Genomic DNA, 57,453 nt, shown 5'->3' on the forward strand with positions numbered 1-57,453 from the left:
TGTTGGTACTTTCCAGTTTACAAGGTTTGAAAGAGCTGTGGTAGTGGCTTTTCCTTTTCCGACTATTTTCGGCTGTGAACTCCCGACATCTGGCGGTTAGTTACGCCCGACGCGAATACTGCCACATGCTATCATGTCGATGAACGCCCCACACTGAGTACTATATTTCTCAGTCAGCAGTATGTACTTGCATGGCACGAACTTGAAGAACTTCTGATAGTTCGTGATTTTGCATTTCAGCTTTTCGATCTGAGGTCTAAACAGATCATAGCCGACCTGACGCCCCTGAAAAATGACTCCATGACAATACTCAAGACCAATACTATCACAGCACAGGTATCTATAAATATCTGAGTGAGACAGCTCATCATCCATGCTACCACGCAAATCCCACTGTGCCACCGGATAGATAGTGCCATCATGGAAATGACTACTATCAATCTCCAGCTCGTAGTTTTCATTCAGCTGGTAGGTTGTGGCATCCTTCCTCAGCTTTGTAATCGTGCTCTGCCAGTCCGAAGAGCTAAACTCTCCAAAAATCATTCCCATACAAATGCCCTCCATATTTAACAATCTGTTCTGCTTGTTTATGTTGGTGATACGGCTACCCAGTAAAAGTTGAACACTCTTTTAACTCTAAGCTTTCCCCTTTCATCCCGTTGATTAGTGCTTGCTACCCTACGAATTTTACTAGATGCCCTCCTCAACTTTCCTGCTCTGTCACAAATAACAAATCTCTTGTAGGGGTAAAACCATAACTTTTCTTTTGCCTTATTAACAACCTTATCGTAGTCACCGCTGTAAATGCAGCTGACATAAACTCCCCGGCTTGCACTATATTCCTCTGATAACAGCACATATTTATCTCTGTTACCTCTAAAGTACTCTTGGTATCCAGCTAGATGTCCATCAATACACTCAATGTTAGGTCTACACAAGTCATAGCCCACTCTATGGCCCCTAAGAATAGCACCGTTTCCATATCCAAGCCGCATCCCGATCTCATCGAGCTTGTCCCGAATCTCATTGGCGGACATATTGATGTCATCCACATCTCCAAAGTCCTCCCAATCAGCAATCGGGTAGATTGTACCGCCGTAGAAATGATCCTCATCAACCTCGCGCTCGCCATTCTCGTTGATAATGTACCTTGTGCTCGCCTTTCTTAAATTCTCAATTGTCTGCATACGATCACCCGAAGAGAATGACCCAGTAATAATTGTTGCACCCATAAAAATGATCCTCCTTGTTTTTAGTGTTTTGTTGTGTTTTTGAAATGTATTACACTCTACCAATCAGCCTATTCAGCATCATAATAAGCTCCTGCTTAGTCATCCAGCCAGTCTCATGGCCTTTAATCTTGAGGGAGTAAACCATGACACGATGACGCTTACCAGTCATCATGTCCAAGTACCCATCTGCCGAGCCATCCCAATTATCAAAAGTCACCTTCCTTGATATCATACGTGCTGTGACCTTGGCATTGCCCATACCGGCTCTGCTAAGCTGCTTCCCCAAATCATTGAGGTCTTCAAAATCACTGAAATACATATCTTAATCCTCCATTCTGTATTTCTTTTTATTTCATTGAACTATAGTTCAATGAAATTGGTTCATTTTGAAATTTGAAGTACTCATATCAACAGGTGTCAAACCCTTCTTGATAATCACGGCTTCACTTTTTTATTTCAAAATGACTACCAAGCTGGGACCACCCTATTGAAACATTTATTTCGGGTGACCCCGTAGCCCAGGTGACCTTGTATCATTCGGTCACCTGGGCTATGCGATTTTAGCAAACTGCGGCGGCAACGGCTGCTGGCTGCTTCTTGGCAGTTTTCTTTGCCCTCATTGCGAGGACAGGGATAAACCCTGCCGCACTTGTCAGCGTATACATGCGCTGATGCGACTTGTGAGAATATGTGTGGTGGTACTCCTGATGCTCCTTCTTAGAAATCAGAGCCAAGTGCTTGACTCTGAGATCCCAAACAAAGGACTTGTGGTGAATATTGTAATTTCCCCGTACTGCCGGGGAAACAACGGGTTCAAGCCTACCGTTTACCGCATAGGCCAAAATAACATCTTCAATGCCAAGCTTTCTACGCTGGAAAGCTGTGCCCTCACAGCCAACAGCCACGACATATCCACGCCCACCATTTGTAGTGGAGATGCCCCACTTAAACTGGGAGAGTATATCAACCGTGTTGAATGTCTCACCTGTCTTGGTGCAGGTGATAAACTTATCAAGAATAACTCCACAGGTAATGTCGGTAGACCCTGAGTGATAACGCCCAGGCACCAACACCACAATATCATCAATAACCGGGTGCTCCAGATATGCGTTGCCATTGCCCTCTTTAAGGACAGTGGCGTTATTCAAAAGATCCTCTGACAGCTGGACCACGCTACCTCCATTGATAGCCCAGTTCCAAGCCTTTGTCGTACCAGTATAAACGCTTAAATTCTTCATAATAACCTCCATAATGCAGTAATGCTTGCGTTTTCCTCAAAATCCCTTTTGAACTTTTAATTTATATATCTCTTTACTTGCAATGTATAAAATTTAGACGATACCAAAATAATTTAGTCGTTACCGTTTTTCTTTACACGTATGGTCTAATATTTAGATGTCTGTGTTACTTGTTCTTAAAGTATATTGAATAGTAAAATTAGTGGTTTTAATGTATCTCTCATTTTCCAATGTAGGTGTGACTATGCCTTAGTGCATATAAAAAAGGGAACTGCAATTTCTCACAGTTCCCTTTGTTGCTTACTGTATCTTTGGTTTACTTGAGGCGGTAAATCACTGCCGACTTTGATAAACCAGTTTCTCTTGAAATGCGTTCATAGGAGTAACCACGCTCACGCATTTTCCTTAATAGCTCAGTCGGCACATCAGAACGAAACCTCGGCTTCACAGTGCCCTGCCGCATCTGCTGGTAACGCTTCTCTATTTTAGAAACGGGCTGAGGTGGCTGCTGCGGCAAGCTCTGCATAACACTTTCTATTTTCTCACTCATAAGGTAGCAAACCAAGGCATAAAACCCGTTGCGGTAATCAAAACCCCGGCCTAAACCCATAAGCGTGCGTATCTCACATTCGCACCCTTCATCCATTGCGCTACCTAATAGCCCACTCTCCTTCATAATGCCTTTGACGAAAAAGCCCATTTTTCCAAGTTCGTTTGTGCTGCATTTTCTAATCAAGCCATAGATACCGTACATTGCTTATTTTCCTCCTTTAGTAATATGGTCAGTTCATATATAGACCACGGTCAATTCATATATAGACACCTAGTAGGGTTATGTACTGGTTCCATGTACCTCGGTCAATTCATATAAACTATATTCTCTCATCTCAATGCATCATAAAAATACCACTTAAAAATACACAATGTAGAGAACGGGTTTAATCTTGTATGGTGGTAAACCCCCAAGGTAGGGAACTTGGTATCAAGGTATCTGTGGGAACTATCAAGGTAGGAAACTTGGGAACAAAGGTACCTGCTGGGTTTGCTCTATGCAGGAACTTGGGTGCCATGAGTACAGGGTAAACTCCATAGGTAGGAGCCTGGGTGCCATGAGTACAGGGTAAACTCCATAGGTAGGAGCCTTGGTGCCATGAGTACCTGTTGAACCTGTTCTATGTATGAAAAAATCCCCACCTGTAACGGTGAGGATTTGTAAGTGCCTGATCCAGCCTGTTATGCTTGTGAACTTGATAAACTAAGTTAAAGGGATAGCAGGTAATGCATCGCCGCAAAGTCCTTATTCTCATAGAATGATTTCATGCTGATGATATGAGCCATCCATCTGATTACAGGGGTACTGACACTTTCCCCTGTTTTTTCTAATTGATTTTTTATTGTCGTAATGCCTCTGCTGTGATGCTTATCAATAAACCATATATAGAAATCTCTTACCTCATCAATGCCAAATATACCATTCAAAGTCACTGTGCAATGTACATCTTCTGGTGTCAGTGGGAGCATCATAATATCTTCCATTTCTGGGTAACGCTCAAAAAATTCATAGGGTGTCATGCCATCTGCACCAGTGTCAAAGGTTCCACGCTGTAATGCTATGATTGATAATGCGTCAATTCTGTTGAGGTCTAGTAGTCCTGCATAGTCAGGAGCAAGGATTGACTTTCCAGAACGAAGATCAGCATTTATGAAGTCAGACAGTTCATCATGTAGAACTGCGAACTGAGGTACACGGTAATGCCTATTGGGCACAGTTCCATCACATTTCACTGTGACCAGCCTGTAAACAAGTACACGTTCTGTTGGTGACTCTGTTATCACTAGTTCATCAGAGGATAACTGTAATGACTGGATTAAACTCTCAATGTAGTCATGCGCCAACTTAAACCCCTCAGCATTAACGCACACTTCAAAATGTACATCGCTATTAACAGGGTTCCAAAAGTAGACACTATCTGTATCAGCTCCATCAAGTGTAATGCGTCTACCACATTTATCACAAGTAACTCTTTCTCCATTAACAACCTTCATAATGTGGTCTGAGGTCACCTCTCTGCACTTGGGGCACACTGCATAAGGCCCACCAAGTATAGTCTTACTCAGCCCCATTGTGTACAGTTCCTCAAGGCTACCTGTACCACCACAAAGATAGTAGGGTAAACATTCCTCATTTAACTGTCTCAAGATTTTTGTGAATGTAGAGAATGAATTTTGAATTACTTTCTTGAGCATTAAATTTTCATTATTTTTACCTAACCTACTGAGAAGAGTGTGTATATCCTTATTATTTGTATGTATGTTTTCACGCATATTCGTATTTTTCATAGAGTATCCTCCGGTATTTGAGTGTAGGTAATTTTCTTTAAGTGCTTGCGTTTTTCTTTACCATTGTCTGCTTTCATTATCAATGCATCTTTCTAAACTGATTTTGCTGAAAATTGGTAGGGGCATTATCACGCAATGACACTCATTATTCAACTTTAATTTCGCTCACATTGATTGCAAATATTATGCCATATAGTGTGACCCACATGACCCAGTGACCTAGTTCCATGCTGTGGCTACTTTTTTTGCTCTATCATTTCAAATCAAGTGACCTAGTAACCTAGTCACCCAGTTTCTCCCTCTCATATTGATCTCTCATCTTGTAATAAGTTCCGGCACCGATATTCATCTGCCTGCAAGCTGCGGAAATACTCAACTCATTTGCTTCTATTTTGGCCTGCAATTCCTCAAAAAGCTCTGTGTGACGCTCCCTCTGCGGGGCACTCTTGACCTTATGCCAATAACGGTAGTAGGTTGTCCTGCCAATACCCATCTTGTCACAGGCTTCGTCTACTGTCATCTTACGGCACTCTACAAGATCAAAACACTTATATAGATCCTCCACAAACCTTGATGGCCGTCCATCATCATTGCCATTGCTCCTTGCTGTCAACTTTGTGATTTCAGCAAGCACCATTTGCCAATAACCTGCTGCTGTGTCAATTTTAGGTGTCTTACATATCAATACAGCCCGCTTCCTGTACAATGCCAGCGCCAGCTCAATAAACTCAGTAGCTGACTCACCAAGCTCTCTGTCATCCTCAATAGTCACAGTGTCACCAGCTCTCACATATCCAAGCAGTTCCTGCAAGGCTGCACCATCATCACCCTTTTCAGCATAGACCCTATCAAATGCCTTGTCCGCTTTCTTTGTGTCCTCAATCTTACGATTGCGCCTGTAGCAAAAATCCATAATGCATCACCTCTGGACAGACTGTACCTTACAGCAGTACCAAAGACAATGCATCATTTTTGTTAATGCCCCAACCCTTCAGAGTGCCCCCTTCAATGTGCCATTCAGAGTGCCGTTCAGAGTGCCATTGGCACACTGAATATCTAATCTGCTCTCCAATTTTTCCAACTTGCCCTATAAAAGCAATAAAAAATACGGTGCCACCCCATTTGGAGTAACACCGTATTTTTCTTTATTTCAGGTCAAAAAGCCAGATAAACGGAGCAATGTATATCACTTAGTCAGTGAATACTTGCTGTTTCACCTGCTCAGAGATAGCTCACCCTTGTTTGATCGCAGCCTGCGCGGCGGCGAGACGGGCGATGGGCACACGGAACGGGGAGCAGGACACATAGTCCAGACCGACCTTGTGGCAGAACTCAACAGAAGCGGGATCGCCGCCGTGCTCGCCGCAGATGCCGAGGTGGATGTCGGGATTGGACTCACGGCCCATGGTAGCGGCCATCCTCACGAGCTTGCCCACGCCGACCTGATCGAGCTTGGCGAACGGGTCGTTCTCGTAGATCTTCTTGTCGTAGTACGCGCCGAGGAACTTGCCGGCGTCGTCGCGGCTGAAGCCGAAGGTCATCTGGGTCAGGTCGTTGGTGCCGAAGGAGAAGAAGTCCGCTTCCTTGGCGATCTCGTCCGCGGTCAGAGCGGCGCGCGGGATCTCGATCATGGTACCGACCTTATACTTCATGTCGGACTTGACGGAGGAGATGATCTCGTCCGCGGTCTTGACGACGACGTCCTTGACGTATTTGAGCTCCTTGACCTCGCCGACGAGCGGGATCATGATCTCGGGCACGATGTGCCATTCGGGATGCGCGGCGTTGACGTTCAGCGCAGCCTTGATGACCGCACGGGTCTGCATCGCGGCGATCTCCGGGAAGGTGACGGCCAGACGGCAGCCGCGGTGACCCATCATCGGGTTGAACTCATGCAGGGAGGCGATGATGTTCTTGATCTCGGCAACGCTCTTGCCCATATCCTTGGCGAGCAGCTCAATGTCGGCCTCCTCGGTGGGGACGAACTCGTGCAGCGGGGGATCGAGGAAGCGGACGGTCATCGGACGGCCCTCGAGCGCGATATACATGGCCTCGAAGTCGCCCTGCTGCATCGGCTCGAGCTTGGCGAGCGCCTTCTCACGCTGCTCAACGGTGTCGGCGCAGATCATCTCGCGGATGGCGGGGATACGGTCAGCCTCGAAGAACATATGCTCGGTGCGGCAGAGGCCGATGCCCTCGGCGCCGAACTTGACCGCCTGCGCGGTATCGTGCGGGTTATCGGCGTTGGTGCGGACGCCCAGACGGCGATACTTGTCCGCCCAGCCCATGACGCGGCCGAACTCGCCGCCGATGGAGGCGTCGACCGTGGGGACAGCGCCGTCGTAGATGTTGCCGGTGGAGCCGTCGATGGAGAGCCAGTCGCCCTCGTGGTAGACCTTGCCGGCGAGCTCGAACCGCTTGTTCTCCTCATCCATCTTGATGTCGCCGCAGCCGGAGACACAGCACTTGCCCATGCCGCGCGCCACGACGGCCGCGTGGGAGGTCATGCCGCCGCGGACGGTCAGGATGCCCTGAGAGGCCTTCATGCCCTCAATGTCCTCGGGAGAGGTCTCGAGACGGACGAGCACGACCTTCTCGCCGCGCTCCTTCCACGCCTTGGCGTCCTCGGCGGAGAAGACGATCTTGCCGCAGGCCGCGCCGGGAGAGGCGGGCAGCGCCTTGCCGATAACGGGGGTCTTCTTGAGCACCTCGGTATCGAACTGGGGATGGAGCAGCGTGTCGAGAGAGCGGGGCTCGATCATGGCGACGGCCTTCTTCTCGTCGATCATGCCCTCGTCCACGAGGTCGCAGGCGATCTTGAGAGCGGCGGCGGGGGTGCGCTTGCCGTTACGGGTCTGGAGCATATAGAGCTTGCCGTGCTCGACGGTGAACTCCATATCCTGCATATCGCGGTAATGATCCTCAAGGATCTTGCAGACGTCCTCGAACTGCTTGAACGCCTCGGGGAACTTCTCGGCCATCTCGGCAATGGGCATCGGGGTACGGACGCCGGCGACGACGTCCTCGCCCTGGGCGTTGGTCAGGAACTCGCCCATGAGCTTCTTCTCGCCGGTGGCGGGGTTGCGGGTGAAGGCAACGCCGGTGCCGCAGTCGTCGCCCATGTTGCCGAACGCCATGGACTGGACGTTGACGGCGGTGCCCCAGGAATAGGGGATATCATTGTCGCGGCGATAGACGTTCGCGCGGGGGTTGTCCCAGCTGCGGAAGACCGCCTTGATCGCGCCCATGAGCTGCTCCTTCGGGTCGGTGGGGAATTCCTCGCCGATCTTGGCCTTGTACTCGGCCTTGAACTGGCCGGCCAGCTCCTTGAGGTCGTCAGCGGTCAGCTCGACGTCGAGGGTAACGCCCTTCTTTTCCTTCATCTGGTCGATGAGCTGCTCGAAATACTTCTTGCCGACCTCCATAACGACGTCGGAATACATCTGGATGAAGCGGCGGTAGCAGTCCCACGCCCAGCGGGGATTGTTGGACTTCTCGGCGATGACGTTCACAACGTCCTCATTGAGGCCGAGGTTCAGGATGGTATCCATCATGCCGGGCATGGACGCACGCGCGCCGGAACGGACGGAAACGAGCAGAGGATTGTGGAGGTCGCCGAACTTCTTGCCGGTGATCTTCTCCATCTTTTCCACATACTCCATGATCTCGGCGAAGATCTCGTCGTTGATCTGGCGGCCGTCCTCATAATACTGGGTGCAGGCCTCGGTGGTGATAGTGAAGCCCTGCGGGACCGGCAGGCCGATGTTGGTCATCTCGGCCAGGTTCGCGCCCTTACCGCCGAGCAGCTCGCGCATATTGGCGTTGCCCTCGGTAAACAGGTAACAATACTTTTTGCTCATAATGTTCCTCCAATTTACAAAGTATCTATGGTTTTTGATCCCAATCGTTCATAAGCTTTTATATTATAGACAGGTTTTTCCAAACTTGCAAGAAATTCCATCGAAAAAATTCAAAATGTTTTATAGATTTTCTCTTTGAGCTGTGCATTTCCCCGTAACTTTTCTTGCACTCCGTGTTTTTTTGCGTTATACTGTATGGTGTAGTTATATTGTCCGGAGGAGCGCATGGAGCTGTCGGCCTTTGCAAAAACGAATACCGCTGCGCGTCTCCGCGCCGCCGCGAGCCGCGGCGCGCTGAGCCACGCGCTCATCCTCTCGGGAGCGGGCGACCGGAACGCCGCGGCGCATTACGCCGCTGCCGCGCTGGAGTGTACCGGTACGGACAAGCCCTGTCTGGCCTGCGCGCACTGCCGCAAAGTGCTCGCGGACATCCACCCCGACGTCCTCACCGTGCGCGACGACGAGCACGCCGAGCTGAGCGTGGACGTCATCCGCGGCGTGCGGACGGACGCCTTCATCCGCCCGAACGAGGGCGCGTGCAAGGTCTACATCTTCCCCGACTGCACGCGGCTGAACGAAAAGGATCAGAATGTGCTGCTCAAGACCGTGGAGGAGGGGCCGCCCTACGCCGCCTTTCTTTTCTGCGCGGAGAACGCAAGCGTTCTGCTGCCCACCATCCGCTCGCGCTGCGTGGAGGTCAAGCTCCCGCCGGCGGGGACCGTCGGCGAGGACGACGAGCGCACGCGCGAGTTGCTCCGCCTGATCGCCGAGGGCCGCGCCGCCGCGCGCGCCGCCTTTCTGCTGAAGCTGGAAACCGCCAAGGCGACCCGTGAGGAGCTTGCCGCGCTCTTTGAGGGCGCGCGCGTGATCCTCGCCGACGCGCTCTGCACGCTCTGCGGCGCGCCCCCCGCCGAGCCGCGCGACGAGCAGGCGCTGCGCGCCGTGCTCGGCTCCCGCTTGACAAAAGCACAGATCCTCGGCACAATAGAGCTGCTGGAGACTTATCGAAACCATTGTGAATATAATGTCGGCGTCGGCCCGCTGCTCGGCGGCCTCGCCGTTGAATTGGAGGAGATCCTTTGACTGAAGTGATTGGCGTCCGCTTTCGCGGCGGCTGCAAGGAGTATTATTTCGACCCGCACGGCATCGCCGTGGAGGCGGGTCAGTTCGTCATCGTCGAGACGGCGCAGGGCACCGAATACGCCCAGTGCCTGACCGGCAACCACGAGGTGGACGACGGCGCGGTCGTCCGTCCTCTGCGCGCTCTCGTGCGCATCGCGACGGAAAACGACCGCCGCACGATGGAGTACAACCGTCAGCGCGAGAAGGATGCCTTCGGCATCTGCCAGCGGAAGATCGCCGAGCGCGGGCTGGACATGAAGCTCGTGCGCGTGGAGTGCAGCTTTGACGGCAGCAAGATCGTGTTCTTCTTCACCTCCGAGGGGCGTGTGGACTTCCGTGAGCTCGTGCGCGACCTCGCGGGCGTGTTCCGCGCCCGCATCGAGCTGCGTCAGATCGGCGTGCGCGACGAGGCCAAAATGCTCGGCGGCCTCGGCATCTGCGGCCGTCCGTTCTGCTGCGCGCAGTTTCTGGACGATTTTGTGCCCGTGTCCATCAAGATGGCCAAGACACAGAATCTCAGCCTGAATCCTACGAAAATTTCCGGCGCGTGCGGCCGCCTCATGTGCTGCCTGAAGTACGAGCAGGCGGCCTACGAGGACGCCGTGAAGCGGATGCCCAAGAACGATTCCTTCGTTCTCACGCCCGACGGCCCCGGCAACGTCAGCGCCGTGAACCTCGTGCGCGAGACGGTCAGCGTCCGGCTGGACGACTCGTCCGAGGGGCAGAAGAGCTACCACGGCTGCGAGATCCGCGTGCTGCGCAACGGCAAGGGCTCGCGCGAGGGCATCGAGATCCCCGCCGAGCGCCCCGCCCGCTTCGTAAAGCAGGACGCGGAGAGCGAGCTGGATGCCGTTCCCTCGCCCGTGTTCCGCGCGCTGGAGCTCTCCGAGCCCGATGTTCCCGCTGTGCCGGAAACGCCTGCCGCCGAGGAGAGCGGTGAGAAGCGTGAGCGCCGTCGCCGCGGGGGACGCGGACGCCGGGGCGGCCGCGGACGCGGTGGAGAGGGCCGCACCGAAGCAAAGCCGGAGGCCGCCGAGGGCGGCGGCAAGGAAAAGCGTCCCGAAAGGAACGCGGAAAGGCCCGCCGACAAGGTCGGCGAGTGCCGCAGGCCGACCGAGCGCCGGGAGGGTGAGAAGAAGTCTCCTGTCCCCTCTGCCGAAAGGAAGCCCGCCGAGGGCGGCGAGGGCGAAAAGAGCGCGCGCCGCCGGCATCATCGCGGCGGGCGCGGACGCCGGGGCGGCCGCGGCGGAAGCGGCGGCGGAGCACCGGGCGCAGCGCCGAGCGCGGAATAAAGTCAAGAAACGGGAGCCGCTTTTCCCTGCGGTTTCCGTTTTTTCGTGGGTTTTTCGCGCGGAGCGTGTATGATAGAGCAAACGGCTTTCACAGGGAGGTGGGCAGATGCACGAGCAGGAGGTCCTGGCGCTTCTCCGCGCCGGAGACGAGCGCGGCGCGGAGGCGCTGCTGCGCCACTATGCGCCGCTGATGCGCTACATCATCGCACCCATCGTGCCGGACGCGCAGGACCGCGAGGAGTGCCTTTCCGACGCCGCGCTGCGCGTGTGGGAAAAATTCGGAACCTACGATCCCGCGCGCGGCTCGTGGACGGCGTGGCTCACGGCGCTCACGCGCAACACCGCGCTCAACCGCGCGCGGAAAAAGTCCGGCGGCAGCGAGGAGCTTTCGGGCGACCTGCCCTCCGCCGAGCCGACGCCCGAGGAGCGGCTCTTGCAGCAGGAGCGCCGACAGGCGCTCGAGCGCGCGCTGACCGCGCTGCCGCAGCGGGACCGGCTGCTCTTTTACCGCAAGTATTACTACCGCCAGTCCACCGCGCAGATCGCTGCGGAGCTGGGAACGACGGAGCGCGCCGTGGAGGGGCGGCTCTACCGCATCAAAAAGGCATTGCGCAAGGCGCTGGGAGGTGACGACGCATGAACGACCGCGAATTTGACGCTCTGCTCGAGTCCGCCGCGCCCGAGCTTCCGCCCGACGACGTCGCACGGGACGTCACGCCGTGGCGCCGCGCGATCGGAAATATTCTCGGCGGCAGCGCTCTGTGCTCCATCACGCTCAACTTTTTCTGCCTGAACTATCTGCTGCCGACCATCGGCGTGATCCTGCAGCTGCTTGGCTTCCGTCCGCTGCGGCGGGAGAACCGCTGGTTCCGCGCGTGCTGGCTGCTCGCCGTGCTGCGCGCGGCGCTGTTCCTGCCCTGCATCGTTCTCAACGCGACGATCTATTCCAACGCCGTATACGCCTCCTCCGTGGGGACGGCGCTGACCTATGCCATGCTCGCGGTGCAGATGCTACTCTTCTTCTGCTTCTGGCAGGCATTGCGCACAATGCAGAAAAAGGCGGGGACAGGAGGGGGCGCCGCCCCTGCAGCCGCGCTGCTCATTTGGTATGCGGCGGTCCTCGCGCTGGCCTATGGCCAGTACAGCGGTCTGCTGCTCGGCCTTGCGATGCTCGGCTGCTATATTCTCATTCTGCGCAGCCTCTTCCGTCTCTCCCGTGAGATGGAGGAGAGCGGCTACGCGCTCACGCCCGCGCCGGTGCGTCTCTCGGACGAGACGCTGGTCAGGGTCATCGCGGCGCTGCTCGCCGCCGGCATCGCCTGCGGCTATCTCTTCTTCGGCAGCTATCGCATGGACTGGCAGCCAAAGAGCGGCAGTCTCAGCGCCGAGGCTGTTGAAATTCGCGCGGAGCTGCTTGCCCTCGGCTATCCCAAGGACGCGCTGAACGACCTCAGCGAGGACGATCTGCTTGCCTGCCGGGGCGCGACGCTCGTCGTAGTGCACGAGGCGGATAAGCCGATGAACGGTGGCCGCGAGGTGCGCGAGGACTTCGGCAGCTCGACGCACATCTCGACCGTCTACGATGTCAGGGAGCTGCACTTCACCGACGTCGCCGTGCGGCTGCCCGGCGAAGCGGAGCGCTGGCGCGTCCTCCACCACTTCCGCTGGACGGAGGAGGTGAAATTCCGCGGAACGGAGCTCGTCCGCCTCTGGCCCGCCTACTATGAGGACGACAGTTGGCGTCCCGACGGCGGTGTGCCGACAGGCCGCGTGCTCTACGATGACGCGGAGGGGAATGCCTACGCCGCGCCCTGTGCCTCCCTTACCGTCGAACGCTACACGGTGACCAACTGGTTAGGATGGACCTATCACCTGGAGGATATTTCCGCCGAATTCTCCCTGCCCTCGCGCGGGAAAAATCGGCGCGGCTATGTCGCCTATAGCACCGAGGAGACAGACGGTGAGACGACCTTCCTCGCCTCGCGGAGCAACTACACGCATCAGGAGAGCCGCCTCCAGTACCCCGTCCGGACCGCGAAGGATTATAGCGGCTGGGGACACGGCCCCGTCTTCCGCCGCGCGCAGAGCGCCCTGCAGTTCTCCATACTGGACGACGGCAGCATCGACCTGTGGAACTATGAGCCATAAGAAAAGCGGCTTGCAGCGATGCAAGCCGCTTTTCCTCTATGGGCAGGCAAATCGTGTGCTGCGCGAAAGGCGTTGCTTTTTCCCGCAGCTGTGGTATACTGGGGAGCGAAAAAGAAACCGGTAAGGAAGGGCCTCCCATGCAGAAATTCGACCATGTGTTGCTCGCCAGCGACTTTGACAACACGCTCGTCTACACCCAGTCCGCGCTCGACAACGGCACCGACATCCCGCCCATGTGTCCGCGCAACCGCGAGGCGCTGGACTACTTCATCCAAAACGGCGGCCTGTTCGCCATCTCCACCGGCCGCGCGCTGCCCGCGTTCATGGACTACGCCAAGGACGTGCCGATGAGCGCGCCGTGCGTCATCGCCAACGGCGCGGCGATCTATGATTTCCGCACGAACGAATACCTCTACACCGCCTTCCTCGGCAAGGCCATCTACGACCACATGGCTGAGGTGCTCGCGCGGTTCCCGACGCTCGCTTTCGAGGTCTACCATGACGACTGCCGCATCCACGCGATGAATCCCAACCGCTACATCCGCAACCACGAGCATCTGACCCGCTCGCCCGTGCAGGTGGTGGAGCGCTTCGCCGACATTGATCTGCCCATCATCAAGATCCTTTTTGAAGAGGACTTTCCGGTGCTTGATGCCGTGCGGACCTTCATCCTCTCGCGCCCGTGGGGGCAGGAGTACGAGCTCATCTACTCCAACGAGCATCTGCTCGAGCTGACCGCCGCCGGCGCGACCAAGGGCGGCATGATCCTGCGGCTCGCGTCGCTCCTCGGCGTGGCGCGCAAGGACATTTACTGCATCGGCGACCACAAAAATGATATTCCGATGCTGGAGGTCTCCGCCGTGCCCTTCGCGCCCGCGAACGCCATTCCCGCCGTACACGAGTTCGGCGCGCACATCGTCTCGCATTGCAGCGACGGCGCGGTGGCCGACGTGGTGGAGTATCTGGATAAGATCTATTGACCGATTTTCAAAGGGGGCTATTCTTACCGTAAGAATAGCCCCCTTTTGAGCCCCCAAGAAGCGCAAGGGCTGCGCCCTTGACCTGCCATTGCGGGTCTTATTCATTTTGAAGCTGCACGCGCTGCGCAAAGGAGTGTGTGCAGCTTTTTTATCGGCTTTCGATCTGGTCTTCGTCTATGTCCGCTCAGCCGCTGCTGCGGCGATGCAAAACAGTCGTTCCGAATTAGCCGAGCGTCAAATCATGCTCGGGATGGTTTTGGGTGCAACAATAGGTGATTTGATAAGCGACCGGTTTGTTATTTTGATCCTCTACTCTTATACAGAAGTAACTTCCTGCTTGGAGTGTCACCTCTTGGTCATTTAAGAAATGGATCGTCTTTACATCGAATAAAAATTTCTGGCCCGATCCTTCAACGGGAATTCCCTGTGTAAAACCCCAATATGGAACCTCTGTATTTGGACGGAGCGTTCCTGTCGTCAGATAATCCGCCTGTAACTCTGCATAGTACGCTCTCACGTTTGCCATATCTGCGGCGACCTTGGCCTTGTGCACCTGACCCTGGTAAACCGGAATGGCAATAGCCACCAGTACGGCGATAATGGCGACGACGATCAGCATCTCCATCAGGGTAAAGCCCTGTTTGTTCTTCATTTTCTTCCACAGTTTTCTCATGGCTCTGTTTCTCTCCTGTGCAGATAAATCAATGGTTGAACTAATCTTATACCACGATTTTCGGTAAAATGCAATCCCCCATTTGAGAAAAAAGAAAGCCGTCTGGAATCGGACGGCTTTCTTTTTACTTCGGGTGAATTATTCCGCTTCCTGCATGGCCTTCGCGGCGGCGACGGCCTTCTCCTGCGCGTCGGCAGAGCACTGCTCATAGCGCACGAAGTGCATGGTGAAGGAGCCGCGGGACTGGGTCATGGAGCGCAGGTCGATGGCGTAGCTCATCAGCTCGGCCTCGGGGCACTCGGCCTCGATGATCTGCTCACCGTCGCCGGTCGGGGTCATGCCCATGACGCGGCCGCGGCGCTTGTTGAGGTCGCCGAGGATATCGCCCATGTACTGATCGGGCACGGTGACCTTCAGCTCGCAGACGGGCTCGAGCAGAACGGGGGACGCCTCGGGCATCGCGGCCTTGTAGGCAAGGTTCGCGGCGGTCTTGAACGCGATTTCGGAGGAGTCGACCGGGTGATAGGAGCCATCGTAGAGCACGCACTTGAGATTGACGACCGGATAGCCGGCGAGCGGGCCGTGGAGCACGGCTTCGCGCAGACCCTTTTCCACGGCGGGGAAGAAGTTCTTGGGCACGCTGCCGCCGAACACTTCCTCGGCGAAGACCATCTCCTCGCTCTCCTCGTTGGGCTCGAAGCGGACCCAGACATCGCCGAACTGGCCGCTGCCGCCGGTCTGCTTCTTATGACGGCCCTGCTTCTGCACGGTCTTGCGGATCTTTTCACGGTAGGGCACGCGCGGGGTGTCGAGCTCGGCGTCCACGCCGAAGCGGGTCTTGAGCTTGCTCACGAGCACGTCGATCTGAATGTCGCCCGCGCCGGAGACGACCATCTGATGGGTCTCGGCGTTGTTGACGACGGTAAAGGTCGGGTCTTCCTCGTTCAGACGGTTGAGGCCGGTGCCGAGCTTTTCCTCCTGACCGCGGGTCTTGGGCGCGATGGCACGGGAGTAGCAGGGCTCGGCGTAGGGCATACCCGCCAGCTTGACGATGCTCTTCGGGTCGCAGAGGGTGTCGCCGGTCTTGACGCGGTCCATCTTGGCGATGGCGCCGATGTCGCCGCAGCAGATCTCCTTGACCTCCTCGTTCTTCTTGCCCTTGAGGGTGTAGAGACGGCCGAGCTTTTCGGTGTTGCCGGTGGTGGTGTCGTAGAGGGACATATCGCCGGTGATCTTGCCGCGGACGACCTTGACCAGAGAGAACTTGCCGTACTGGTCGGAAACGGTCTTGAAGACGATGGCGGCGGTGGCGCCGTTTTCATCGTGAGCGACCTCAACGGCGTTGCCGTCGTCGTCCTGCGCGGCCTCGGCGGGCATATCGGTGGCGACGGGAACGAGATCAAGCACGGTCTGCATCAGCATATCGACGCCGAGACCGGAGATGGCGCTGCCGCAGAGCACGGGAGCGACGCTGCCGTCGCGCACGCCGAGCTTGAGGCCCTTGGCGATCTCCTCGGCAGAGAGCTCCATGGTCTCGAAGAACTTTTCCATCAGCTCCTCATCGGCGCCGGCGGCGGCTTCCATCAGCTCGGCGCGCAGGGCCTCGACCTCGTCGGCGATGTCGGCGGGAATGGCGCACTCGGCAGCCTTGCCGCCCTTGACCTCATAGGCCTTGTTGTGCAGCAGGTCGACGATGCCGGTGACCTTCTTGCTGCCGTCGATGATGGGGGCGACGATGGGCGCGACAGCGGTGCCGAACTTGCCCTTGAGAGCGTCGAAGCAGGCGTTGTAGTCGCTGTTCTCCTCGTCGGTGCGGTTGATGAAGATCATGCGGGGCTTATTGCCGAGCATCTTCCAGGCGCGCTCCGCGCCGACGCTCAGGCCGTCCTTCGCGCCGCAGACCAGCACGGCGCACTCGGCCGCGCGGATACCGGAGAGAACTTCGCCGGCGAAGTCAAAGTTGCCCGGAGTGTCGAGCACGTTGATCTTCACGTTCTTGTACTTCACAGGGGCGACGGCGAGGGAGATGGAGATGTTTCTCTTGATCTCTTCCGCGTCGTAGTCGCAGGTGGTGTTGCCGTCGGTGACCTTGCCGAAGCGGTCGGTGCCGCCGGTCATGAACAGCATACTCTCAGCGAGGGTGGTCTTGCCGCTTCCGCCGTGGCCGAGCAGCACGATGTTGCGAATGTCTTTTGCACTCATAGGGGTTCATGTCTCCTTCCAGATCGTAATTCCCTTGCGGGAAGTCACTTCAACAGCTCAATTATATAATATTCTTTCCGTCAATACAACTATTGTAATTTTAGAAGTTTGATAGCCATTTTTGCTAAAAATGCTCAATAACGGTCCGCCCAGAAGCCCTCGATGAGCGCCGCAAGCGCCCAGAGGAGCAGATAGAGCAGCATCGAGACCGGTGTGAGCGCACTGTACGCGCCGACAAAGGTGAGGTAAAACGCCAGCAGCGCGGACACGGCGCTGCTCCCGAGCGAGAGCACGGCGGCCACGCGCACGGCGTGGACCAGACGCTTGCTGCCGACGGCAATCTCGGCGTAGGGCATCAGCCCCTCGCGGTAGAGCAGCGCATAGGGATGCTCGCCGTCCTTCTCCGAGAGCGCAAGGCGCGTGGAGATGGTGGGATAGACCGCGCGGGCATCGGTGCCGAACTTGCGCTTCAAAAGCGCGGGCGTGATGCTGCCGTCGCGCACGGCGAGCACGGGCGTGATGCGGCTGCGCTTGAGCGCGTGGAGCGCCCAGTCCACATTCTCTGCCGCCGTGTACTTGACGGCGAAAACGGCGATGAGCGTGCCGTCCACGGCGAGGAACGCGCCGGTCTTGAGGCTCAGGCCGCCGGGCATCGTGACGTGCATCTTGCGGCAGAAGGCGGCGGTGCCGAAGAGCACCGTTTCGCCGTGGATAAGGCCGGAGACGCCGCCCTCCTCATAAAAGCTCAGATCGTCGAGCGGCTCGAGTCTTCCGCCCTCGCCCTCCAAAAGCGTGTCGAACAGGCGGCTCAGACCGCTTTGCGAGGCGTGCGCCATCGTGGCGGCGTAGGAGATGACCTTGCCGCTCTCCTCGCCGTAGATCTTCAGCCCGTTCAGGCTGACCGTTCCCGGCGGGAACAGGTCGGTGTCGGTGAGGATGACGCAGTTGCTGCGGCGCAGGCGGTCCGCGCCGACATAGCCCGCCAGCGCGCTGCCGGACTTGACGAAGCGCTTCGTCAGCCGACGCAGCGGCAGAGAATAGCACAGCGGAAAGGCAAGCATATTGATCGCCGTGAGCAGCACGCCCCAGTTCCAGAGGAACAGCAGCCGCTCCCCACGCCGCAGCGTGGAGAGCACGGCAAATACGAGCGAGGCGGCAAGCAGCACGGGCAGCAGCACGCTCTGCCAGTGCGAGGCGGCGTCCTCACGCTGCGCGCAGCGCGAAAAGCCTTGCGCGCTGCCGCGGCGCTTGGCGGCTCCGCCCGTGGTGACGGTGACGAGATAGTCCGGCTCGCCGACCGCGGCGACGCGGAAGGTATCGTACATCGCGCCGAAGAGCAGCGCGCGCCCGAGCAGGGCGCAGCTCATGCCGAGCATGGCGACGGCGTGGAACGGGTCCGTGAGCGCGGCGCGCGCGGGCAGGAAAAAGTCGAGTGCCGTGTCCGCCAGCGTGACGGCGCAGGCGAGCGAGGAGAGCAGCTCATAGGTGACCGTCCTCGCGCGGAGCTGCTCGAAGGCATAAACGAACACATCGCGTCCGAGGACGCAGACAAGAAGCTCGGCAATGAAAAACGGCAGGCAGCTGAGCAGCCTTTCCTCGGCGAACAGCGCAGGCATGACGCCGAAATGGTCGAGCAGCAGCGCGAGCCACGAGAGCGCGGTGACGAGCAGCGCAGCCTGCGCGCTGCGCAGGCCCATGCGCGCATCGTCGCGGTAGTCGGCAGCCAGCTCGCCCGCGTCCGGCTCGGGGGTGTCGTCCCGCTCGCCGAAATCCTCGGTGAAGAAGTCCTCGGGCTCGTCCGGCTCCTCGGGCTGCGGCTCCTCCCCGGACTCGTCGGAATAAAGCCGTTCGGTGTCGCGCAGCCTTCTGCGCGAGAAAAGCCCCCGGCGCTTCGGCGGCAGAAGCTCGACCGGCTCCCCCGCTTCCCCCTCGTCGAGCACGGACTGCACGGTGCTCTCGAGCACCTCCTGCAGGCTCACGGTGTCCTGCGCGGGCGTGGTGGACGATGCCTCGTCCGGCGGCGCGGACGGCTGCGGCTCCGGCGGCTCTGCGGCGGGCGCGGCGGTTTTTCCGATCCGCACGGCGGGCCGCGGCTCGGGCAGCCCGACGTCCTCCGGCTCTGCGGCGGCTTCGGCGCCGTCCTCCCGGGAGCCGAACTCCGCCAGAATGCTCTCGAGCGTCAGGTCCGCGTCGTCCGACGCGCTGCGGGCCGCGCCGCGCAGCAAAAGCTCGGACTCGGCGAGCGTTTGTTCAAATTCTTGATCCTTTTTGTGATCCATGGAAGACCTCGTGAATGGCGGCGCGCGTCAGCCAAGGCGCTGACGCACGGCCTCGTAGAGCAGAATGGCGGCGGCGGCGGAAGCGTTGAGCGAGGAGATGCGGCCCTTCATCGGGATGCTGACGAGGAAGTCGCAGCCCTCGCGCACAAGCCGGCCCATGCCGTCGCCCTCGCTGCCGATGACGATGGCGGCAGGGCCCTTGAGGTCGGCCTCGTACAGGCTCGTGGTCCCCTCGGCGGCGGTGCCGAAGATCCACACGCCCTGCTGCTGCAGCTCCTTCAAAAGCGCCGGAATGTTCGGCACGCGCGCGACGGGCAGATAGCTCACCGCGCCCGCGCTCGTCTTGCCGACGATGCTCGTCAAGCCCGCGCTGCGGCGCTTGGGGATGATGACGCCGTGCGCGCCCGCGCACTCCGCCGTGCGGATGATGGCGCCGAGGTTGTGCGGGTCGCTGATCTCATCGCACACCACGAGCAGAGGAGCCTCCCCACGCTCACGGGCGGCGGAGAGGATGTCCTCCACGCTCGCGTACTCGCGCACGGCGGCGAGGGCGATGACGCCCTGGTGCGCCTTCGTCGCGCTCATGTAGTCGAGCTTGCGGCGGTCGGCCTCGACCACCACCACGCCCGCCGCGCGGGCGGTGGAGGCGATGTGCCCGAGCGTTTTGTCCGTCTCGCCGCGGGCGATGAAGATCTTATCAATGGGCGTGCCGGCGCGCAGCGCCTCGGTCACGGCGTTGCGTCCCTCGATGAGGCCGTCCGCCCCGGCATCGCGCTCGCGCACGGGGACCCTTTCCTCCGCTCTGCGCTCGCGCGGAAATCGCTTTTCCGTGTGGTCGTCCGCGCCGCGCGGCCCGCGCTTTTCTTCGTATTCCTTCGACATAAACCGATCCTCCCGGTCAAAATTCGTATACATAATACACTATAACACAACACGCGGATAAGATAAAGAGGGAAGCGGACAAAAATTCACCGAAAATTCATACCGCGGCGCTTGTGAAACGAGGAGGGGTATGCTAAAATACCATATAATTAACTTGGCAAGCTGTCGCCTGTGCCCGCGCAGGGCCGCAGGCGGAAAGGAACGCAGATACATGGATCAGAACGACAAAAACAAAAGCAACAAGAACAACGACCGCCGCAGGGGCGTGCTGTCGCTGCTCATCTGGGCGCTGGTGCTGACCATCGGCTTCAACTATCTCCTCTCGGCGATGGACACGAAGAAGCTGGCGGAGAGCACCTGCGAGATCCGCTACGACGAATTTCTCGACCTTGTCCGCGACGGCAAGGTCAAGGAGGTCGAGATCGCGGACCGTACGCTCAACATCACGCCCGTGGACGGCTTCACCTACACCGACGCGGACGGCAAGACCTACTCAGGGGACTTCCAGCTCTTCACCACGCAGATCAACGACCCTGAGCTGCGGTCGTTCCTGGATGAAAACGGCGTGGAGTTCGGCAAGCCCTACAAGGCGGAGACCTCGTATCTCGAGATCATCATGCTCAACTACGTCCTGCCCACGGCGCTGATGGTCGGCGCGTTTATCCTGATGATGCGCTTCATCAGCAAAAAGACCGGGGGCGGCGGCTTCGGCGGCCTCGGCAGCGTCGGCAAGTCCAACGCGAAGGTCTACATGGAAAAATCCACCGGCGTTACCTTTGCCGACGTCGCCGGTCAGGACGAGGCGAAGGAATCCCTCGTCGAGATCATCGACTTCCTGCACAATCCCCAGAAGTATACCGACATCGGCGCGAAGCTGCCGCGCGGTGCGCTGCTCGTCGGTCCTCCGGGCACGGGCAAAACGCTGCTCGCCAAGGCGGTCGCGGGTGAAGCGAACGTGCCTTTCTTCTCCATCTCCGGCTCCGGCTTTGTGGAGATGTTCGTAGGCGTCGGCGCGAGCCGCGTGCGCGACCTCTTTGCCGAGGCCTCGAAGGTAGCGCCCTGCATCATCTTCATCGACGAGATCGACGCCATCGGCAAGACGCGCGACACGCGCTTCGGCGGCAACGACGAGCGTGAGCAGACGCTCAACCAGCTGCTTGCTGAGATGGACGGCTTCGACCCCGGCAAGGGCATCATTGTTCTCGCCGCCACCAACCGCCCCGAGGTGCTCGATCAGGCGCTGCTGCGCCCGGGCCGCTTCGACCGCCGCATTACCATCGACCGCCCGAACCTCGCGGGCCGCATCGCCACGCTCGAGGTCCACACCCGCAACATCAAGCTCGGCGAGGACGTCGACCTCAAGAAGGTCGCGCTCGCGACCGCCGGCTGCGTCGGCGCGGACCTTGCCAACATCGTCAACGAGGCGGCGCTGCGCGCCGTGCGCAAGGGCCGCAAGCTCGTCACGCAGGAGGATATGCTCGCCGCGTTCGAGTTCGTCATCGCGGGCAGCGAGAAGAAGAACAGCGTGCTCACCGAGTTTGAAAAGAAGCTCGTCGCCTACCACGAGGTCGGCCACGCGATGGTCGCCTACAGGCAGAAGAACGCCGAGCCCGTGCAGAAGATCACCATTGTGCCCCACACCGAGGGCAGCCTCGGCTACACGCTCCTCATGCCCGAGGAGGACAAGACGAATCTGCGCACCCGCGACGAGCTGATGGCGAAGATCGCCGTCTCCATGGGCGGCCGTGCCGCCGAGGAGGTCATCATGCACACGATGACCAACGGCGCCTCTCAGGACATTCAGGAGGCCACGAACATCGCGCGCAACATGGTCGCCATGTACGGCATGAGCGACGAGTTCGGCATGATGGCGCTCGGCTCCGTGCGCAGCCAGTATCTCGACGGCGGCTACGGTCTCGACTGCGCGCAGGAGACCGCCGCCGTGATGGATAAGGCCGTCAAGGAAATTCTGGAGAAGTGCTACGCCGATGCGGTGAAGGTCATCGAGGAGAATATCGACGATATGCACAAGGTCGTCGCCTATCTTTTGGAGAAGGAGACGATCACCGGCGGCGAGATGGTCGCCATCCTCGAGGGCCGCGATCCCGCGGCGGTGGAGGACGCCTACGCCTCCACGCGCAGGAGCGACAGCGACTTCCGTCCCTCCGTGCCGAGCACCATCGAAGCGCCCGCGCGTCACATTTCCATGACGAGCGAGAAGATCGAAATGCCGCCGCTGGGCGGCGAAGCACCGGACGAGTCCGCCGCATCCGACGCGGAGAACGGCAAGAACGCGGAAACGCCCGCGGAGGAGACCCCTGCGCAGGACGCTCCCGCCGGTAACGGCGCGGAAACGCCCGACCACGAATAAACCGAAAGCGCCGCCCGCAGGCGGCGCTTTTCCGTAAGGAGGAGTTCCCATGAGACAACAGACGAGGGAGCTGGCGCTCGCAAGCGTGCTTGGTGCGCTGGCGGTGCTGTTCCTGTTCCTCGGCGGCGTGCTGCCGCTGGCGCTCTACGCCTGTCCCCTGCTCGCGTCCGCCTGCCTGCTGCCCGTGCGTGAGGAATGCCGCGCGAGCTATCAATGGTGCTGCTTTTTCGCCGCCGCCATTTTGGGATTGCTGCTTGGGCCGGACAAGGAATCCGCGCTGCTCTTCTGCTTTCTGGGCTATTACCCGCTCGTGCAGCCGAGTCTCGACGCGATCGGCAGCCGCGCGCTGCGCTTTCTCACGAAGCTCGGGCTATACGTTCTCGCCGTCGGCGCGATGTACGCGCTGCTCGTCTTTGTGTTCCGGCTCGACGCGGTAACGGCAGAGCTGGCGGCAACCGCCCCGTGGCTCATCGCGGCGACCTTTGCGCTCGGCGCGGTGCTGCTCTTTCTCTATGACGAGCTGCTGCGCCGCTTCGCGCGGCTGTACCGAAGGAGGAAGAGAGGATAACAAGGAAGTCGGCAGGAGCCATACGGTTCCTGCCGACTTTTTATGTTCTTATGCATCCTCCTTCGGCTGTAGCTTCGCGCTGAGATAGGCTGCGAGCGCGCCGAGGGCGGCGGCAAGCAGGCACAAAAGCGCGTCGCGCGCGCCGTCGTAATGCAGCGGGATGATAACGACCGTCGAGGCCAGCACGATGCCGAACACGGCGTGGTAGAAAAGCGGGTAATGCGCCCGGAAGCACCAGTTCACCACGCGTGCGAGCGTCAGCACGATGAGCGCCATGCCGAGCAGCCACGGCAGGATCACAGCCATGTCGAGCCTTGCAAAGCCCTCGGCCATCGGCGTAAACAGCCCGACCGCCATCAGGATGGAGGAGGACGTCATGCCCGGTACGATCAGGCTCAGGCCCCAAAGCAGGCCGCAGAAGAGAAAGCCGAGGAAGCCCGGGCGCATCGTGTAGAACGCACCGTACTGCGCGTAGAGCAAAACGGCGGAGAGGGCAAGAAAGCTGGCCGCGCAGGAAAGGTACGCGCCGCGTCCGCGCCCCTGCGCGCCCGCCTCGGCCCACAGGCTCGGGAGCGTGCCGAGGATCAGGCCGATGAACAGGCAGGTCGCGAGCTTTTCCGAGCGGTCGAACAGCACAAGGATCAGCCCGCCGCCGCACAGGAAGCCGAGGATCGCGCCGGCGCCGACCGGCAGCAGGAGGGAAAGATGGCGGCGCAGCCCGTTGAACGGGTGGGCGAGCACCTCCATCACCGGCCGGTAGATGCCGAAGATGACCGACAGCACGCCGCCGGAGATGCCCGGCAGGATGCCGCCTGCGCCGATGATGAAGCCCTGCACCAGCCGCAGCAGGACCGTCTTGAGGGGGAAGCCCATTTTTAATAGCCTCTCTTCCGGTCGACCAGATGCGCAAGCGGACGGCCCGCGGCATAGTTTTCCAGATCGTCGCAGAACATCTGCACGCTCTTGTCGCAGGTGTAGCCGAGCGTCATGTTGCCCGCGACGTGCGGCGTGAGCAGCAGATTTTTCGCGCGGCGCAGCGGGTGGTCGGCGGGCAGCGGCTCAGGCACGACCACGTCGAGCGCCGCGCCGGCGAGCCGCCCGGCGTTGAGCGCGTCGCAGAGCGCCTCCTGGTCGATGGCAGTGCCGCGGCCGACGTTCACGACGAAGGCGCTGTTGGGCAGCAGCGCGATGCGCTCGCGCGAGAGGATGCCCACGGTCTCCGCCGTGGAGGGCAGCGCCATCACGAGAAGATCCGTTTCGGGCAAGACGCTGTCCAGCTCCGCGATGGCATGGATGGAGGTGAACGCCGGGTCGGAGGATCTGACCGTGCGGCGCACGCCGGTGATGCACGCGGGATGGAAGGCCTGCGCGCGGCGGGCAAACTCCGTGCCGATGTCGCCCGTGCCGAGCACAGTGATGCGCGCGCCATGCAGCGAGCGGATACCGCCGGAGAGCGTTTCCCAGCCGCCCGCGCGGATGATCTCGGTATACTCCATCTGGCGGCGCAGCAGCATCAGGCAGACCATGATGAGATGCTCGGAGATGGTGGTGCCGTAGGCGCCGGAGGAGTTGGTGAGCCGACAGTCGGGATTCTGGTACAGGCTCTCGTCGCAGAAGCGGTCCACACCCGCCCAGCAGCAGCAATACCACTTGAGGCTTTTCGCGCTGCGGATGACCTTCTGCGAGCAGTGCCCGTAGAGGATCTCACAGTCGTCCACCCTGCCGACCGCTTCGGCGGACGAGGGGAAATACTCGATCTCGTAGCCATATTTGGCTGCCGCCGCGTTGAGCTGACGCTCGTATTTGTCGTTGAGAAAGTCGATGATGACGCCGATCTTTTTAGCCATGCTGAGTGATCTCCTTTATAATTTGTTCCGCGCAGCGCATCCCATCCGCCGCGGCGGAGAGAATGCCGCCGGCATAGCCGGCGCCCTCGCCACAGGGATAGAGCCCGCGCAGAGCGGTTTGATAGGTATCGTCGCGCACGATGCGCACGGGGGAGCTGGAGCGCGTCTCGACCGCGGTGAGCACCGCGTCGGGCGCGGCAAAGCCGTGCAGCTTTTTCTCCAACAGCGGCAGCGCCTCCTCCAGCGCCGCGCAGACGAACGGCGGCAGGCAATCGTGCAGGTCGCACCAGCGCACGGCGGGGCGGTAGGTCGGTGTGACCCTCCCCGGCCCGATCGACGGACGGTGCGCGAGGAAATCGCCGACCGTCTGTGCGGGAGCGGCATAGCCTCCGCCGCCGAGGGCGTAGGCGGCCTCCTCCAGCCGTCGCTGAAAGGCGACGCCCGCGAGCACGTCCGTGCCGCCGAAGTCCTCCGGCGTGACGGAGACGAGCAGCCCGCCGTTGATGTTTTCGCCGTCGCGCGCCAGCTCGCTCATGCCATTCGTGACCACGCGGCCCGCTTCGCTTGCCGCGGCGACGACCTGTCCGCCGGGGCAGACGCAGAACGAGAACACGCCGCGCCCCGCCGCCGTGTGGGCCGAGAGCTTATACGAGGTCGGCGGCAGCGAGGGGTGGCCCGCGTACTGCTTATACTGCTGCACGTCCATATCGCTCTGGCGGTGCTCGATACGCACGCCCACGGCAAAGGGCTTCGGCTCCATCGGGATGCCCGCATCACGCAGCATGGCGAAGGTGTCGCGCGCGCTGTGACCGACCGCGAGCACCGCGTGCTCTGCGGGGAGCGTATACGTTCCGTCGGGAGACGTGACCCGCAGCGCGGCGAGCCGTCCGCCCCTCTGCTCCAGTCCGGTGACCTGATGGTTGAAGCGCACCTCTGCGCCGAGGGAAAGCAGCTCCTGCCGCAGATTTTGCAGCACGATATACAGCCGGTCGGTGCCGATGTGCGGCCTGGCGTCAATAAGAATATCCTCGCTCGCGCCGAACGCGGCGAACTCCTCTAAAATATAGCGGTGGCGGACGTCCTTCGTGCCGGTGTTGAGCTTGCCGTCGGAAAACGTGCCCGCGCCGCCCTCGCCGAACTGGACGTTCGAGTGCTCGTTCAGCTCGCCCGTTGCCCAGAAGCGCTCGACATCGCGCCGTCTCCGCTCGACGCATTCGCCGCGCTCGAGCAGGATGGGCCGCGCGCCGCAGCGGGCGAGCACCAGCGCCGCGAACAGTCCTGCCGGGCCCGCGCCAATCACCACGGGACGCACGGCGGGAGGGGCGATCATCGGCGGCAGCTCGTAAAAGGCGGGCGCGTAGACGCTGACGCTTTTGTTCCTCGCGCGGCGCAGCACTCTTTCCTCGTTCTCGAGCGCGGCGGAAACGGTATAAATAAACGTCACGCCGTCGCGCGCGTCGATGCTGCGGCGGAGAATGTGCAGCGTATGGAGGGGCGCTTTGACACGCAGCGCCGCCGCGGCGCGTTCGTATAATAACGCCTCGCTCTCGCCCGGGGCGAGCTTCAGCCCTTCGATCTTCAGCATGGCAGCGCTCCTTTCGCATCGGGAAATCGGCTTTATTGTAGTATATCCGAATGTCCCGCGCAAGCTATTTTTTCCAATTCGGCCATTCTTCAGGATTTCTTTATGGCCTATTCAAAAAAAGTTCAAAAAAATTCGTTCCGGCTTCACGAAATGGACATAAACAGGGGGTATCATCGGTAGCATCAAAAGAAAAATAAACGCTTCACGGCAAGGAGGCTTATCTATGTATTACGAAGACGAAAACAACCTGTACCATTACAGCTACCGCAAGGGCGACAAGGTGGAGAATGTCCGCGACGTGGACTGCACCGAGGTGCCGAACACCGCGGCAACGGCAGACCCCTGGGAGGAAAAGAAGCCGAAGAAGAATCGGCTGGGGCTGAAGATCGCCGCGCTGGCGCTTGCCTGCGCGCTCATCGGCGGCGCGGCGGGCGCGGGCATCACGCAACACGCCATTACCTCCGCGCACGGCTCGACGCAGATCGAGGTCTCCGACCGTCAGGTCGCCGAGGTCCGCCAGGTCAAGGTGGACGGCAAGCAGCAGCTCACCATGCCCGAGGTCTACGCCGCCAACGTCAACAGCGTCGTGAGCATCAACGTGTCCACCACGACGAATGTCTTCGGCCGCACGACAGAGTCCGCCGCCAGCGGCAGCGGCTTTTTCATCACCAAGGACGGCTACATCCTCACCAACTATCACGTCATCGAGGGTGCGAGCACCGTCAAGGTCACGGCCTACGACGGCACGACCTATGATGCCGCCGTCATCGGCGGCGACGAGGATTACGACATCGCCGTCATCAAGGTCGAGGGCACGAATTTCCAGCCGGTCGTGATCGGAAAGTCCGGCAGCGTGCAGATCGGCGAGACGGTCGCCGCGGTCGGCAACCCGCTCGGCGAGCTGACCTTCTCGATGTCGCAGGGCATCGTCTCCTGCGTGAACCGCGCGATCAATGTGGACGGCAAGCCCTTCAACATGATCCAGGTCGATTGCTCCATCAACCCCGGCAACTCCGGCGGCCCGCTCTTCAACAGCTACGGCGAGGTCATCGGCATCGTGTCCGCGAAGTATTCGAGCTACTCCAACACCACCGTTGAGGGCATCGGCTTCGCCATCCCCATCGACGATGTGCTCGCCATGGTCAAGGACATTATGACCAACGGCTATGTGACCAACAAGGCATACATCGGCATCACGCCCCAGACCATGAACGCACAGATAGCGCAGCAGTTCCGCTACGATGTCACGCAGGGCGTGTTCGTCTGCTCGGTGGAGGAGGGCAGTGCCGCCGAGAAGGCGGGCCTCAGGATGGGCGACGTCATCACCAAGATCGACGACAAGGCCATCACGAGCTATGAGGATCTGGTCGCAGTCAAGAAGGGCTATAGTGCGGGAGACACCGCGACCTTCACCATCTACCGCGAGGGTAAGACGCAGACCGTCGAGCTGACCTTCGACGCCGCCCCGCAGACGCAGGAGACGGCGCAGGACAACAGCCAGCAGCAACAGGGCGGCAATAACGGCAGCAACGGCGGCTATTACTACAATCCCTGGGATTTCTTCAATAGCTTCTTCGGCAACGGCTACTACGGCAGCAGCTATTCCGGCGAGAGCCGCGACGCAGCCTGAGCAAAACAGCATCCGCCATACCGGGGCGGCTCTTCGGAGCCGCCCTTTTTTGCCGCGTTTTGCCGCGCAAAAATAAGGACTTCCGCTTTTGGGAAAGCTGTGGTATAATTTTCTTCTATGAAACATGGAGAAGGAGGGAACGCCCATGCGCATCGGTACAGTAGAGATCAACTCGCAGCTCGCGCTCGCGCCGATGGCAGGCGTGACCGACGCGGCGTTCCGCGAGCTGTGCGCGTCCCTCGGCGCGGGGCTGACGTGCACGGAGCTCGTGAGCTCGAAGGCGCTGTGCTATCAGGATAAAAAGAGCCGCACGCTGCTCGTGCCCTTTCCGGGCGAGCATCCGATGCAGGCGCAGATCTTCGGCAGCGACCCGGTCTGCATGGCGGAGGCCGCCGAGATCGCCATTGAGGCGAGCGGTGCGGACATTCTGGACATCAACATGGGCTGCCCGGTCGGCAAGATCGTCAACAACGGCGACGGCTCGGCGCTGATGCGCGACCCCGAAAAGGCAGCGCGCATCGTCGAGGCGGTGGTCAAGGCGGTAAAGGTTCCGGTCACGGTGAAGATGCGCCGCGGCTGGGACAAGGGCAGCATCAACGCGCCGGAGCTGGCCGTGCTGCTCGAGAGCGTCGGCGTGGCGGGCATCACCGTCCACGGGCGCACCCGCGTGCAGATGTACGGCGGCCAGGCAGACTGGTCGACCATCCGCGCGGTCAAGGAAGCGGTGAAGATCCCCGTTATCGCCAACGGCGATGTTTTTACCCCGGAAAATGCGATAAAAGCCTTGAAGCTCACCGGTGCGGACGCGGTGATGATCGGGCGCGGCTGCTTCGGCAATCCGTGGCTCTTTCAGCAGTGCAGAGCCGCGCTCGCGGGCGAGCCGATCCCGCCGCTGCCGCCGCTTGCCGAGCGCTGCGACGCGCTGGTGCGCCAGATCGAACGCAGCGCGGAGTTCCGCAATGAAAAGGTCGCGCTGCTCGAAGCGCGGCGGCACTACTGCTGGTATCTCAAGGGCGTGAAATACGCCAACTACTATAAAGACCAGATCAACCATATGGAGACGCTTGAGGATCTTTACCGCGTCACGGCGGGCATCAAGCGCGATCTGAGCGACTGAACACACGGAGCGGACATGAACGAAAGTGAACTGATCCAAGCCGCGCGCGGCGGCGACGAGGCAGCCTTTGAACAGCTCGTCCGGCTGCATGAGAAGAAAATATACAACCTCTGCCTGCGTATGTGCGGCAGCAGCGAGGACGCGGCGGAGGCCGCGCAGGATACCTTCCTCGCCCTCTGGCGCGGACTGGAGGGCTTCCGCGAGGACGCGGCGCTGTCCACCTGGCTCTACCGTCTGGCGAGCAACGCCTGCATCGACCTGCTGCGGCGTAACAAACGCACGGTGGACGGCATATCGCTCGACGACGAGGACGTACACCTTGAGGTGCGCGACCGTGCGCCCACGCCGGAGGAGCACGTCGAGGGTCGGGAGACGCAGCGGCTGGTGCGCGAGGGGCTTGCCGCGCTGCCGGAGGATTACCGGCGCGTGCTCGTGCTGCGCGAGCTGCACCAGCTCAGCTATGCGGAGATCTGCGAGGTCACGGAGCTGGAGCTCGGCACGGTGAAGAGCCGCATCAACCGCGCGCGGCTGCTGCTGCGAAATTATTTGGCGGCAGACGGGAACTTTTTTGAAAAGTCAGCGTCAAAGGTTACAGAATGTAATCGAACTGTCGGAGGGGAGAGGAACGCAAGATGAAAAAATGTGAAGAATTTGCGCCGCTGCTCTCGGCCTATTTTGACGGAGAGCTGACGGAGGAGGAGAACGCGGCAGTGCGCGCGCATCTCGGCGAATGTGAGGACTGCCGCGCACGGCTGGACGAATACGCGCAGTTATCCGGCGCGATGCTCGCTCTCGGCGATGAGGACGTGCCGGAGGGCTTTACGGCGCGCGTGATGGACGCGGTGCGCGCGGAGAAGGCGGCAATGCCGCGGATGAAAAAGCCGAGCGCATGGCGCCGCTGGATGCCGATGGCGGCCTGCGCGGCGATCGTCGCGCTCGCGGCGGCGGTAACGATCCCGCGAACGGAAATGAAGCAGGAAACAACCAGCGCTGCGCCGGATACGCCCGCCGCACAGGAGGATCAGGCGATGTTTTCGATGGCGGCGCCGCCCAGCGATCCGCTGCCCGATACGGATGCCGAGGTGGAATATCCCGAGCAGCGCTGTGAAACGGTGCAGTCCAGCCCGTATTATGACCACCAGCTTGGCGGCGCGGCAGCGGACAGAGCCAAGATCGCGGGCGCATCCGACGGCACGGAAAACGGCAGCCCCGAGCAGGAATACTACTGCGAGACCGTTCCCATCGGCGAGAGCGGCGAGGAGGGCAGCCTGCTCACCGCGTGGTACGATCCCGTGGTGCTTGAGCTGTACGGCGCGGGCGCGACGGACTATGTGCTCTCAAGCGGCGGCGTGAAGGACGGCGACGCGGGCTTTTACTACGCCCCCATCGCCGCGCTGCGCGACCTGCCGGAGGGCCTCGGCATGAGGCAGGCGCAGGTGGAAACGCTCGCACTTGCCCCCGCGGACGCGGAGTGGGTGCTCGTCTATCCCAATGACTTCAGCGAGGTGCCGCAGCCGTGAAGAAGCATTCGCTGTGGCTCTGCCCTTTGGCTATCGCGGCCATCGTCGCACTGGACCAGTGGGTGAAGGCCTATATCGTGACCCATTTCGCCGTGGGCGAGAGCGCGGAGTTTCTCCCGCGGCTGCTGCGGCTGCACTATGTGCGCAATTTCGGCGCGGCATGGTCGAGCTTTTCCGGCGAGCGCTGGCTGCTCATCGGCGTGACGGGCGTGGGGATGCTCGCGCTCGCATGGCTGCTCGCGCGGATCGTGCGGCACCCGCTCGGCGTGTGGTCGCTGACCGCCGTGATCGGCGGCGGCGTGGGAAATCTTATTGACCGCGTTCGCCTCGGCTATGTGGTGGATATGCTCGACTGCACGTTCATCGAGTTTCCGGTTTTCAACGTTGCGGACTGCTTTGTGGTCTGCGGCACCATCGCGGCACTCGTTTACTACATTTGGATCTACCCGAACACCGACGCGAAGAATTGGGAGAAGGACCATGGAACCGATCCGGCTCAGGGCAAGTGAAGAAAGCAAAAATCAAAGGCTCGACGCATTTCTTGCGTCGAGCCTTGACGGCTTGACCCGCTCGCAGGCGACGCGGCTCATCGAGAGCGGCGAGGTCGCGGTGGATGGGAAGTCCGTCAGCAAAAGCTATAAGCTCGCGGGCGGCGAGGACATCGCCGTGACGCTGCCCGAGCCGGAGCCGGTCGAGGCCGTGCCGCAGGACATTCCGCTCGATGTGGTGTACGAGGATGCGGACGTGATCGTGGTCAACAAGCCCAGCGGCATGGTCGTCCACCCCGCGCCGGGGCACCCGGACGGCACGCTCGTCAACGCGCTGCTGTACCATTGCGCGGGAACGCTCTCGGGCATCGGCGGCGCGCTGCGCCCGGGCATCGTCCACCGCATCGACCGCGACACGAGCGGTCTCATCATCGCGGCGAAGAACGACGCGGCGCACCAGTACCTCTCCGTGCAGCTCGCCGACCACACGCTCGCGCGCACCTACGAGTGCATCGTTGTGGGCGCTCTGCGCGAGGACCGCGGCACGGTGGACGCGCCCATCGCGCGCCATCCGACCGACCGCAAGCGCATGGCGGTGGTCGCCGGCGGGCGCGAGGCGGTCACGCATTGGGAGGTCATCGCCCGCTATCCGGGCTATACCCACGTCCGCTGCCGGCTCGAAACGGGACGCACGCACCAGATCCGCGTCCACATGGCCTACATCGGGCATCCCATTCTCGGCGACACGGTATACGGTGCAAAGAAGGAGGTCCCCGGCCTGACGGGGCAATGCCTGCACGCGGTCGGCCTGCGCTTTCTCCATCCGCGCACGCACGAGGTCGTGGAGCTTTCCTGTCCCCTGCCGGATGAATTTACAAGGATGCTGCAAAAAATCAGGAAATAAATTGCACGCGATACGGCACCAAACACGGGGAGCGTTCTCTATGACAGAGAACGCTCCTCTTTTGCTGTGCTGTTATTTGCACAAATATGAGAACCAGCCCTCGCTCTCGCGGGCCTCCATGATCGCCCAGCCCGCAAGACGCAGCGCGTCCGCGACCTCGACCGCGCGGTCGTCGATGATGCCCGAGCAGAGGAACAGCCCACCCTTTTTCAGCAGCGGCCGCACCTGCGGCGCGAGCGCGATGATGACGTCCGCCACGATGTTCGCCACGACGATATCATAGTCTCCGCTGAACTCGCGCGCGAGCCTTTTGTCGCTGAGCACATCGCCCGCGCGGACGGTGTAGTGCTCCCGCCCGATGCCGTTGAGCGCGGCATTCTCGTAGGCAACGCCCACGCACTTGTCATCGATGTCGCAGGCGAAGGCGTCCTCCGCGCCCAGCAGCAGCGCCGCAATGGAGAGGATGCCGCTGCCGCAGCCGAGGTCGAGCACCTTTTCGCCGCCGCGAATGTGCTTTTCGAGTGCCTGAAGGCACAGGCGTGTGGTCGCGTGGCTGCCCGTGCCGAAGGTCAGCCCGGGATTCAGGATGAGCTTCACGCGCTCCGTCGGCTTCGCCTGCTCCCACTCGGGAATGACCAGCAGGCGCTCGCCGATCTCCATGGGCTTATAGAACTGCTTCCAGTTGTTCTCCCAGTCGGCGTCCTCCACGTTTTCCATCGTGAGGAGCAGCGGCGCGTATTCGGGATGCTGCTTCTTGAGCGCCGAGAGCGCGATGCGCACCTGCGCCAGCGTGGAAAAACCGCTCTCGCTTTCTTCGAGGTAGAAGGTCACGCGGCATTTGCCGTGCTTCTCCGCCAGCAGCTCATCGTCCACATAGTCCCAATACTGGTGGTTGTTTTCGAGAAAATCCTTGAAGTCCGCCTCGTCGTCGATGACAAGGCCCTCGACGCCCTGCTCGCGCAGCAGCTCGCTGACCGGCTCCAGACCGGCACGGGCGGTGTCGATATGCAGCTCCAGCCACTTCATCGCTGCGTCCCCACGAAGAACAGCCCCAGCGTGCCGCAGCCGGTGTGCGCGCCGATCACGGGGCCGATGAAGTCCGCGCGGACGTCCGTCACGCCGAAGCGCTCCTCCAGCAGCTCCTTGACGTATGCCACGGAGTCGGGGCAGTTGGCGTGGCAGATGAACAAGGGCTGGTTCTTGTCCGGCTCGACGCCCAGCTCCTCCACCTTGTCGACCAGCGCCTTGAGCGCAGCCCTCGTGCCGCGCGCCTTGCTCATGGGAATGAGCCTGCCCTCGCTGTCGGTGTGCATGACGGGCTTAATGCCCAGCATCGTGCCGACGAAAGCCGCCGTGGCGCTCACGCGGCCGCCGCGCTTGAGGTGGTTGAGATCGTCCACGATGAACCAGTGGCATTGGGTCTGGAGGATGCTCCTCACATATGCCGCCAGCGTCTCGATGTCGGGGCTGCTCCTCCGGCGCTCCTGCACCGTGCGGTAGAGCAGCATTCCCTGTCCGCGCGAGGCGGAGAGGGAGTCGATGACAACGATCTTCGCGTCGGGGTACTCGCTTTTCAGGTCCTCCGCCGCGATGCAGGCGGACTGGTAGGTGGTGGACAGCGCGCCGGAGAAGCAGATGCACAGGATATCCTTGCCCGCGTCGAGCGCCCTGCGCATCGCCTCGTCGAACTGGCCGACATTGGCGGCGGCGGTGGTGCTGTTCTCGCCCGCAGCGATCTTCGCGAAAAATTCCTCGGGGGACATCTCGGCATGGTCAGGCGTGTTGAGATAGGTTTTGCCGTTGATCGTAAAGGAAAGCGGCAGAACGGTAAGCCCGAGCTCGTCGACCTCCTGCTGGTTCAGGTCGCAGCAGCTGTCGGTCATGATAATATAGTCACGCATGGCGTTCCTTTCCGGGCCGCAGACAAACGGCCCCTTTTGGGGAATAGAGTCGATTCTTCCTTAGAATGGCAGTATTGTAGCAGAACGTTAAGATAATATCAATAATTTTCTGTAAACAATGCTTTCCGTTCACTTTCCGACGCAGAAGCGTTCAAAAATGCGCGTCACCATGTCCTCGCGCGCCGTGCGGCCGGTCAGCTCGCCGAGCGCGTCAAGCGCGCCCTCGGCCTCGGTGAGCACCACGTCGGGCGTCAGCCCGGCGGTGAGCGCCTCGTGCGCCGCACGGACGCTCTCGAGCGCACGGCGGATGGCTTCGGCCTGTCGGGCGTTGGTGAGCAGCGTGCCGCCCGCGGGAACGCCGGCAGGAAAGCAGTCTCCGATCGTGGCGATCAACGCATCCAGCCCGCCGGGCATTACGGAATTAAAGGAGACCAGATGCTCCGGCGCAGGCGCGCCGTCCGGCAGTCTCCAAACGGCGGTCTTTACGGCGGGGTTTCGATCGTCCTTGCTGATGGCCAGAATCCAATGCGGCGCTCGGGCGGCAAGCGCGAGAATGTCTGGCTCCACAGTGAGCGGCGTATGGCTGCCGTCCGCTACCACGATCACCAGATCGGCGCTCTCGACCGCGCGGCGCGAGCGCTCCACGCCGAGCCGCTCCACGGCGTCGTCTGTCTCGCGGATGCCCGCCGTGTCGATGAGCCGCAGCAGCGCGCCGCCGACCACCGCCTTCTCCTCCACGGTGTCGCGCGTCGTGCCGGGAAGGTCGGTGACGATGGCGCGGTCGTAGCCCACGAGCGCGTTGAGCAGCGAGCTTTTGCCCGCGTTCGGCGCGCCGACGATGGCGGTCGCTGCGCCGCTTTTGAGCACGCGTCCGCGCGCAAAGGTGCCGAGCAGCGCCGCGAGCGTTTGTTTGCTCTCCGTGAGCGTCCGCTCCGTCTCGGCAAGCGTCAGGTCCTCGATGTCCTCGTCTGGGTAGTCCACCACGGCGTAGAAGCGGCTGGTGAGGCTCAGCAGCGCGTCGTAGACCTGTTCGAGCGGGCGGCGCAGCGCGCCGTCCACCTGGGCGGCGGCGTTCCGCGCCGCCTCGGCGGTCTCGGCGTCAATGAGGTCGATGACCGCCTCTGCCTCGGTGAGGTCCATTTTGCCGTTCAGAAACGCGCGCTCGGTAAACTCTCCCGCCCGCGCCTGCCGTGCGCCTGCGGCAAACGCGGCACGCAGGACCTCCTGCAAAACGACCGGCGAGCCGTGGCAGTGCAGCTCCGCGCTCTCCTCGCCCGTGTAGCTGTCTCCGGCGGAGAACACCACCGCCAGCGCGTGGTCGAGCGTGCGGCCCTCGGCGTCGCGCACCGTGCCGTAGGTCATGCGCCGCGGCAGAAGCTCCGCAGCCGAGCGACCGTTCACCGGCGTGAACAGCGCTGCGAGCACGCGCCGGGTCTCCGCGCCGCTCAGGCGCACGATGCCGACCGCGGCGGCCGCGGGCGCGGTGGCGATGGCAGCAATGGTGTTGGGCATAAGACGACCTCCTTGATGATAGCCGATATTTGTCGATATGATACCACAAAACGGAAAAATTGAAAAGGGGCACGGCGCAGCCGTGTCCCTCTTTTTGACGCAATAAGCGAGGCGGCTTCTATTGCTCTTTCCCAATTTTTGTATCATCCCCTTCAGAATGATACCCAGACGCAATACAAGCGCAGCAAGGCGCCGCCTGCCATCGGCAGGCGGCGCCTTATTTTACATTTAAATTCTTGTTTGTCGCTTACTGCTCCTTGGCGGCCTCGGCCTGCTGGGCCTCGATCTCGAGGAGAGCGTCCTTGCGGGAGAGATTCCAGCGGCCCTTTTCGTCGATCTCCATGAACTTGACCCAGATCATGTCGCCGACGGTGACCACGTCCTCGACCTTCTCGACGCGCTTCTTGTCGAGCTTGGAGATGTGCACCAGACCGTCCTTGCCCGGGGCGATCTCCACGAAGGCGCCGAACTGCATCAGGCGCACGACGCGGCCGTAGTACAGCTTGCCGACCTCGGGGACAAACACGATGTCGTCGATGCACTTCTTCGCGGCGTCGCAGGCGGCGGCGTCGGCAGAGGCGATGTGGATGGTGCCGTCGTCGTCGATGTCGATCTTCGCGCCGGTGTCGGCGACGATCTTCTGAATGACGGAGCCGCCCTTACCGATGACCTCGCGGATGCGGTCGGGATCGATCTTCATGGTGATCATCTTGGGCGCGTAGGGGCTGACCTCGGGACGCGGCTCGGCGATGCAGGGCAGCATGATCTGGTCGAGGATCTGCACGCGCGCGTCGTAGGTGATGTCCAGCGCGTTCTTGATGATCGCCATGGTCAGGCCGTCGTTCTTGAGATCCATCTGGATGGCGGTGATGCCCTTCTTCGTACCGGCGACCTTGAAGTCCATTTCGCCGTGGAAGTCCTCAACGCCCTGAATGTCGATGAAGGTGGTGAAATCGTCGCCGTCCTGAATGAGGCCGCAGGAGATGCCGGCGACAGGCGCCTTGATGGGCACGCCGGCGTCCATCAGCGCGAGCGTGGAGCCGCAGATGGAGCCCTGAGAGGTGGAGCCGTTGGAGGAGACGACCTCGCTCACCACGCGGATGGCGTAGGGGAACTCCTCAACGGGCGGAATGACGGGCAGCAGCGCGCGCTCGGCGAGAGCGCCGTGACCGATCTCGCGGCGGCCGGGGCTGCGGGCGGGCTTGGCCTCGCCGACGGAGTAGCCGGGGAAGTTGTAGTGGTGCATATAGCGCTTCTCAGTCTCTTCCCAGATGGTGTCGAGCTTCTGGTTGGCGCTGAGGGTATCGAGAGTGCAGACGGAGAGCACCTGCGTCTGGCCGCGGGTGAACAGGCCCGAGCCATGGACGCGGGGCAGCACGCCGACCTCGGCGGCGAGAGGACGGATCTCGTTCTTCTGACGGCCGTCAACGCGGTGACCCTCGAGCAGCCACGCCTTGACGATCTTCTTCTGGAACTTATAGGTGAACTCGTCGAGGTACTGATCCATGTCGGGATACTCCTCGAGGTACTTCTCGTGCCAGTGCTCGATCATCTCGTTCCAGCGGGCCTCGCGGACGTTCTTGTCGTCGGTATCCATGGCGGCCTTGGCCTCGTCCATGAAGTCGGCAACGATCTTGTCAAAGAGCTCCTGATTGAAGTTCGCGTGGGGATAGTCGAACTTGGGCTTGCCGATCTCGGCGACCATGCGGTTGATCAGCTCGATCTGCTTCTGATTCTCGTTGTGCGCCAGCTCGATGGCACGGTACATCGTGTCGTTATCGACCTCGTTCGCGCCCGCCTCGATCATAACGACCTTCTTGCCGGTGGAGACGACGGTCACGTCAAGGTCGGAGACCTTGCGCTGCTCGCTCGTGGGGTTGAGGACCAGCTCGCCATTGACGAGACCGACCTTCAGCGCGCCGACGGGGCCGTTCCAGGGAATGTCCGAGATGGCGAGGGCGGCGGAGGTGCCGATGAGCGCGGCGATCTCGGGAGAACAGTCGTGGTCGACCGCCATGACGGTCGCCATGATGGACACGTCGTTGCGGAAATCATAGGGGAAGAGCGGGCGGATGGGACGGTCGATGACGCGGCTGGTCAGGATGCCCTTCTCGCCGGGGCGGCCCTCGCGGCGGTTGAAGCTGCCGGGGATGCGGCCGACGGAGTACATCTTCTCCTCAAAGTCGACGGAGAGGGGGAAGAAGTCGATGCCGTCGCGGGGACGGGCGGACGCAGTGGCGCAGACCAGCACGCGGGTGTCGCCGTAGCCGACCATGACGGCGGCGTTGGCGAGCTCGGCGAGCTTGCCGACCTCGAGGGTCAGCGGACGGCCGGCGAGCTCCATTTCATACTTGTGGTAGCCGGGGAATTGACGGTGGGTGATGATGGTGGACATGATCATACTCCTTTTCAGATTTTTGTCGGGAGCCTTGTCCGACCCTTTAGCACTTGAGCTCAGCCGCGAACGCGTCGCGGACAAGATCAACTGCTAAAATGCGGGCGTCGGCTCCCTGTTTTGCGGGCTTTTGCGGGAAAATCGGGGGTGCAAGATAGCAAAACACGCGGGGAAAGAATATCCTTCCCCCGCGCATATTGTCTCTTACTTACGGATGCCGAGCTTGGCGATGATGGCACGATAGCGCTCGATGTCCTTCTTCATGAGGTAGTCGAGCAGGCTGCGGCGCTTACCGATCATCTTGTACAGGCCGCGGCGGGAGTGGTTATCCTGCGCGTGGACCTTGAGGTGCTCGGTGAGCTGGTTGATGCGCTCGGTGAGAATGGCGATCTGGACCTCGGGAGAACCGGTGTCGCTCTCATGGGTGCGGTTGGCTTCGATAATGGCAGTCTTCTGGTCTTTGAGCATCATAGTTGTGTTTCCACCTTTCAAAAATATTCACCCTGAACTGAGCGGCGGGACAGGTGACGATCCGCGTCCTAAGTTCGGGTATGCTCCTCGCGCGCCTTCACGCGCTTTGATATCATACCACGGCTTTTTTCTATTGTAAAGGGAAATCTGCGAAAATATTCCGCGTTTTCTTCCTTTTTTTCGCCGTGGGAGCAAAAAGCGGGACGGACCGCATGGTCCGTCCCGCCGCAGGAGACTGGATATTCGCTTATTCGAGCTTGCCTGCATTCACGCCGTTGAAGTGCTCCTTCGTCAGCTTGATGACCACGGGGCTGAGGAGCAGCACCGCGATCAGGTTCGGGATCGCCATGAGGCCGTTGAGGGTATCGGAGATATCCCACACCAGCTTGAGGTCGGCCACGGAGCCGGCGATGACGACGAGGCAGAAGAGGGCCTGATAGGGGCGGATGATCTTGCTGCCGAAGAGGAACTCCGCGCAGCGGGTGCCGTAGAGCGCCCAGCCGAGGATGGTGGAGGTGGCGAAGAGCAGCAGGCCGACGGCAAGGATCAGGGAGCCGAGCTTGTCGCCGAAGACGCTGGCGAAGCCCGCGACCGCGGTGGGCACGCCCGCGAGATCGTTGTTGCCGTAGTTGCCGGTGGCCGCGCCGGAGCAGAGGACAACGAGGGAGGTCAGGGTGCAGATGACGATGGTGTCCATAAAGACCTCGAAGATGCCGTAGAGGCCCTGCCGGACGGGGTTCTTCTCGGAGGTGGCGGCGTGCGCGATGGGCGCGGAGCCGAGACCGGCCTCATTGGAGAAGACGCCGCGGCCGACGCCCTTGGTGATGGCGAGCTTCATGGTCACGCCCACCGCGCCGCCGACGACGGCGGAGGGGTTGAACGCGCCCTGGAAGATGCTGGCAAACACGTCGGGGATCGTGCCCGCGTTGGCGATAACGACCACGAGCGCGCAGACGATGTAGATGGCCGCCATGCCGGGGACGAGCTTTTCGGTGACCTGACCGATGCGCTTGACGCCGCCGAGGAGCACGAGCGCCACGAAAATGGCGATCACAACGCCGGTGATGAGGCCAATGACCGTGTCAAACTCCTTGGCGTTCTCATGGAACGCGACCGCGACGGAGTTGACGGAGGAAGCGATGGAGTTGATCTGGGAGATGTTGCCGATGCCGAACGCGGCGAGCGCGCCGAACACGGAGAAGATGACGCCCAGCCACTTCCACTTGGGGCCGAGACCGTTCTTGATGTAGTACATCGGGCCGCCGCACCAGTCGCCCTTTTCGTTGCGCTCACGGTACTTGACCGCGAGGGTGACCTCGGAGAACTTGGTGACCATGCCGAAGAGAGCGGAGATCCACATCCAGAACACCGCGCCCGGGCCGCCGAGGATGATCGCGCCGGTGACGCCGGCGATGTTGCCCGTGCCGACCGTGGACGCCAGTGCCGTGGAGACCGCCTGCAGCGGCGTGATCTCGCCCTCGCCCGCTTCGGACTTCTGGAAGATCTTGCCGATGGTGTTCTTCCACCAGTAGCCGATCTTGGAGAACTGAATGAAGCCGACGCGGAAGCTCAGGTAAATGCCCGTGCCGACCAGCAGTGCCAGCATGATGGGTCCCCATACAAAGCCGTTTACCGCACTGTTGATTTCTATGATCTTATCCATGTGATTTCCCCTCTCCTATTAAATTGCATTGCTTTCAAAAGGGCATATTGGGTCTTCCCGCCCTTTCTCTACGGTATTAAGATAGCAGATTCCACGCGCAAAAGCAACCGTCCGACGGCACTTTCTCCATTTTTGTTAAATTGGTACTTTAAAATTATTAAATTTCGTCAATATGACGATTTGGTACAATAGATAAATTCTTAACAGGGCCTTATCGTTCTTCTGTGAGATTTCGCCAATTTCCGAAAAATACTTGACAGAGCGGCGCTCTCATGCTATCCTAACTGTACTAATACGCTTAATACAGTCAGGAGGGATGGCAGCATGGTTTCCTTCAGCGTTCTGACGGTCGGCGTAGGCGCGATCCTTGTGGTCCTGCTCGTCGCCGTCGTCGTACTTCTCAGTCGATAAGCAAACAGGAGGCACCGCTATGATCACCTTGAATTACCGCGACGCGCGCCCGATCTACGAGCAGGTGCGCGACGGGCTGCGGCGGCTGATCGTCTCCGGCGCGATCGCCGACGGGGAAAAGCTCCCCTCGGTGCGCGCGCTGGCCAGTCAGCTCGCCATCAACCCGAACACCATCCAGCGCGCGTACAGCGAGCTGGAATCGGAGGGCTACGCCGCGTCTGTCCCGGGAAAGGGCAGCTTTGCCGTGCGCCGCGAGCGCGCGGAGGACGACGCCCGCCGCCTCGCGCTGATCGACACCCTGCGTGAAACGCTGCGCGAGCTGCGCGCGCTCGGCATGACGACCGCCGAGCTGGACGCCATCTACCGGGAGGAGGAAGAGAAATGATCGAAATTCGTGAGCTGGTGAAGACCTTTGACGGCTTTGCCGCGCTCGACGGCGCGAGCCTGACCGTGCCGCAGGGCGCGATCTACGGTCTCGTGGGGCCGAACGGCGCGGGCAAATCCACGCTGCTGCGCCACCTGACCGGCGTGTACCGGCAGGACAGCGGCAGCATCGCCGTGGACGGCGAGCAGGTGTGGGAGAATGTGGCGGTCAAGCGCCGCATCGCCTCCATTCCAGACGACTGGCACTATTTTATGCAGTCGAGCATCCGCGACATGATGAAATTTTACCGCGGCTTCTATCCGCAGTTCAACATGGAGCGCTATGAAAAGCTGCGCAGCGTCTTTTCGCTGGACGAAAAGCAGCTCATCCGCCGTCTTTCCAAGGGAATGCAGAAGCAGGCGGCGTTCTGGATCGCCATGTGCTGTATGCCGGACTATCTCATTCTGGATGAGCCGGTGGACGGCCTCGACCCCGTGATGCGCCGTCAGGTATGGAGCCTTATCATGCAGGACGTCGCCGAGCGCGGCACGACGGTGCTCGTCTCCAGCCACAACCTGCGCGAGCTGGAGGACGTGTGCGACCACGTCGGCATCATGAATAAGGGAAAGGTCCTGCTCGAGCGCAGCCTTTCCGAGCTGCAGGAGAACACGGTCAAAATGCAGATCGTCTTCCGGGGCGAGGGCGCGCCGGAGCTCCCCGCGGGGCTGAACCTGCTGCACGAGAGCCATCTCGGGCGCGTGTTCACCATCATCTTCCGCGGCAATACGCAGCAGATCACCGAGCGGCTCGCCGCGCTGGACCCCGTGTACATGGAGGCCGTGCCGCTGACGCTGGAGGAAATTTTCATCTATGAGCTGGGAGGTGCCGACTATGCAGTCCGCGACATCGTTCTTTAACCGCGCGCTTTTCCGCAAGAACCTGCAGCGCTTCTGGCCGCTGTGGCTGGGCTACGTCCTGATCTGGCTGCTGCTCCTGCCGCTGCCGCTGCTCAACGAGCTGGCCGACTATCACGGTGTCTCGACCGTGGCCGACGCCTCGTATTACCTGCTGCAGATCGGCGCCTACGGCGGGCTTGTGATGGGCGCCGTGTTCGGCATCTTCTTCGCCATGGCGATGTTCGCCTACCTTACCAACCCCCGCGCCACGCAGGGCTTCCATTCCATGCCTGTGCGGCGTGAGACGCTGTACGCGACCAACTACCTCACCGGCCTTGTGTGCATGGTCTCCGCGCTCGTGCTCGCCTTTGCCCTCGCGGGCATCACCGCCGCCTGCTTCGGCGCGCTGGACCTTACCGCGCTCGGTACCGCGCTGCTCGCCGCCGTGCTCTCGGTGCTGTTCTTCTACTCCTTCGGCGTGTTCTGCATGATGTTCACCGGCCAGATCTTAGCGGCGCCCGTCTTCTACGGGATCCTGAATGTTCTCGCTGCGGGTATGGAGTGGCTCGTGCGCACCTTTGCCGGCAACTTCCTCTACGGCTACAGCGGTTATTCCGCTCCGGAGACCTTCGCCTTCCTCTCGCCTGCCTGGGAGCTTGTCTGCGTGCTGGACGTGAGCAATGTCGCCCGCGTGGACCGCATCCTCAGCGACGGGACGCATCAGGTCATTCGGGGCGACGAGTATATGCTCAGCGGCCTTGGCGTGCTCGGCATCTATGCTGCCGTCGGCATCGTGCTCGCCGTGCTCGGCCTGCTCGTCTACCGCCGCCGCGCGAGCGAGGCGACCGGCTCCATCGTCACCGTGCCGTGGATGTGCCCGGTCTTCAAATACGGCGTAGCGGTCTGCGCCGCGTTCTCGCTCGGGCAGCTTATCTACTTCCTCGTCTTCGGTCTCAACCTCCATAACGGCCAATACTCGCTCCCCGGCACCATCGCCTGTATGCTCTTCACCGGCCTGCTCGGCTACTTCGCCGCGGAAATGCTGCTGCACAAGAGCTTCCGCGTCTGGCGCACAGGCCGCGTCGGCGCGCTGGTGTTCTCCGCCGTGCTGGTGTGCTTCGGCGTCGCCATGTCGCTCGACCTCACCGGCTACGAGGGCTATACGCCCGACGCGGAGGAGGTGGAGTTCGTCTCCGTTTATCTCTCCTCGAACGGCGACTACCTCTCCTGCAAGCTCGACGAGCCGGAGAGCATTGAGCGCACCCTCGCCGCGCACCGCGCGATGATCGCCGACAAGGCGCGCCAGCTCAGCTACGCGCGGACCACCTATGAAACGCCCGCGGACGCTCCGGTCGACAGCTATCTCTATTTCACCGTCACCTACACGCTCACGGACGGGCGCGTCGTGCGCCGCAGCTACGTCGACTGCCGCGCCTTCTCCCGGGAGCTGAACGAGCCCGGCTCCGTCGCGCAGACGATGACGGCGCTGCTCAACTGTCCCGAGGCCGCACTCGACCGCGTGCTCGGCGAGCTGGCGGACGACAAGAGCAACGCCTATCTCACCGGCGGCTACTACGACGTCGTCAGCGACGGCGCCTACGGCGAGGACGACGGCGAGCTGACCTCCGCGCAGGCCAACACGCTCGTCTCCGCGCTGCGCCGCGACTACGAGGCGGGTCACGCCTCCAACGCCTCGCTCTTTGAGGACACGCTCTACAGCGGCAGCTTCTACGTTGAGCTGGAGCTGTGGTACAGCGTCCGGATGGACGAGAAACCGACCGACCGGTCGATCGACACGGCCTCGAGCGGCAGCGTCTGTGCGATCGTCACGCCGGGCATGACCTGCACGCTCGAAGCGCTTGCCGGCATGGGCATCGAAACGCCCGCGACCGCGCGCGGCTTCTGACGCATGGCTGCACGAAAAAAGCGCAGACGCGTCCGGCTGGAGCGGGCGGTCATCGCCGTGCTCGTTCTCTGCATCGGCGCGGAGCTGGTCTACTGGTTCCGCCACCGCGGCGTCCCCGGCGCGGATGTGTCCGCGCCGGAATGGGTGGAGCAGGATATCCTGCCGCTCAACCCGTATTCCCGCCCCGGCACGCCGCTCGAGACGATCGACGGCGTGGTCGTCCACTACGTCGGAAACCCCGGCACCTCGGCGGCGGCAAACCGCAGCTTCTTCGCCAACCTTGCCCTCACGCACGAGACCTATGCCAGCGCCCACTTCGTCGTGGGGCTGGAGGGCGAGGTGCTCCAATGCGTCCCGCTCACTGAGATCGCCTACTGCTCCTCGCAGGCGAACAGCCACACCGTTTCCATCGAGGTCTGCCACGCGGATGAGGCGGGCGAGTTCTCCGCCGAGACGATGGCGAGCCTTCTGCGCCTGACCGCGTGGCTGTGCGAGGAATTCGATCTCGCTCCCGCCGACGTCATCCGCCACTACGACGTGACCGGCAAAATTTGTCCGAAATACTACGTCGACCACCCCGAGGCGTGGGAGGACTTCCGCTCCGCTCTCCGCGCGGCGCGCACACAGGAGAACCCTTCATGAAACAGATCCCCAAAAAGCTGAGCGGCTTCGCGCTCAAATACATCGCCATGGTCTCCATGCTCTGCGACCATGCGAATATGCTCGTGATCCGGCGCGGCTTTTTCGCGCCGTTCCGCGGTGAGGACGGAAGCACGCTCATCCCGCAGAACGCGCCCGCATGGCTCGGCGCCGTGCAGGGCGTCTACCGCGTGTTTGATGTACTGGGCCACCTCGCTTTTCCGCTCTATGTCTTCCTGCTCGCCGAGGGCTTCACGCACACACGGGACCGGAAGCGGTATTTCCTCACGCTGCTGGCCTTTGCCCTTGTCAGCGAGCCGGTCTTCAACCTCGCGCACTATGAGCAGTGGACCGGTCCCGCGCTTCAAAACGTACTCTTTACGCTCTCGCTCTCCTGTCTGGAGCTATTCGTGCTCGCACGCATTGAGTCCGACGCGGCAGAGCGCGGGAAGCGGATAGCGCTGTACGTCCTGACCTGTCTCGTCTTCGGCGCGGCGGCGTTTGCCGTCCGCAGCGAATACGTCTTTCTCGGCACGCTCTCCGCCGCGCTTTTCTATCTGCTGCGCTCGGCGGGCGTATGGCGGCTCGCGGGACTGCTCCCGCTGCTCATCGCCTCGCCGTGGGTGCTGCTGTGCGCACCGCTCCTGCTGCTCTACAGCGGCGAACGCGGGCGGCGCGGCGGAAAATATTTCTTTTACATTTTCTATCCCGCGCACTTTCTCCTTTTGCAGCTGCTCGGGAAATGGATCGCTACAGCCCTTGCATAAGGAAAGCGCGGAGCCTTCTGCTCCGCGCTTTTTCATCTTATTCCGACACCGGCTCGTACTCTCGCCCCGCGGCAAAGCGGGCGATCATCTCGCTCGTGAGGGCGACGCCGTTGTCACGGTAGTCGCGGCGCAGCTCCTCGCGGCTGACCCACGCGCCGTCCGCCAGCTCGAAGTTGTCGAGATGGATGGTCTCGTCGCCGTCCAGCTCGCACCAGTAGCCGAGCAGCAGCCCGCCGCCGGAGATGCCCCACGGCTGAGACTTATAGTAGCGCAGGTTTTTGACCTTGAGGCCGACCTCCTCCATCACCTCACGGCGGACGGTCTGCTCGGCGGTCTCGCCGAACTCGGTAAAGCCCGCGATGAGCGCCGTGCGCGTCGCGCCGGGGCGGTTCGCGTACTGCGTGAGCAGCAGGTAGTCGCCGTGCGTCACCGCCACGATGACCGAGGGGTTGATGCGCGGGAAGATCATATTGCCGCACCTGGGGCAGTGCATCATGCGCTCGTTGACATCGTGCTCGAGCGGCGTGCCGCAGCGGCCGCAGAACCTCGTGTCGCGGTACCAGCAGCACAGGTGCCACGCGCTGACCGCGGCGAAGGCGATCTCCTTCGGCTGCTCGGTGCGGAAAATATTGATGTCGCGGTAGGTCCAGCCGTCCGGCTCGCGCGGCGTTTCGTCGCGCAGGAGGTAGTATTCCCTGCCGTCCAGCTCAAAAAGATAGGTGAACCTCTCGTCGCCGTCGGGAAACATGGCGCGGCTCGGGAGCTTGAGTCCGTTGTCGTCGATGCGGCAGAGGAGGTTTCTCCCGCAGAACTGCACGACGGCGCTCGACCTTTTCGGCACGGCGTTCGGCTTCCATTCGTTGTATAAATGCTTCGGCTCGATATCGTGGATCATGGCGCAACCTCCGGAATTTGTCGCTTTCGCGTATTTTTTGCCGATAGTATAGCCTATTTTTGCCGCTTCCGCAAGCATTTTCAGCCTTGACAAAGCGAAAGAATGCGGGTAGAATGACCGTAATATGTGGAATTGTGCAGATGAGGACAAGTAGCTCCCCGTCCGCCCGCAAAGAGAGCTGCCGGTCGGTGCGAGGCAGCGGGGCGCGGAGAGCGAATATCACCTCGGAGCAGGCGTCTGAAGCCGCAGTAGGACAGCCCGGGTGCGACCGTTACATCGCGGCATTTGAGCGGCTGCCGGAACGGCGGCAAGAAGAGTGGTACCGCAGAGTATGGTTATGCTTTGTCTCTTTCGTCCGGGAGACAGAGCATTTTTATTTTGCAGCAAACAGAAAAATTCACATAAAGGAGACACGACATGGATTACAAAGCGACGCTGAATATGCCGAAGTCCGGCTTCCCGATGCGCGCGGGGCTTCCCAAGCGCGAGCCTGAGATGCTCAAGCATTGGGAGGAAATGGACCTCTACAACGTGATGCTCAAGAAGAACGAGGGCAAGCCCCGCTTCGCTCTGCACGACGGCCCTCCGTTCTCCAACGGCGGACTGCACATGGGCCACGCGCTCAACAAGTCCCTCAAGGACTTCATCACCCGCTCCTACGCGATGCGCGGCTACTACACGCCCTATATCCCCGGCTGGGACAACCACGGTATGCCCATTGAGAGCGCCATCATCAAGGAGCAGAAGCTCAACCGCAAGGCCATGAGCGTTGCAGACTTCCGCACCGCCTGCCACCAGTATGCCGACAAGTACATCGGCATCCAGATGGAGGGCTTCAAGCGCATCGGCGTGCTCGGCGACTGGGAGCACCCCTACAAGACCATGGATCCCGGCTTCGAAGCCGAGGAGGTCAAGGTCTTCGGCGCAATGTACAAGAAGGGCTACATCTACAAGGGCCTCAAGCCCGTGTACTGGTGCTATCACGATGAGACGGCGCTGGCCGAGGCGGAGATCGAATATCAGGACGACCCCTGCACGACCGTGTACGTCAAGTTCCCGATGCACGACGACCTCAGCAAGCTCGGCCATCTCGACAAGAGCAAGCTCAGCTTCGTCATTTGGACGACCACGATCTGGACGCTGCCCGGCAACCTCGCCATCGCGCTGCATCCCGACGAGAGCTACGCCATCGTCCGCAACGACGACAACGGCGAAATGTACATCGTCGCCGAGGCGCTCGTCGAGAAGGTCATGGCCGTTGGCAAGGTCGAGCACTACACCGTCGTCGAGACCCACCCCGGCAACTTCTATGAGAATATGCTCGCGCAGCATCCGTTCCTGCCCAAGACCAGCCGTCTGGTCCTCGCCGATTATGTTACGATGGATTCCGGTACGGGCTGCGTCCACACCGCCCCCGGCTTCGGCGCGGACGACTATCAGACCTGCCGCCGCTACGGCATGGATATGGTCGTGCCCGTCAACGATCAGGGCCGCCACACCGACTATGCCGGCAAGTATGAGGGAATGCTCGTGGAGGAGTCCAACCCCGTCATCCTCAACGATATGAAGGAGGCCGGCTCCCTCTTCGCTTCCGAGGAGATCGTGCATAGCTATCCGCATTGCTGGCGCTGCAAGAAGCCCATCATCTTCCGCGCCACCCCGCAGTGGTTCTGCTCCGTCGATTCCTTTAAGGACGAGGCCTGCGCCGCGTGCGACGACGTGCGCTGGGTCCCGGGCTGGGGCATCGACCGCATGAAGAGCATGATCCGTGAGCGCGCCGACTGGTGCATCAGCCGTCAGCGCCGCTGGGGTCTGCCCATTCCCGTGTTCTACTGCGCCGACTGCGGCAAGCCTGTCTGCACCGACGAGACCATCGAGGCCGTTTCCGCCCTCTTTGCCGAAAAAGGCTCCAACGCCTGGTTCGAGATGGACGCCGCCGACATTCTGCCCAAGGGCTTCGCCTGCCCGCACTGCGGCAAGAGCACCGGCTTCACCAAGGAGGAGGACACGCTCGACGGCTGGTTCGACTCCGGCTCCACGCACTTCGCCGCGATGAAGAAGGATCAGGGCTTCTGGCCCGCCACGATGTACCTCGAGGGCCTCGACCAGTACCGCGGCTGGTTCCAGTCCTCCCTGCTGACTGCCGTGGGCGCGTTCGGCGAGGGCGCTCCCTTCAAGGAGTGCGTCACCCACGGCTGGACCGTGGACGGCGAGGGCCGCGCGATGCACAAGAGCCTCGGCAACGGCGTCGATCCCGCCGACATTTTCAACGAGAACGGTGCGGACATTCTGCGTCTGTGGGCGGCGAGCGCCGACTATCACGCGGATGTGCGCTGCTCCAAGGCCATCTTCCAGCAGCTCAGCCAGAACTATCTCAAGTTCCGCAACACCTGCAAGTTCATGCTCGATAACCTGGTGGACTTTGACCCCGCGCACCTCACCAAGGCCGAGGATATGCCGGTGCTCGACCGCTGGCTCATCACCAAGCTCAACGAGCTGATCGAAAAGGTCGAGCAGTCCTACAACGACTACGAGTTCCACATCATCACCCACGCGGTCAACGATTTCTGCGTCACCACGCTTTCGAGCTTCTACCTCGATATTGTGAAGGACCGCCTGTACTGCGAGGCGGCGGACTCCGCCGAGCGCCGCAGTGCCCAGACCGCGCTCTACCTCACGCTCTCGACCCTTGCCAAGCTCTTCGCGCCCATCCTCGCCTTCACCTGCGATGAGATCTGGCTCGCCATGCCGCACACCGCCGAGGACGACGCGCGCAACGTGGTGCTCAACGACATGAACAAGCCCTTCACCGCCTACGCGCTCGACGCCGAGACCATGGCGCGCTGGGAGCACATCATCGAGGTCCGCACCGCCGTCAACGGCGCGCTCGAGGAGGCCCGCGCGGCGAAGGTCATCGGCAAGAGCCTGGAGGCCGACGTGCATCTGACCGTGCCGGAGGGCGATGTGTTCCTCGCGGACGAGAACCCCGCGGCGCTCGCCGACCTGTTCATTGTCTCCAAGGTCGAGCTGACCGTCGGCGGCGAGCTTGCCGTCAAGGTCGAAAACGCCGCCGGCACGAAGTGCCCGCGCTGCTGGAAGCACTCCCTCACGCCCAACGCCGAGGGGCTGTGCCCGCGCTGCGCCGAGGTCGTGCGCCATCTGCCCGACCTGCTGTAAGCGAAATATTGTGTGATAAGGAGAAGATTCGCATGACAAGAAGCGAATGGAAGGCAGCCGCCCGCGCCCGGCTCGGCGGCGGCATCTTCAAGGATCAATGGCTCATGGGCGTGGTGTTCTGTCTGGTGGTCTCCGCCATCGTCGGCGCCGCCGGCAGCATTCTCCCCGGCGTCGGCGCGCTCGTCGTCACCGGCCCGATGCTCTACGCGCAGAAATATGCCTTCCTCGCGCAGGCGCGCGAGGGCCGAGGCATTGACCTCAACGATCTGTTCCGCGGCTTTCGGGACGATTTCGGCGGCATGCTGCTCATCAGTCTGCTCTCCGGGCTCTTTATCTTCCTGTGGAGCCTGCTGCTTTTCATCCCCGGCATCGTCAAGGCCTACGCCTACTCCATGGTCTACTACGTCAAGGCCGACCACCCCGAATACGGCTGGAGGGAATGTCTGGACGAGAGCCAGCGCCTGATGACCGGTCACAAGTGGGAGAAGTTCGTGCTCGATCTGAGCTTTATCGGCTGGGGCATTGTCGGCTCGCTGTGCCTTGGCGTCGGCACGCTGTGGGTCATGACCTACATGGCGGCGACCGAAGCGCAATACTACGAGTACCTGACCTCCGGCAGGACCTCCCCCGAATTTTAAGGCAGCGTCAGGCGGTCCTGCGGGGCCGCCTGACCGTCTTTCCCCTGCGTCTGTTTACATTTCCAAGAAAGGATACCCCTATGGAGCTGCAATACTCTACCCGCGATCTCGCCCGCGCCGCCGTCATTGCCGCCGCCTACGCGGCGCTCGCGTGGATCTCCAATTTCTTCGGCCTCGCCTTTCCCGCGATCCAGTTCCGCCTGAGCGAGGCTCTGTGCGTGCTGCCCTGCCGCGACCGCAAGGCGGCGATCCCCGGTCTTGCCGTGGGCTGCCTGATCACCAACCTGCTCAGTCCCTACGGCCTGCTCGATCTGGTCGTCGGCACGCTCGCCACGCTGCTCGCCGCCGTGTGGTCGGGCCGCTGCCGCAGCGCATGGACCGCCGCCGTGCCGCCGGTCGTCTGCAACGCCGTAATCGTCGGCGCGATGCTCGCGTGGGAAAGCACGGGCTTCTCCGCCGCGTTCGCGGGGCTGTTCGCCTACAACGCGCTGACGGTCGGCATCGGCGAGGCCGCCGTGTGCTTCCTGCTCGGCGTACCGCTGCTGCGCGCGCTGGAAAAGCGCGCCATCGCGTAAGAATACCTCAAAAAAACGGCGTTATTTGCGCGGAGCCCGCGCAAATAACGCCGTACCTCTTGCAAAAATGTCCTCAAATGTGCTAAACTAAAGAGAATTTATGCCCCGCTTTCATTCGGCGCGGGCAGGAAAAGAGGAAGATACCCATGGAACAGAAACGATTCTATATCACCACGCCCATTTACTACCCGTCGGACAAGCTGCACATCGGCCACACCTACTGCACGGTGGCGACCGACGCGATGGCGCGCTACAAGCGCCTGACCGGCTACGACGTGATGTTCCTGACCGGAACGGACGAGCACGGTCAGAAGATCGAGGACAAGGCCAAGGCCGCGGGCGTGACCCCGCAGCAGTTCGTGGACAACATCGTCTGCGGCGAGAAGGGCATCCTCGATCTGTGGAAGCTGATGAACATCTCCAACGACCGCTTCATCCGCACCACCGACGATTACCACGTCGAGGCCATCCAGAAGATCTTCAGGAAGATGCACGACAACGGCGACATCTACAAGGGCAAGTACGTCGGCAAATACTGCAAGCCCTGCGAGAGCTTCTGGACCGAGAGCCAGCTCGTGGACGGCAAGTGCCCCGACTGCGGGCGTGAGGTGGAGGACGCCGAGGAGGAGGCCTACTTCTTCAAGCTGAGCAAGTACGCCGACCGCGTGCAGCACCTGCTCGAGGACACGGATTTCCTCCAGCCCGCCAGCCGCGTGAACGAGATGGTGAACAACTTCATCAAGCCCGGCCTTGAGGATCTGTGCGTTTCCCGCACGAGCTTCACCTGGGGCGTGCCGGTGGACTTCGACCCCGGTCACGTCGTCTATGTCTGGGTCGATGCGCTGTTCAACTACTGCACCGCTCTCGGCTTCATGAACGAAAAGTACGACGATTACGATAAGTTCTGGCCCGCCGACGTCCACTTTGTCGGCAAGGAGATCGTCCGCTTCCACTCCATCATCTGGCCCGCGATGCTCATGAGCATGGGTATGCCGCTGCCCAAGCACGTCTACGGCCACGGCTGGCTCGTCATGGACGGCGGCAAGATGAGCAAATCCAAGGGCAATGTCGTCGATCCCTATGTGCTTGCCGAGCGCTTCGGCGTCGACGCGCTGCGCTTCTTCCTGCTGCGTACCTTCCCGTTCGGCTCCGACGGCAATTTCAGCAACGAGCTGCTCATCAACACCATCAACGTCGATCTTGCCAACGACCTCGGAAACCTCGTCTCCCGCACGACCGCCATGGTCGAGAAGTATTTCGGCGGTACGCTGCCCGTCGAGCGCGCCGAGGGCGAGTTCGACGCCGATCTCATCGCGGCGGTCTCCGCCCTGCGCGGCAAGTACGAGGCCGAGATGGAGAAATTCCAGTTCCAGAACGGTCTGGAGACCATCTTCAAGGTCATTCAGCGCGCGAACAAGTATATCGACGAGACCGCGCCGTGGGTGCTCGCCAAGGACGAGGCCAACCGCGCGCGCCTTGCCAGCGTGATGTACAACCTCCTCGAGACCATCCGCATCTGCACCATCCTGCTCACGCCGTTCATTCCCGCCTCCTGCGAGAAGATCTTCGCGCAGATCGGCGCGGCGACAGACTGCCGCGATTGGGACAGCGCCGCCGAATGGGGCCGCCTGAGCGCGAGCGTCACCGTCCACAAGGGCGAGGCCATCTTCCCGCGCATCGACATGGAAAAGGCGCTCGCCGAGCTGGAGGCCATTCAGGAGGCGCAGAAGAAGGCCGCGCTCCCCGCGCTGGAGATCGAGCCTCTGACGGAGGAGAAGGTCGATTTCGACACCTTCTGCAGATCCGACTTCCGCGCCGTCAAGGTCAAGGCCTGCGAAGCTGTGAAGAAGAGCGATAAGCTGCTGCGCTTCACGCTCGACGACGGCACCGGCACCGACCGCCAGATCCTCTCCGGCATCCACAAGTGGTACGAGCCGGAGCAGCTCGTCGGCAAGACGCTGGTCGCCATCGTCAACCTGCCGCCGCGCAAGATGATGGGGCTCGAGAGCTGCGGTATGCTGCTCTCCGCCACCCACACCGAGAAGGGGCAGGAGGTCCTGAACCTCATTATGGTGGACGATAAGATCCCCGCCGGCGCAAAGCTGTGCTGAAATAGAAGCAAAGGGGCTATCTCTTAGTTGAAGAGATAGCCCCTTTAGAACCCCAGAGACAACGAGGGGCTTCTTCACCGTCGCGGCAAAGCAATTCCCGCGCCTCTTTGGGCGCGCCAATTGCGCCGCTTCCTCGAAACCGCCTCGCTTTTTCCGCCACCGGCGGCGCTTCGGCGCTTTCCCCTCGACCCCACGAACTGCCAATACGAAGCTTTATTTCAGCAGCCGTATGAAGCTATTTTCCCTCAGTCGATTTGATGTACTTCTTGTTCCGCTCAGCCGCTGCTGCCATGCGGTCACGGAGCCGGCAAAAGGCTTTTCCGCAGCAAGGCTGTACACCGTTTTTAAAACTGCCCTTTTGCTGAGGATCATCCCCTCTAACAAAAAGAAAGGACATCCTATGAGCTTGATTTTTGACACCCACGCGCACTACGACGACGAGGCGTTTGATGCCGACCGCGAGACGCTGCTCGCCTCCATGCCCGAACACGGCGTGGGACTGATCCTCGACCCCGGCTGTGATTTGGAGTCCTCCCGCCGCGCGGTGGAGCTGGCGCGGACCTATCCGCACGTCTACGCCGCCGTCGGCTGTCATCCCGAGAACTGCGCGCCCTACACGGAGGGCAGTCTGGACACGCTCCGCGCGTGGGCGCGGGAGCCGAAGGTCGTTGCCATCGGCGAGATCGGGCTGGACTACTACTGGGAGCAGAACCCGCCGCGAGAGCTTCAGCAGAGGGTGCTGCGCGATCAGCTTGCGCTGGCGCAGGAGCTGGACCTCCCCGTCATCGTGCACGACCGCGAGGCGCACGCCGACAGTCTTGCCATCGTGCAGGAATTTCCCGCTGTGCGCGGTGTGTTCCACTGCTTTTCCGGCAGCGTCGAGATGGCGCGCGAGCTCTTAAAGCGCGGCTGGTATCTCGGCTTTGACGGCCCCGTGACCTACAAAAACGCCCGCAAAACGGTCGAGGTCGCGCTCGAGTGCCCGCTCGACCGGATGCTGCTGGAAACGGACAGCCCCTATATGGCCCCCGTCCCCGTGCGCGGCACGCGCAACGACTCGCGCAGCGTCCGCTATATCGCGGAAAAGCTCGCGGCGCTGCGGGGTCTGGACACAGACGAGCTGATCCGCCTGACCGCCGAAAACGGCAGGCGGCTGTTCGGGATCAGATAACGGAAAGAAAGACTCCGTCCGGCGGGCGGAGTCTTTCTTTTATGCTTTTTTCTTGAGCACACAGGCCAGCGCCGCGCATATAATGATCCCCGCCGCGAACGGGATCGCGTACAAAAAGGCAACGCCGGCCGGTGCGCTGTAGCAGTCGTGCGCAATGCCGCAGAGCATATCCCGATAAAGGTACGCCACCACGGCGCACATCACGTCGGAGAGCAGCACGGCAAGCGCGGCAAATACGATGCTCCATGTTTTCATAGCAGTTTCTCCTTTTACTTTTTCCGGAGGATCAGCACCAGACCTGCCGCCATGAAAAGGACGCAAAGCACCAGCAACAGCCCCGAGCCGTTGAGCGTGACCGCAGAGGACTCGTTCAGCCGATCCGCGGCATCCGGTACAGCCAGCATGACCGCACCCACCGCCAGCAGAAGGACCGCGCCAAGCACACATAAGCCAATGCCGACCTTCTGCGTTGTCTGCCGGAAACCGTCCGTCTTTGTCCGCCGCACCGATCCGGTATCCGCTTCGCACGGTGTTCCGCCGGTCAGCTCATCCAGCGTAACGTGGAAGCATTCGCTGAGCGTCAACAGCTTATCCAGCTCCGGCGTGGATGTTCCGCTTTCCCACTTAGAGATCGCCTGTCTGGAAACGCCGATGGTTTCCGCAAGCTGCTCTTGGGAAAGTCCCGCCCTTCGTCTGAGCCGATAGATCGTTTCTGACAGCATTTCTCGTTCCTCCTTATGGGGAAATTCTACGGGATTTGGGCGTTGCACACTATCAACTATGGCTGGAACTTCCGCTACCGGTAGTAGCAAGCCCCGATTTTCTGCCTGAAGTCATCCTTTTGCAAACAGGGAACGGCGCAAGCCGTTCCCTGTTCTTTTCCATTTACTTCTTGCCGCCGTGGGTGGCCTTCATGCGCTTTTCGTGGTTGAGGATGGTCTTGCGGATGCGCAGCGCGTGCGGCGTGACCTCCAGCAGCTCGTCGTCGGCGAGGAATTCGAGGCACTGCTCCAGGCTCATCTGCTTGGGCGGGACCAGACGCAGCGCGTCGTCCGAGCCGGAGGCGCGCATATTGGTCAGCTGCTTTTTCTTGCAGACGTTGACGGTGATGTCCTCCTGCTTGGGGCTGACGCCCACGACCATGCCCTCGTACACCGGCACGCCCGCGCCGATGAACAGCTGGCCGCGCTCCTGCGCGTTGAAGAGGCCGTAGGTGATGCTCTCGCCGGTCTCAAAGGCGACGAGGGAGCCGGTGTTTCGGCGCGCCAGATCGCCCTTGTAGGGCGCGTAGGAGTCGAACACGCTCGCCATAATGCCCTCGCCCTTGGTGTCGGTAAGGAACTCGTTGCGGTAGCCGAACAGGCCGCGCGCGGGGACGAGGAATTCGACCTTCATGCGGGCGCCGACCGGCGTCATCTCGACCATGTCGCCCTTGCGGGAGCCGATCTTCTCGATGACTGCGCCGACGCTCTCGGCGGGCACGTCCACGACCAGCCGCTCGATGGGCTCGCACTTCTTGCCGTCGATGGTCTGGTACAGCACGCGCGGGGGCGAGACCTGGAACTCATAGCCCTCGCGGCGCATGGTCTCGATGAGGATGGACAGCGACATTTCGCCGCGGCCCGCGACGTTGAAGGCGTCCATCGCGCCCTCGATCTCGGTCACGCGCAGAGAAACATCCTTGAGCGTTTCGCGGAACAGGCGCTCGCGCAGCTGGCGGGAGGTGACGAACTTGCCGTCGCGGCCCGCGAAGGGGGAATCATTGATGGAGAAGGTCATCTCCATCGTCGGCGCGGAGATCTTCACAAAGGGCAGCGCCTCCACGCACTCGGGCGCGCAGATGGTGTCGCCGATGGTGATGTCGCCGATGCCGGACAGGCAGATGATGTTGCCCGCGGTGGACTCGGTAACGGGCTTCTTGCCCAGACCGTCGAACTCATAGAGGGAGACGGCCTTCGCCTTCTTCGGCGCGGCGTCGGGATTGTGGTAGTTGCAGACCATGATCTCCTGATTCTGCTTGAGCGTGCCGCGCTCGATGCGTCCGATGGCCATGCGGCCGACGAACTCGTTGTAGTCGATAGCGGAGACGAGCATCTGGAAGGGCTGGTCAACGTCCGCCTCGGGCGCGGGAATGTAGTTGAGGATGGTATCGAAGAGCGGCTTGAGATCGGTGCCGGGCTCATCGGGCGAATAGCTCGCCGTACCGTTTCGACCGGAGCAGAAGAGCATGGGGCTGTCAAGCTGCTCGGGCGTGGCGTCAAGGTCGAGCAGCAGCTCGAGCACCTCGTCCACGACCTCGTGGATGCGCTGGTCGGGCCGGTCGATCTTGTTGACGACCACGATCACGCGGTGGCCCAGCTCCAGCGCGCGGGAAAGCACGAAGCGCGTCTGCGGCATGGGGCCCTCAGCGGCGTCCACGAGCAGGATGACGCCGTTGACCATCTTGAGGATACGCTCCACCTCGCCGCCGAAGTCGGCGTGGCCCGGCGTGTCGACGATGTTGATCTTGGTATCGCCATAGTGGATGGCGGTGTTCTTCGCAAGGATGGTAATGCCGCGCTCACGCTCAAGGTCGTTGGAGTCCATCACGCGGTCCACGACCTCCTGATTTTCACGGTAGACGCCGCCCTGCTTGAGCATCTCGTCGACGAGCGTGGTCTTGCCGTGGTCGACGTGCGCGATAATGGCGACGTTGCGTAGCTTGTTGTTCTGCATAGTCTGTCTCTCCTTCCTGCCGGCGGCAGGTGTATCTGAAATGGAAGTACCGCAATAACCTAAATAGTATATGCTGTTGTTTTTCCGATTGCAAGGTATTTCGCGGAATTTTTCACTTTTTTTGCACGCTCCTGCCGTTGACAGAGCCGCCCGGATGCGGTACAATGCAATCTGTACCCGCGCCTGTAGCTCAGCTGGATAGAGCGTCCGCCTCCTAAGCGGAAGATTGTTCCTCCGCTTAGGAGCGTATGAAAATTGAATATTGCGTATAAGCCCACGTAGCTCAGCTGGATAGTAGCGATCGCCTCCTAAGCGATAGGTCGGAGGTTCGAATCCTCTCGTGGGTGCCAAAAGCCTTGGAAATACTACGTTCCAAGGCTTTCTTTTTTTGCGCTTTGCGGGCTGCGTTAGGCTGTGCTGCCGTTCATCTCAAAACGAATATATTTACACGACGATGTATGTTTTGCCAACAAAATGCAAGCGTATTTGAGGCTTGGAAGAACGGTATGCCTACAAATGGCAACAATTATTCTCTATAATCGCTCTTTGCTGCGGTATCTTCTTGCCCTTTGAGTAATTCAGAAAGCAATTCCGGATGCTGTTGAAGCATCTCCCGCAGCTGCTCAAGCATATCACTGCTGATCTCTGCCTGAGAATGTTCACCGACTTTGGAAAAGAATCCTGTGTCCATCTCTTGGGCAATCAGCTTCCGGTCTGCATCAAAACCGTGGGCATAAGTATCTGTTACCATTTTGGCCTCAGCGTGTCCTGTATCGCCTTGAACTGCCTTGATGTTGCCCCTGCTCAGTTTCAGCTTCAGGGAAGTACTGCTGTGGCGCAGGCTGTGAAAGACAACAGGACGAAGCCCAGTCTTCTGAATCAGCTTATGAAACATCTTGTCGATCACTCTCTGCTCATACGGGCGTCCATTAAGCTGCGCAATGACCAATCCATAGTCCCTGTACTCA

The 57,453-nt window shown here is 60.9% G+C and carries 49 protein-coding genes, 1 tRNA gene and 1 other annotated feature (1 of these 51 only partly in view); of the genes, 24 read left to right on the top strand and 26 right to left on the bottom strand.

All coding sequences use genetic code 11. The annotated features are described in order from the left end of the window. Positions 1-96: 96 nt before the first annotated feature. From KQI17_RS08180 to ppdK, 8 genes are all read right to left on the bottom strand, one after another. Positions 97-549, bottom strand: coding sequence for a hypothetical protein (locus KQI17_RS08180; protein ID WP_216495690.1), 453 nt, complete (start codon positions 547-549; stop codon positions 97-99). A 38-nt stretch (positions 550-587) separates the two neighbouring features. Next, complete coding sequence (locus KQI17_RS08185) at positions 588-1,232, bottom strand: hypothetical protein (protein WP_216495691.1); 645 nt, start codon at positions 1,230-1,232, stop codon at positions 588-590. A 49-nt stretch (positions 1,233-1,281) separates the two neighbouring features. Continuing rightward, complete coding sequence (locus tag KQI17_RS08190; RefSeq protein ID WP_216495692.1) at positions 1,282-1,551, bottom strand: hypothetical protein; 270 nt, start codon at positions 1,549-1,551, stop codon at positions 1,282-1,284. 241 nt (positions 1,552-1,792) lie between these two features. Next, a complete protein-coding gene (locus KQI17_RS08195; protein WP_216495693.1) occupies positions 1,793-2,482 on the bottom strand; it encodes a hypothetical protein in 690 nt (229 codons plus the stop codon). A 304-nt stretch (positions 2,483-2,786) separates the two neighbouring features. Further along, positions 2,787-3,224, bottom strand: a complete 438-nt coding sequence (locus KQI17_RS08200; RefSeq protein WP_216495694.1) for a hypothetical protein — start codon at positions 3,222-3,224, stop codon at positions 2,787-2,789. A 506-nt stretch (positions 3,225-3,730) separates the two neighbouring features. Further along, positions 3,731-4,810 (bottom strand): hypothetical protein, encoded by a 1,080-nt coding sequence (locus KQI17_RS08205; protein ID WP_216495695.1) that lies wholly within the window; start codon positions 4,808-4,810, stop codon positions 3,731-3,733. 280 nt (positions 4,811-5,090) lie between these two features. Further along, positions 5,091-5,723 (bottom strand): hypothetical protein, encoded by a 633-nt coding sequence (locus KQI17_RS08210; RefSeq protein ID WP_216495696.1) that lies wholly within the window; start codon positions 5,721-5,723, stop codon positions 5,091-5,093. A gap of 319 nt (positions 5,724-6,042) precedes the next feature. After that, positions 6,043-8,670 carry a pyruvate, phosphate dikinase gene (ppdK, locus tag KQI17_RS08215; RefSeq protein WP_216495697.1) on the bottom strand — a complete coding sequence of 876 codons (2,628 nt, stop codon included), beginning with the start codon at positions 8,668-8,670 and terminating at the stop codon, positions 6,043-6,045. A gap of 225 nt (positions 8,671-8,895) precedes the next feature. Here ppdK and KQI17_RS08220 point away from each other — a divergent pair, with 225 nt between their 5' ends. From KQI17_RS08220 to KQI17_RS08240, 5 genes are all read left to right on the top strand, one after another. Further along, positions 8,896-9,753, top strand: a complete 858-nt coding sequence (locus tag KQI17_RS08220) for a DNA polymerase III subunit delta' (RefSeq protein WP_253285739.1) — start codon at positions 8,896-8,898, stop codon at positions 9,751-9,753. A gap of 5 nt (positions 9,754-9,758) precedes the next feature. After that, positions 9,759-11,084 (top strand): stage 0 sporulation family protein, encoded by a 1,326-nt coding sequence (locus KQI17_RS08225; protein WP_371821978.1) that lies wholly within the window; start codon positions 9,759-9,761, stop codon positions 11,082-11,084. Between the two features lie 106 nt (positions 11,085-11,190). Beyond that, complete coding sequence (locus tag KQI17_RS08230) at positions 11,191-11,724, top strand: RNA polymerase sigma factor (RefSeq protein ID WP_216495699.1); 534 nt, start codon at positions 11,191-11,193, stop codon at positions 11,722-11,724. Continuing rightward, positions 11,721-13,232, top strand: coding sequence for a hypothetical protein (locus tag KQI17_RS08235; RefSeq protein ID WP_216495700.1), 1,512 nt, complete (start codon positions 11,721-11,723; stop codon positions 13,230-13,232). The genes KQI17_RS08230 and KQI17_RS08235 overlap by 4 nt, the downstream gene beginning before the upstream one ends. Before the next feature lie 137 nt (positions 13,233-13,369). Next, complete coding sequence (locus KQI17_RS08240) at positions 13,370-14,212, top strand: HAD-IIB family hydrolase (RefSeq protein ID WP_216495701.1); 843 nt, start codon at positions 13,370-13,372, stop codon at positions 14,210-14,212. A gap of 223 nt (positions 14,213-14,435) precedes the next feature. Here KQI17_RS08240 and KQI17_RS13820 read toward each other — a convergent pair whose 3' ends face one another. From KQI17_RS13820 to rlmB, 4 genes are all read right to left on the bottom strand, one after another. After that, a complete protein-coding gene (locus KQI17_RS13820; protein ID WP_305798519.1) occupies positions 14,436-14,885 on the bottom strand; it encodes a type IV pilin protein in 450 nt (149 codons plus the stop codon). Positions 14,886-15,023: 138 nt separating this feature from the next. Next, positions 15,024-17,087 (bottom strand): elongation factor G, encoded by a 2,064-nt coding sequence (fusA, locus tag KQI17_RS08250; RefSeq protein WP_216495702.1) that lies wholly within the window; start codon positions 17,085-17,087, stop codon positions 15,024-15,026. 134 nt (positions 17,088-17,221) lie between these two features. After that, complete coding sequence (locus tag KQI17_RS08255) at positions 17,222-19,366, bottom strand: hypothetical protein (RefSeq protein ID WP_216495703.1); 2,145 nt, start codon at positions 19,364-19,366, stop codon at positions 17,222-17,224. Positions 19,367-19,393: 27 nt separating this feature from the next. Beyond that, on the bottom strand, positions 19,394-20,248 hold the full coding sequence (rlmB, locus tag KQI17_RS08260) for a 23S rRNA (guanosine(2251)-2'-O)-methyltransferase RlmB (RefSeq protein ID WP_216495704.1): 855 nt from the start codon (positions 20,246-20,248) through the stop codon (positions 19,394-19,396). A gap of 211 nt (positions 20,249-20,459) precedes the next feature. On the opposite strand from rlmB, the gene ftsH reads away from it, so the two are divergent. Together ftsH and KQI17_RS08270 are read left to right on the top strand one after the other, a co-directional pair. Beyond that, positions 20,460-22,619 carry an ATP-dependent zinc metalloprotease FtsH gene (gene ftsH, locus KQI17_RS08265; RefSeq protein ID WP_216495705.1) on the top strand — a complete coding sequence of 720 codons (2,160 nt, stop codon included), beginning with the start codon at positions 20,460-20,462 and terminating at the stop codon, positions 22,617-22,619. A gap of 49 nt (positions 22,620-22,668) precedes the next feature. Beyond that, positions 22,669-23,187, top strand: a complete 519-nt coding sequence (locus KQI17_RS08270) for a hypothetical protein (protein WP_216495706.1) — start codon at positions 22,669-22,671, stop codon at positions 23,185-23,187. A gap of 48 nt (positions 23,188-23,235) precedes the next feature. Here KQI17_RS08270 and KQI17_RS08275 read toward each other — a convergent pair whose 3' ends face one another. From KQI17_RS08275 to KQI17_RS08285, 3 genes are read right to left on the bottom strand one after another with little or no spacing between them, the layout of a single operon-like run. Further along, entirely contained in the window at positions 23,236-24,060 is an 825-nt protein-coding gene (locus tag KQI17_RS08275) for a DUF368 domain-containing protein (protein WP_216495707.1), read from the bottom strand. Positions 24,061-24,062: 2 nt separating this feature from the next. Then, entirely contained in the window at positions 24,063-25,034 is a 972-nt protein-coding gene (locus KQI17_RS08280) for a D-2-hydroxyacid dehydrogenase (protein WP_216495708.1), read from the bottom strand. Further along, entirely contained in the window at positions 25,027-26,619 is a 1,593-nt protein-coding gene (locus tag KQI17_RS08285; protein ID WP_216495709.1) for an NAD(P)/FAD-dependent oxidoreductase, read from the bottom strand. The genes KQI17_RS08280 and KQI17_RS08285 overlap by 8 nt, the downstream gene beginning before the upstream one ends. Before the next feature lie 223 nt (positions 26,620-26,842). Here KQI17_RS08285 and KQI17_RS08290 point away from each other — a divergent pair, with 223 nt between their 5' ends. The 6 genes from KQI17_RS08290 (at position 26,843) to KQI17_RS08315 (ending at position 32,278) form a co-directional block, all read left to right on the top strand. Then, complete coding sequence (locus tag KQI17_RS08290) at positions 26,843-28,249, top strand: S1C family serine protease (RefSeq protein WP_216495710.1); 1,407 nt, start codon at positions 26,843-26,845, stop codon at positions 28,247-28,249. 124 nt (positions 28,250-28,373) lie between these two features. Further along, positions 28,374-29,366, top strand: coding sequence for a tRNA dihydrouridine synthase DusB (dusB, locus tag KQI17_RS08295; RefSeq protein ID WP_371821977.1), 993 nt, complete (start codon positions 28,374-28,376; stop codon positions 29,364-29,366). Positions 29,367-29,381: 15 nt separating this feature from the next. Continuing rightward, positions 29,382-30,002 carry an RNA polymerase sigma factor gene (locus tag KQI17_RS08300; protein ID WP_216495711.1) on the top strand — a complete coding sequence of 207 codons (621 nt, stop codon included), beginning with the start codon at positions 29,382-29,384 and terminating at the stop codon, positions 30,000-30,002. Next, a complete protein-coding gene (locus KQI17_RS08305) occupies positions 29,999-30,886 on the top strand; it encodes an anti-sigma factor (RefSeq protein WP_216495712.1) in 888 nt (295 codons plus the stop codon). Before KQI17_RS08300 ends, KQI17_RS08305 begins: the two co-directional genes overlap by 4 nt. Then, positions 30,883-31,395 carry a signal peptidase II gene (gene lspA, locus KQI17_RS08310; protein WP_216495713.1) on the top strand — a complete coding sequence of 171 codons (513 nt, stop codon included), beginning with the start codon at positions 30,883-30,885 and terminating at the stop codon, positions 31,393-31,395. Before KQI17_RS08305 ends, lspA begins: the two co-directional genes overlap by 4 nt. Beyond that, on the top strand, positions 31,367-32,278 hold the full coding sequence (locus tag KQI17_RS08315; protein ID WP_216495714.1) for an RluA family pseudouridine synthase: 912 nt from the start codon (positions 31,367-31,369) through the stop codon (positions 32,276-32,278). The genes lspA and KQI17_RS08315 overlap by 29 nt, the downstream gene beginning before the upstream one ends. Positions 32,279-32,350: 72 nt before the next feature. On the opposite strand, the gene prmA is transcribed toward KQI17_RS08315, so the two are convergent. From prmA to KQI17_RS08345, 6 genes are all read right to left on the bottom strand, one after another. Beyond that, the gene (gene prmA, locus KQI17_RS08320; RefSeq protein WP_216495715.1) at positions 32,351-33,304 is read right to left on the bottom strand and encodes a 50S ribosomal protein L11 methyltransferase; all 954 of its coding nucleotides are present in this window, start codon (positions 33,302-33,304) and stop codon (positions 32,351-32,353) included. Further along, positions 33,301-34,179, bottom strand: coding sequence for a DegV family protein (locus tag KQI17_RS08325; RefSeq protein ID WP_216495716.1), 879 nt, complete (start codon positions 34,177-34,179; stop codon positions 33,301-33,303). The genes prmA and KQI17_RS08325 overlap by 4 nt, the downstream gene beginning before the upstream one ends. A 129-nt stretch (positions 34,180-34,308) precedes the next feature. After that, complete coding sequence (mnmE, locus tag KQI17_RS08330; protein WP_216495717.1) at positions 34,309-35,691, bottom strand: tRNA uridine-5-carboxymethylaminomethyl(34) synthesis GTPase MnmE; 1,383 nt, start codon at positions 35,689-35,691, stop codon at positions 34,309-34,311. Positions 35,692-35,938: 247 nt separating this feature from the next. Then, positions 35,939-38,086, bottom strand: coding sequence for a polyribonucleotide nucleotidyltransferase (locus KQI17_RS08335; RefSeq protein WP_216495718.1), 2,148 nt, complete (start codon positions 38,084-38,086; stop codon positions 35,939-35,941). Between the two features lie 204 nt (positions 38,087-38,290). Then, a complete protein-coding gene (rpsO, locus tag KQI17_RS08340; RefSeq protein WP_022017900.1) occupies positions 38,291-38,557 on the bottom strand; it encodes a 30S ribosomal protein S15 in 267 nt (88 codons plus the stop codon). A 247-nt stretch (positions 38,558-38,804) separates the two neighbouring features. Further along, entirely contained in the window at positions 38,805-40,220 is a 1,416-nt protein-coding gene (locus KQI17_RS08345; protein WP_216495719.1) for a sodium:alanine symporter family protein, read from the bottom strand. 430 nt (positions 40,221-40,650) lie between these two features. Here KQI17_RS08345 and KQI17_RS08350 point away from each other — a divergent pair, with 430 nt between their 5' ends. Genes KQI17_RS08350 through KQI17_RS08370 form a run of 5 tightly spaced genes read left to right on the top strand, consistent with a single transcriptional unit; the run spans position 40,651 to position 45,203 of the window. After that, positions 40,651-41,016, top strand: a complete 366-nt coding sequence (locus KQI17_RS08350) for a GntR family transcriptional regulator (protein ID WP_216495720.1) — start codon at positions 40,651-40,653, stop codon at positions 41,014-41,016. Then, positions 41,013-41,912, top strand: a complete 900-nt coding sequence (locus KQI17_RS08355) for an ABC transporter ATP-binding protein (protein ID WP_216495721.1) — start codon at positions 41,013-41,015, stop codon at positions 41,910-41,912. Before KQI17_RS08350 ends, KQI17_RS08355 begins: the two co-directional genes overlap by 4 nt. Beyond that, complete coding sequence (locus KQI17_RS08360) at positions 41,887-43,797, top strand: hypothetical protein (protein ID WP_216495722.1); 1,911 nt, start codon at positions 41,887-41,889, stop codon at positions 43,795-43,797. The genes KQI17_RS08355 and KQI17_RS08360 overlap by 26 nt, the downstream gene beginning before the upstream one ends. A gap of 3 nt (positions 43,798-43,800) precedes the next feature. After that, positions 43,801-44,439 carry an N-acetylmuramoyl-L-alanine amidase family protein gene (locus KQI17_RS08365; protein WP_216495723.1) on the top strand — a complete coding sequence of 213 codons (639 nt, stop codon included), beginning with the start codon at positions 43,801-43,803 and terminating at the stop codon, positions 44,437-44,439. After that, positions 44,436-45,203, top strand: a complete 768-nt coding sequence (locus KQI17_RS08370) for a TraX family protein (protein ID WP_216495724.1) — start codon at positions 44,436-44,438, stop codon at positions 45,201-45,203. Before KQI17_RS08365 ends, KQI17_RS08370 begins: the two co-directional genes overlap by 4 nt. Positions 45,204-45,240: 37 nt before the next feature. Here KQI17_RS08370 and nudC read toward each other — a convergent pair whose 3' ends face one another. Next, on the bottom strand, positions 45,241-46,098 hold the full coding sequence (gene nudC, locus KQI17_RS08375; protein WP_216495725.1) for an NAD(+) diphosphatase: 858 nt from the start codon (positions 46,096-46,098) through the stop codon (positions 45,241-45,243). A 128-nt stretch (positions 46,099-46,226) separates the two neighbouring features. Further along, positions 46,227-46,451, top strand: a binding site (T-box leader). A gap of 64 nt (positions 46,452-46,515) precedes the next feature. Here nudC and ileS point away from each other — a divergent pair. From ileS to KQI17_RS08400, 5 genes are all read left to right on the top strand, one after another. Next, the gene (gene ileS, locus KQI17_RS08380) at positions 46,516-49,275 is read left to right on the top strand and encodes an isoleucine--tRNA ligase (protein ID WP_216495726.1); all 2,760 of its coding nucleotides are present in this window, start codon (positions 46,516-46,518) and stop codon (positions 49,273-49,275) included. A gap of 32 nt (positions 49,276-49,307) precedes the next feature. Next, positions 49,308-49,913, top strand: a complete 606-nt coding sequence (locus tag KQI17_RS08385) for a DUF975 family protein (RefSeq protein ID WP_216495727.1) — start codon at positions 49,308-49,310, stop codon at positions 49,911-49,913. Between the two features lie 80 nt (positions 49,914-49,993). Beyond that, the gene (locus KQI17_RS08390) at positions 49,994-50,488 is read left to right on the top strand and encodes a QueT transporter family protein (protein WP_216495728.1); all 495 of its coding nucleotides are present in this window, start codon (positions 49,994-49,996) and stop codon (positions 50,486-50,488) included. A 146-nt stretch (positions 50,489-50,634) separates the two neighbouring features. Next, positions 50,635-52,599, top strand: coding sequence for a methionine--tRNA ligase (gene metG / locus KQI17_RS08395; RefSeq protein WP_216495729.1), 1,965 nt, complete (start codon positions 50,635-50,637; stop codon positions 52,597-52,599). Between the two features lie 400 nt (positions 52,600-52,999). After that, positions 53,000-53,770, top strand: a complete 771-nt coding sequence (locus tag KQI17_RS08400) for a TatD family hydrolase (protein ID WP_216495730.1) — start codon at positions 53,000-53,002, stop codon at positions 53,768-53,770. Between the two features lie 39 nt (positions 53,771-53,809). Here KQI17_RS08400 and KQI17_RS08405 read toward each other — a convergent pair whose 3' ends face one another. The 3 genes from KQI17_RS08405 to typA form a co-directional block, all read right to left on the bottom strand. Then, positions 53,810-54,025 (bottom strand): hypothetical protein, encoded by a 216-nt coding sequence (locus KQI17_RS08405; protein ID WP_216495731.1) that lies wholly within the window; start codon positions 54,023-54,025, stop codon positions 53,810-53,812. 14 nt (positions 54,026-54,039) lie between these two features. Continuing rightward, entirely contained in the window at positions 54,040-54,492 is a 453-nt protein-coding gene (locus KQI17_RS08410) for a helix-turn-helix transcriptional regulator (protein WP_216495732.1), read from the bottom strand. 163 nt (positions 54,493-54,655) lie between these two features. Then, positions 54,656-56,485, bottom strand: a complete 1,830-nt coding sequence (gene typA / locus KQI17_RS08415) for a translational GTPase TypA (RefSeq protein ID WP_216495733.1) — start codon at positions 56,483-56,485, stop codon at positions 54,656-54,658. A 272-nt stretch (positions 56,486-56,757) separates the two neighbouring features. Here typA and KQI17_RS08420 point away from each other — a divergent pair. After that, positions 56,758-56,835: transfer RNA gene (locus KQI17_RS08420), tRNA-Arg, on the top strand. 176 nt (positions 56,836-57,011) lie between these two features. Here the strand turns inward: KQI17_RS08420 and KQI17_RS08425 are convergent. After that, positions 57,012-57,453, bottom strand: partial view of a site-specific integrase gene (locus KQI17_RS08425; RefSeq protein ID WP_216495734.1) — the end only. The gene runs 974 nt beyond the window's last position; 442 of the gene's 1,416 nt are visible here — the last part of the coding sequence; its start codon lies beyond the right edge, outside the window; the stop codon is at positions 57,012-57,014.

The organism is Oscillibacter sp. MSJ-31 (assembly GCF_018918025.1).
Classification (GTDB): Bacteria; Bacillota; Clostridia; order Oscillospirales; family Oscillospiraceae; genus Hominicoprocola.

What these genes read in the sequence shown, in the direction of transcription:
- KQI17_RS08180 (WP_216495690.1), bottom strand. Translation starts at nt 549, where the DNA reads ATGGGAATGATTTTTGGAGAGTTTAGCTCTTCGGACTGGCAGAGCACG.
- KQI17_RS08185 (WP_216495691.1), bottom strand. Translation starts at nt 1,232, where the DNA reads ATGGGTGCAACAATTATTACTGGGTCATTCTCTTCGGGTGATCGTATG.
- KQI17_RS08190 (WP_216495692.1), bottom strand. Translation starts at nt 1,551, where the DNA reads ATGTATTTCAGTGATTTTGAAGACCTCAATGATTTGGGGAAGCAGCTT.
- KQI17_RS08195 (WP_216495693.1), bottom strand. Translation starts at nt 2,482, where the DNA reads ATGGAGGTTATTATGAAGAATTTAAGCGTTTATACTGGTACGACAAAG.
- KQI17_RS08200 (WP_216495694.1), bottom strand. Translation starts at nt 3,224, where the DNA reads ATGTACGGTATCTATGGCTTGATTAGAAAATGCAGCACAAACGAACTT.
- KQI17_RS08205 (WP_216495695.1), bottom strand. Translation starts at nt 4,810, where the DNA reads ATGAAAAATACGAATATGCGTGAAAACATACATACAAATAATAAGGAT.
- KQI17_RS08210 (WP_216495696.1), bottom strand. Translation starts at nt 5,723, where the DNA reads ATGGATTTTTGCTACAGGCGCAATCGTAAGATTGAGGACACAAAGAAA.
- ppdK (WP_216495697.1), bottom strand. Translation starts at nt 8,670, where the DNA reads ATGAGCAAAAAGTATTGTTACCTGTTTACCGAGGGCAACGCCAATATG.
- KQI17_RS08220 (WP_253285739.1), top strand. Translation starts at nt 8,896, where the DNA reads ATGGAGCTGTCGGCCTTTGCAAAAACGAATACCGCTGCGCGTCTCCGC.
- KQI17_RS08230 (WP_216495699.1), top strand. Translation starts at nt 11,191, where the DNA reads ATGCACGAGCAGGAGGTCCTGGCGCTTCTCCGCGCCGGAGACGAGCGC.
- KQI17_RS08235 (WP_216495700.1), top strand. Translation starts at nt 11,721, where the DNA reads ATGAACGACCGCGAATTTGACGCTCTGCTCGAGTCCGCCGCGCCCGAG.
- KQI17_RS08240 (WP_216495701.1), top strand. Translation starts at nt 13,370, where the DNA reads ATGCAGAAATTCGACCATGTGTTGCTCGCCAGCGACTTTGACAACACG.
- KQI17_RS13820 (WP_305798519.1), bottom strand. Translation starts at nt 14,885, where the DNA reads ATGAGAAAACTGTGGAAGAAAATGAAGAACAAACAGGGCTTTACCCTG.
- fusA (WP_216495702.1), bottom strand. Translation starts at nt 17,087, where the DNA reads ATGAGTGCAAAAGACATTCGCAACATCGTGCTGCTCGGCCACGGCGGA.
- KQI17_RS08255 (WP_216495703.1), bottom strand. Translation starts at nt 19,366, where the DNA reads ATGGATCACAAAAAGGATCAAGAATTTGAACAAACGCTCGCCGAGTCC.
- rlmB (WP_216495704.1), bottom strand. Translation starts at nt 20,248, where the DNA reads ATGTCGAAGGAATACGAAGAAAAGCGCGGGCCGCGCGGCGCGGACGAC.
- ftsH (WP_216495705.1), top strand. Translation starts at nt 20,460, where the DNA reads ATGGATCAGAACGACAAAAACAAAAGCAACAAGAACAACGACCGCCGC.
- KQI17_RS08270 (WP_216495706.1), top strand. Translation starts at nt 22,669, where the DNA reads ATGAGACAACAGACGAGGGAGCTGGCGCTCGCAAGCGTGCTTGGTGCG.
- KQI17_RS08275 (WP_216495707.1), bottom strand. Translation starts at nt 24,060, where the DNA reads ATGGGCTTCCCCCTCAAGACGGTCCTGCTGCGGCTGGTGCAGGGCTTC.
- KQI17_RS08280 (WP_216495708.1), bottom strand. Translation starts at nt 25,034, where the DNA reads ATGGCTAAAAAGATCGGCGTCATCATCGACTTTCTCAACGACAAATAC.
- KQI17_RS08285 (WP_216495709.1), bottom strand. Translation starts at nt 26,619, where the DNA reads ATGCTGAAGATCGAAGGGCTGAAGCTCGCCCCGGGCGAGAGCGAGGCG.
- KQI17_RS08290 (WP_216495710.1), top strand. Translation starts at nt 26,843, where the DNA reads ATGTATTACGAAGACGAAAACAACCTGTACCATTACAGCTACCGCAAG.
- dusB (WP_371821977.1), top strand. Translation starts at nt 28,374, where the DNA reads ATGGAGAAGGAGGGAACGCCCATGCGCATCGGTACAGTAGAGATCAAC.
- KQI17_RS08300 (WP_216495711.1), top strand. Translation starts at nt 29,382, where the DNA reads ATGAACGAAAGTGAACTGATCCAAGCCGCGCGCGGCGGCGACGAGGCA.
- KQI17_RS08305 (WP_216495712.1), top strand. Translation starts at nt 29,999, where the DNA reads ATGAAAAAATGTGAAGAATTTGCGCCGCTGCTCTCGGCCTATTTTGAC.
- KQI17_RS08315 (WP_216495714.1), top strand. Translation starts at nt 31,367, where the DNA reads ATGGAACCGATCCGGCTCAGGGCAAGTGAAGAAAGCAAAAATCAAAGG.
- prmA (WP_216495715.1), bottom strand. Translation starts at nt 33,304, where the DNA reads ATGAAGTGGCTGGAGCTGCATATCGACACCGCCCGTGCCGGTCTGGAG.
- KQI17_RS08325 (WP_216495716.1), bottom strand. Translation starts at nt 34,179, where the DNA reads ATGCGTGACTATATTATCATGACCGACAGCTGCTGCGACCTGAACCAG.
- mnmE (WP_216495717.1), bottom strand. Translation starts at nt 35,691, where the DNA reads ATGCCCAACACCATTGCTGCCATCGCCACCGCGCCCGCGGCCGCCGCG.
- KQI17_RS08335 (WP_216495718.1), bottom strand. Translation starts at nt 38,086, where the DNA reads ATGTCCACCATCATCACCCACCGTCAATTCCCCGGCTACCACAAGTAT.
- rpsO (WP_022017900.1), bottom strand. Translation starts at nt 38,557, where the DNA reads ATGATGCTCAAAGACCAGAAGACTGCCATTATCGAAGCCAACCGCACC.
- KQI17_RS08345 (WP_216495719.1), bottom strand. Translation starts at nt 40,220, where the DNA reads ATGGATAAGATCATAGAAATCAACAGTGCGGTAAACGGCTTTGTATGG.
- KQI17_RS08350 (WP_216495720.1), top strand. Translation starts at nt 40,651, where the DNA reads ATGATCACCTTGAATTACCGCGACGCGCGCCCGATCTACGAGCAGGTG.
- KQI17_RS08355 (WP_216495721.1), top strand. Translation starts at nt 41,013, where the DNA reads ATGATCGAAATTCGTGAGCTGGTGAAGACCTTTGACGGCTTTGCCGCG.
- KQI17_RS08360 (WP_216495722.1), top strand. Translation starts at nt 41,887, where the DNA reads ATGCAGTCCGCGACATCGTTCTTTAACCGCGCGCTTTTCCGCAAGAAC.
- KQI17_RS08365 (WP_216495723.1), top strand. Translation starts at nt 43,801, where the DNA reads ATGGCTGCACGAAAAAAGCGCAGACGCGTCCGGCTGGAGCGGGCGGTC.
- KQI17_RS08370 (WP_216495724.1), top strand. Translation starts at nt 44,436, where the DNA reads ATGAAACAGATCCCCAAAAAGCTGAGCGGCTTCGCGCTCAAATACATC.
- nudC (WP_216495725.1), bottom strand. Translation starts at nt 46,098, where the DNA reads ATGATCCACGATATCGAGCCGAAGCATTTATACAACGAATGGAAGCCG.
- ileS (WP_216495726.1), top strand. Translation starts at nt 46,516, where the DNA reads ATGGATTACAAAGCGACGCTGAATATGCCGAAGTCCGGCTTCCCGATG.
- KQI17_RS08385 (WP_216495727.1), top strand. Translation starts at nt 49,308, where the DNA reads ATGACAAGAAGCGAATGGAAGGCAGCCGCCCGCGCCCGGCTCGGCGGC.
- KQI17_RS08390 (WP_216495728.1), top strand. Translation starts at nt 49,994, where the DNA reads ATGGAGCTGCAATACTCTACCCGCGATCTCGCCCGCGCCGCCGTCATT.
- metG (WP_216495729.1), top strand. Translation starts at nt 50,635, where the DNA reads ATGGAACAGAAACGATTCTATATCACCACGCCCATTTACTACCCGTCG.
- KQI17_RS08400 (WP_216495730.1), top strand. Translation starts at nt 53,000, where the DNA reads ATGAGCTTGATTTTTGACACCCACGCGCACTACGACGACGAGGCGTTT.
- KQI17_RS08405 (WP_216495731.1), bottom strand. Translation starts at nt 54,025, where the DNA reads ATGAAAACATGGAGCATCGTATTTGCCGCGCTTGCCGTGCTGCTCTCC.
- KQI17_RS08410 (WP_216495732.1), bottom strand. Translation starts at nt 54,492, where the DNA reads ATGCTGTCAGAAACGATCTATCGGCTCAGACGAAGGGCGGGACTTTCC.
- typA (WP_216495733.1), bottom strand. Translation starts at nt 56,485, where the DNA reads ATGCAGAACAACAAGCTACGCAACGTCGCCATTATCGCGCACGTCGAC.